Source organism: Pseudarthrobacter kochi (genome assembly GCF_055412805.1).
The window spans coordinates 1-55800 of the sequence record NZ_JBVAYV010000027.1; the positions used below are offsets into that span (position 1 = coordinate 1).

47 protein-coding genes and 1 pseudogene are annotated in these 55800 nt (G+C 67.7%); 37 read left to right on the forward strand and 11 right to left on the reverse strand.

From position 1 onward, the window contains the following. On the forward strand, positions 1-520 hold a 520-nt coding region (locus ACZY0Y_RS13385), incomplete at its 5' end, for an HNH endonuclease signature motif containing protein (protein WP_463958450.1). Positions 521-680: 160 nt separating this feature from the next. Here ACZY0Y_RS13385 and ACZY0Y_RS13390 read toward each other — a convergent pair. Further along, positions 681-1208 carry a hypothetical protein gene (locus tag ACZY0Y_RS13390; protein ID WP_463958451.1) on the reverse strand — a complete coding sequence of 176 codons (528 nt, stop codon included), beginning with the start codon at positions 1206-1208 and terminating at the stop codon, positions 681-683. Between the two features lie 22 nt (positions 1209-1230). Between ACZY0Y_RS13390 and ACZY0Y_RS13395 the strand changes: the two genes are divergently transcribed. Then, complete coding sequence (locus ACZY0Y_RS13395) at positions 1231-2169, forward strand: sulfatase-like hydrolase/transferase (protein WP_463958453.1); 939 nt, start codon at positions 1231-1233, stop codon at positions 2167-2169. Continuing rightward, entirely contained in the window at positions 2166-2687 is a 522-nt protein-coding gene (locus ACZY0Y_RS13400) for an SUMF1/EgtB/PvdO family nonheme iron enzyme (RefSeq protein WP_463958455.1), read from the forward strand. Before ACZY0Y_RS13395 ends, ACZY0Y_RS13400 begins: the two co-directional genes overlap by 4 nt. Positions 2688-2693: 6 nt before the next feature. On the opposite strand, the gene ACZY0Y_RS13405 is transcribed toward ACZY0Y_RS13400, so the two are convergent. Next, a complete protein-coding gene (locus ACZY0Y_RS13405) occupies positions 2694-3341 on the reverse strand; it encodes an acVLRF1 family peptidyl-tRNA hydrolase (protein WP_463958457.1) in 648 nt (215 codons plus the stop codon). Positions 3342-3401: 60 nt separating this feature from the next. On the opposite strand from ACZY0Y_RS13405, the gene ACZY0Y_RS13410 reads away from it, so the two are divergent. From ACZY0Y_RS13410 to nusB, 15 genes are all read left to right on the forward strand, one after another. Further along, positions 3402-4856 carry a replication-associated recombination protein A gene (locus ACZY0Y_RS13410; RefSeq protein WP_463958458.1) on the forward strand — a complete coding sequence of 485 codons (1455 nt, stop codon included), beginning with the start codon at positions 3402-3404 and terminating at the stop codon, positions 4854-4856. 142 nt (positions 4857-4998) lie between these two features. Next, positions 4999-5397, forward strand: coding sequence for a cupin domain-containing protein (locus ACZY0Y_RS13415; RefSeq protein ID WP_463884136.1), 399 nt, complete (start codon positions 4999-5001; stop codon positions 5395-5397). A gap of 209 nt (positions 5398-5606) precedes the next feature. Next, entirely contained in the window at positions 5607-6233 is a 627-nt protein-coding gene (gene rpsD / locus ACZY0Y_RS13420) for a 30S ribosomal protein S4 (RefSeq protein WP_024364981.1), read from the forward strand. Positions 6234-6378: 145 nt separating this feature from the next. Continuing rightward, positions 6379-6753: a DUF948 domain-containing protein gene (locus ACZY0Y_RS13425; RefSeq protein WP_160665666.1), complete on the forward strand. Its 375-nt coding sequence runs from the start codon at positions 6379-6381 to the stop codon at positions 6751-6753. A gap of 20 nt (positions 6754-6773) precedes the next feature. Continuing rightward, positions 6774-7040 (forward strand): DUF6167 family protein, encoded by a 267-nt coding sequence (locus tag ACZY0Y_RS13430; RefSeq protein WP_463884134.1) that lies wholly within the window; start codon positions 6774-6776, stop codon positions 7038-7040. Positions 7041-7206: 166 nt separating this feature from the next. Continuing rightward, positions 7207-9885 (forward strand): alanine--tRNA ligase, encoded by a 2679-nt coding sequence (alaS, locus tag ACZY0Y_RS13435; RefSeq protein WP_463958460.1) that lies wholly within the window; start codon positions 7207-7209, stop codon positions 9883-9885. A gap of 10 nt (positions 9886-9895) precedes the next feature. Then, entirely contained in the window at positions 9896-10510 is a 615-nt protein-coding gene (ruvX, locus tag ACZY0Y_RS13440) for a Holliday junction resolvase RuvX (RefSeq protein WP_463958462.1), read from the forward strand. Continuing rightward, positions 10491-12155 carry an endolytic transglycosylase MltG gene (gene mltG / locus ACZY0Y_RS13445; protein WP_463958464.1) on the forward strand — a complete coding sequence of 555 codons (1665 nt, stop codon included), beginning with the start codon at positions 10491-10493 and terminating at the stop codon, positions 12153-12155. The genes ruvX and mltG overlap by 20 nt, the downstream gene beginning before the upstream one ends. After that, entirely contained in the window at positions 12152-13069 is a 918-nt protein-coding gene (locus ACZY0Y_RS13450; RefSeq protein ID WP_463958466.1) for a shikimate dehydrogenase, read from the forward strand. Before mltG ends, ACZY0Y_RS13450 begins: the two co-directional genes overlap by 4 nt. Positions 13070-13095: 26 nt before the next feature. Beyond that, on the forward strand, positions 13096-14295 hold the full coding sequence (aroC, locus tag ACZY0Y_RS13455) for a chorismate synthase (RefSeq protein WP_463958468.1): 1200 nt from the start codon (positions 13096-13098) through the stop codon (positions 14293-14295). A gap of 11 nt (positions 14296-14306) precedes the next feature. After that, positions 14307-14900 carry a shikimate kinase gene (locus tag ACZY0Y_RS13460; RefSeq protein ID WP_463958470.1) on the forward strand — a complete coding sequence of 198 codons (594 nt, stop codon included), beginning with the start codon at positions 14307-14309 and terminating at the stop codon, positions 14898-14900. After that, positions 14897-15988 (forward strand): 3-dehydroquinate synthase, encoded by a 1092-nt coding sequence (gene aroB, locus ACZY0Y_RS13465; protein WP_160665677.1) that lies wholly within the window; start codon positions 14897-14899, stop codon positions 15986-15988. The genes ACZY0Y_RS13460 and aroB overlap by 4 nt, the downstream gene beginning before the upstream one ends. Beyond that, a complete protein-coding gene (locus ACZY0Y_RS13470; protein WP_463958472.1) occupies positions 15988-16503 on the forward strand; it encodes a tetratricopeptide repeat protein in 516 nt (171 codons plus the stop codon). The genes aroB and ACZY0Y_RS13470 overlap by 1 nt, the downstream gene beginning before the upstream one ends. 126 nt (positions 16504-16629) lie before the next feature. Continuing rightward, a complete protein-coding gene (gene efp / locus ACZY0Y_RS13475; RefSeq protein WP_056429593.1) occupies positions 16630-17193 on the forward strand; it encodes an elongation factor P in 564 nt (187 codons plus the stop codon). Continuing rightward, positions 17193-17603: a transcription antitermination factor NusB gene (gene nusB / locus ACZY0Y_RS13480; RefSeq protein WP_024368581.1), complete on the forward strand. Its 411-nt coding sequence runs from the start codon at positions 17193-17195 to the stop codon at positions 17601-17603. The genes efp and nusB overlap by 1 nt, the downstream gene beginning before the upstream one ends. 78 nt (positions 17604-17681) lie before the next feature. Here the strand turns inward: nusB and ACZY0Y_RS13485 are convergent, their stop codons facing one another. Further along, complete coding sequence (locus tag ACZY0Y_RS13485) at positions 17682-18950, reverse strand: PrsW family intramembrane metalloprotease (RefSeq protein ID WP_463958473.1); 1269 nt, start codon at positions 18948-18950, stop codon at positions 17682-17684. A 136-nt stretch (positions 18951-19086) separates the two neighbouring features. On the opposite strand from ACZY0Y_RS13485, the gene pyrR reads away from it, so the two are divergent. From pyrR to ACZY0Y_RS13550, 13 genes are all read left to right on the forward strand, one after another. Then, a complete protein-coding gene (gene pyrR / locus ACZY0Y_RS13490; RefSeq protein WP_463884115.1) occupies positions 19087-19701 on the forward strand; it encodes a bifunctional pyr operon transcriptional regulator/uracil phosphoribosyltransferase PyrR in 615 nt (204 codons plus the stop codon). After that, positions 19698-20741, forward strand: a complete 1044-nt coding sequence (locus ACZY0Y_RS13495; RefSeq protein WP_463958475.1) for an aspartate carbamoyltransferase catalytic subunit — start codon at positions 19698-19700, stop codon at positions 20739-20741. Before pyrR ends, ACZY0Y_RS13495 begins: the two co-directional genes overlap by 4 nt. Next, on the forward strand, positions 20741-22117 hold the full coding sequence (locus ACZY0Y_RS13500; protein ID WP_463958477.1) for a dihydroorotase: 1377 nt from the start codon (positions 20741-20743) through the stop codon (positions 22115-22117). Before ACZY0Y_RS13495 ends, ACZY0Y_RS13500 begins: the two co-directional genes overlap by 1 nt. Then, a complete protein-coding gene (locus tag ACZY0Y_RS13505; RefSeq protein ID WP_463884109.1) occupies positions 22117-22635 on the forward strand; it encodes a PH-like domain-containing protein in 519 nt (172 codons plus the stop codon). The genes ACZY0Y_RS13500 and ACZY0Y_RS13505 overlap by 1 nt, the downstream gene beginning before the upstream one ends. Continuing rightward, positions 22616-23905 carry a glutamine-hydrolyzing carbamoyl-phosphate synthase small subunit gene (gene carA, locus ACZY0Y_RS13510; RefSeq protein WP_463958479.1) on the forward strand — a complete coding sequence of 430 codons (1290 nt, stop codon included), beginning with the start codon at positions 22616-22618 and terminating at the stop codon, positions 23903-23905. Before ACZY0Y_RS13505 ends, carA begins: the two co-directional genes overlap by 20 nt. Next, positions 23905-27240: a carbamoyl-phosphate synthase large subunit gene (carB, locus tag ACZY0Y_RS13515; protein ID WP_463958480.1), complete on the forward strand. Its 3336-nt coding sequence runs from the start codon at positions 23905-23907 to the stop codon at positions 27238-27240. Before carA ends, carB begins: the two co-directional genes overlap by 1 nt. Further along, positions 27233-28111 (forward strand): orotidine-5'-phosphate decarboxylase, encoded by an 879-nt coding sequence (pyrF, locus tag ACZY0Y_RS13520; RefSeq protein WP_463958482.1) that lies wholly within the window; start codon positions 27233-27235, stop codon positions 28109-28111. The genes carB and pyrF overlap by 8 nt, the downstream gene beginning before the upstream one ends. A gap of 380 nt (positions 28112-28491) precedes the next feature. Continuing rightward, positions 28492-28827 carry an integration host factor, actinobacterial type gene (mihF, locus tag ACZY0Y_RS13525; RefSeq protein WP_463958484.1) on the forward strand — a complete coding sequence of 112 codons (336 nt, stop codon included), beginning with the start codon at positions 28492-28494 and terminating at the stop codon, positions 28825-28827. 25 nt (positions 28828-28852) lie between these two features. After that, entirely contained in the window at positions 28853-29425 is a 573-nt protein-coding gene (gmk, locus tag ACZY0Y_RS13530; RefSeq protein ID WP_463958486.1) for a guanylate kinase, read from the forward strand. 39 nt (positions 29426-29464) lie between these two features. Continuing rightward, positions 29465-29725 carry a DNA-directed RNA polymerase subunit omega gene (gene rpoZ, locus ACZY0Y_RS13535; protein ID WP_463958488.1) on the forward strand — a complete coding sequence of 87 codons (261 nt, stop codon included), beginning with the start codon at positions 29465-29467 and terminating at the stop codon, positions 29723-29725. Between the two features lie 19 nt (positions 29726-29744). Next, complete coding sequence (gene coaBC / locus ACZY0Y_RS13540) at positions 29745-31025, forward strand: bifunctional phosphopantothenoylcysteine decarboxylase/phosphopantothenate--cysteine ligase CoaBC (RefSeq protein ID WP_463958490.1); 1281 nt, start codon at positions 29745-29747, stop codon at positions 31023-31025. 78 nt (positions 31026-31103) lie between these two features. After that, entirely contained in the window at positions 31104-32339 is a 1236-nt protein-coding gene (gene metK / locus ACZY0Y_RS13545; RefSeq protein ID WP_160665698.1) for a methionine adenosyltransferase, read from the forward strand. A gap of 163 nt (positions 32340-32502) precedes the next feature. After that, positions 32503-34656: a primosomal protein N' gene (locus ACZY0Y_RS13550; protein ID WP_463958492.1), complete on the forward strand. Its 2154-nt coding sequence runs from the start codon at positions 32503-32505 to the stop codon at positions 34654-34656. A 110-nt stretch (positions 34657-34766) separates the two neighbouring features. On the opposite strand, the gene ACZY0Y_RS13555 is transcribed toward ACZY0Y_RS13550, so the two are convergent. The 4 genes from ACZY0Y_RS13555 to ACZY0Y_RS13570 are packed head-to-tail and all read right to left on the reverse strand — an operon-like array spanning position 34767 to position 38690. Next, a complete protein-coding gene (locus ACZY0Y_RS13555; protein WP_463958493.1) occupies positions 34767-35876 on the reverse strand; it encodes a glycosyltransferase family 4 protein in 1110 nt (369 codons plus the stop codon). Then, on the reverse strand, positions 35873-36802 hold the full coding sequence (locus ACZY0Y_RS13560) for an alpha/beta fold hydrolase (protein ID WP_463958495.1): 930 nt from the start codon (positions 36800-36802) through the stop codon (positions 35873-35875). Before ACZY0Y_RS13560 ends, ACZY0Y_RS13555 begins: the two co-directional genes overlap by 4 nt. A gap of 10 nt (positions 36803-36812) precedes the next feature. Next, entirely contained in the window at positions 36813-37691 is an 879-nt protein-coding gene (locus ACZY0Y_RS13565; RefSeq protein ID WP_463884092.1) for an aldo/keto reductase, read from the reverse strand. 36 nt (positions 37692-37727) lie between these two features. After that, a complete protein-coding gene (locus ACZY0Y_RS13570; RefSeq protein WP_463884090.1) occupies positions 37728-38690 on the reverse strand; it encodes a sugar-binding transcriptional regulator in 963 nt (320 codons plus the stop codon). A gap of 125 nt (positions 38691-38815) precedes the next feature. On the opposite strand from ACZY0Y_RS13570, the gene ACZY0Y_RS13575 reads away from it, so the two are divergent. The 3 genes from ACZY0Y_RS13575 (at position 38816) to glpK (ending at position 43092) form a co-directional block, all read left to right on the forward strand. Beyond that, on the forward strand, positions 38816-40621 hold the full coding sequence (locus ACZY0Y_RS13575) for a glycerol-3-phosphate dehydrogenase/oxidase (RefSeq protein WP_463958497.1): 1806 nt from the start codon (positions 38816-38818) through the stop codon (positions 40619-40621). Between the two features lie 155 nt (positions 40622-40776). Beyond that, positions 40777-41526: an MIP/aquaporin family protein gene (locus ACZY0Y_RS13580; protein ID WP_463884086.1), complete on the forward strand. Its 750-nt coding sequence runs from the start codon at positions 40777-40779 to the stop codon at positions 41524-41526. 51 nt (positions 41527-41577) lie between these two features. Further along, positions 41578-43092: a glycerol kinase GlpK gene (gene glpK, locus ACZY0Y_RS13585; RefSeq protein ID WP_160665713.1), complete on the forward strand. Its 1515-nt coding sequence runs from the start codon at positions 41578-41580 to the stop codon at positions 43090-43092. 90 nt (positions 43093-43182) lie between these two features. On the opposite strand, the gene ACZY0Y_RS13590 is transcribed toward glpK, so the two are convergent. From ACZY0Y_RS13590 to ACZY0Y_RS13605, 4 genes are read right to left on the reverse strand one after another with little or no spacing between them, the layout of a single operon-like run. Further along, positions 43183-44097, reverse strand: coding sequence for a hypothetical protein (locus tag ACZY0Y_RS13590; RefSeq protein WP_463958498.1), 915 nt, complete (start codon positions 44095-44097; stop codon positions 43183-43185). A gap of 38 nt (positions 44098-44135) precedes the next feature. Further along, complete coding sequence (locus ACZY0Y_RS13595) at positions 44136-47279, reverse strand: efflux RND transporter permease subunit (RefSeq protein WP_463884083.1); 3144 nt, start codon at positions 47277-47279, stop codon at positions 44136-44138. A 1-nt stretch (position 47280) separates the two neighbouring features. Beyond that, on the reverse strand, positions 47281-47736 hold the full coding sequence (locus ACZY0Y_RS13600; protein WP_463884081.1) for a hypothetical protein: 456 nt from the start codon (positions 47734-47736) through the stop codon (positions 47281-47283). Then, the gene (locus tag ACZY0Y_RS13605) at positions 47733-50906 is read right to left on the reverse strand and encodes an efflux RND transporter permease subunit (protein ID WP_463958500.1); all 3174 of its coding nucleotides are present in this window, start codon (positions 50904-50906) and stop codon (positions 47733-47735) included. Before ACZY0Y_RS13605 ends, ACZY0Y_RS13600 begins: the two co-directional genes overlap by 4 nt. A 767-nt stretch (positions 50907-51673) precedes the next feature. Between ACZY0Y_RS13605 and leuS the strand changes: the two genes are divergently transcribed. The 3 genes and pseudogenes from leuS to ACZY0Y_RS13620 all read left to right on the forward strand — a co-directional run. Continuing rightward, on the forward strand, positions 51674-54205 hold the full coding sequence (gene leuS, locus ACZY0Y_RS13610) for a leucine--tRNA ligase (protein WP_463958502.1): 2532 nt from the start codon (positions 51674-51676) through the stop codon (positions 54203-54205). 114 nt (positions 54206-54319) lie between these two features. Then, complete coding sequence (locus tag ACZY0Y_RS13615) at positions 54320-55324, forward strand: DegV family protein (protein WP_463958504.1); 1005 nt, start codon at positions 54320-54322, stop codon at positions 55322-55324. Between the two features lie 217 nt (positions 55325-55541). Next, positions 55542-55800: pseudogene (locus ACZY0Y_RS13620) on the forward strand (hypothetical protein); the annotation flags it as partial.

A 55800-nucleotide genomic window follows, 5' to 3' on the forward strand; every position in this document is an offset into this window, starting at 1 on the left:
CCGGTCCAGCTACCGGGTGCCGAAGGCAGTGCGGCAGTGGCTGCGGCTCCGCGACGGGAAGTGCCCGTTCCCGGGCTGTAACAACCAGTCCCTGGACAACGACGCCGACCATATCCTGGCCTGGGCCGACGGTGGCACCACCGGGATCTCCAACCTCGGCCAGCCGTGCCGCAAACACCACGGCCTGAAACACTCCTCGGCCTGGACACCGGCCGGGGCCAGCAAAGACGCCCCGCCCGGCTGGACGTCACCGACCGGACGGCACTACGCCAGCGAGCAGCAGGACTGGGAACCACCCCACTGGCCGGACCGCCTCCAGGCAATGGTGACACTCCTTGCCGAGTGCGTACCCGAGGATCCCGGCCCGGATCCCGACCAGGAACTGCCCCCGGACCCTTTCCCGGACTGGCACCTGTTCACGGCCGGGCACCCATTCCCCGCCGCAGCCATGGACGATCCTGGCTGGACGGAGCCACTCGAGGACCCTTGGCTGGAAGACCTGCTGCTCCAACACGGCTGAGCGACTCGTTGGGAGCACTCCAGTGGGGCTGTCCGGAAGGAACGTGATCACCTCTCCGCCATGTTCGTCCAGGCTCAACCGTGTGACGACTGACCGCAAGCCACCCGCCGGCCGGGTCCGCCCTCCCATCAGGGGCAGGTTTCGGTGTACGGCCCTGCGGTCAGCTCGCGTCGACGCGCGGGGGAGGTGTTGGGTGTTCGTTGTCCTCGCCAAGGGACATGGCGGCCGCACCTGTGGTGGTTCCGCTCAGCGTGTCAATGTAATCCAGAGTTTTGGGACTGACGTGCCGCACAGCCGCCAGGGCGTCGCGGAGAACGCCTCTCTTGGGCTCCTCGCCAAGGGCGCCTCGGAGGTCCATTACCGTCTCGATGCCGAGACGTTCGAACACGCGCGTCAGGTCCTCTGCCTGGGCAAGACGGCCAGGCGAGGGCCAGCTGATAACTTCGGAGAGCTTCCCCGTCTCAAGGTGCCGGCGGAACCCGCTGGTGGTGGCGGCATCGGGCCATGCCTCAATCAGGGCCAGAACGCGGGGCAGGACGGTCTCGTGGTAGTTCTGCCGTCGCTGCAGCGTTGCATCGACAATGATGGCCCCGATGTGGTCCCAACCACGGGCGACTTCGGTCGGGGCGTCTGTGCCCTGTGAGTCGGTGAACTCCGCAGGGTTGGCATCATCATTGTTGATAGTCATAAGTGAATTCTTCCATGTGCCGGTGGGGTGTCTGGCTGCGCCGGTCGACGGCGGAGGGGAGCTCGGCAGCGCTGTAACCGGCGGGCCGTTCTTCGTGTGGATGAACACCACCCACATGCACTTCCGCACGCACCCTAAGCCTGAGAGCGTCGGGCAGGCCGGGCGGTGGCAATCCGAATACCACGACACGATGATCGACCACGACAAGCTCGTGGGCGGCCTCCTCGACCACCCCGACGAGCTGGGCATCGCCGACGACACGATCGTGGTCTACTCCACGGACAACGGCCCCCACATGAACACCTGGCCCGACGGCGGCATGACCCCGTTCCGCAGCGAGAAGAACACCAACTGGGAGGGCGCGTTCCGCGTCCCCGAGATGGTCCGCTGGCCCGGACACATCCCGGCGGGCGTGGTGTCGAACGAGATCATCCAGCACCATGACTGGCTGCCGACGTTCCTTGCCGCCGCGGGCGACACCAGCACGGTCGATGAGCTCAAGAAGGGCAAGTCCATCGGCGACCACTCCCACAAGGTGCACATCGTCGGCTACGACCTGTTGCCCTACCTCACGGGCGAGGTCACCGAAAGCCCGCGTAAAGGGCTTGGGTACTTCTCCGACGACGGCGACGTGCTCGCCATGAGGTACGACAACTGGAAGACGGTCTTCATGGAGCAGCGCGTGCAGGGCACGCTCCAGGTATGGTTCGAACCCTTCGTGCCGCTGCGGATCCCCAAGGTCTTCAACCTGCGCACCGACCCCTTCGACCGTGCCGGCGTCACCTCGAACACGTACTTCGACTGGCTCTTCGCGAACGCCTACCTCGTCTTCGCCGCCCAGGCGCTGATGTCGCAGTTCCTGGCCACGTTTGAGGAGTTCCCGCCGCGCCAGCGCGCTGCGAGTTTTAGCATCGACCAGGCCGTGGAGAAGCTGCAGGCATTCCTGGCAGGCGGCGATTGAACCAGGTTCCCGCCACGCCATCCGGGCCCGAGGGGTTCGTGCGCCTGGACGGCGGCGGGTTCACCATGGGCTCGGATGAGCACTACCCGGAGGAGGCGCCGGCGCACCGGGTGCGCGTCGGCGGCTTCTGGATCAGCCAGACGGCGGTCACCAACGGCGAGTACGCGCGTTTCGTCCGGGAAACCGGATACCGCACGGTCGCGGAGCGGCCGCTCGACCCGGCGATGTTCCCCGGTGCGCCGCCGGAAAACCTCGTCCCGGGCTCGATGGTCTTCACCGGAACGCCCGGTCCCGTCGACCTGAAACACCTCAGCCAGTGGTGGGCCTGGACGCCGGGCGCGAACTGGAGACGGCCGTTCGGGCGGGGCACATCCATTGCCGACCGCGCGGACCACCCGGTGGTCCACGTCGCGTACGAGGACGCGGAGGCCTACGCCACGTGGGCGGGATACCGGTTGCCGACCGAGGCCGAATGGGAGTTCGCCGCCCCGCTGACGGTCCCGTCGGCCGCACCGTAGTGACTTCTATCCCGGCGGGTCCGTGACCAGGATCCGCACCGCACACAGGTCCGCGGCGGCCTTCTTCAGGACCGCGGCGCGCGGATCCGGAACGTCCAGGAACGGCAGCCTCGGCCGCGCAGCGTACTGCTTGAGCGCCGGTTCGGCGAGAACCTGTTCGGCCAGCGTCCGGTCGCCGCCGGGCGCCAGGTACTCGATCCGGTGGTCCGCGAAGATCCGGGCGGCATGGTCCGCCACAGCCTCCACCAGGGCATCGGCCTGGTTCGCCCGGCGCCGGGCGAAGCGCTGCTGGGACCAGCCCCCGGCGGCGGTCCGGGACTGGACATGGCGTGTGCCGGTTTTCGCGGCGAGCACGGCACCGCCGCTGACCACCGCCACGGAGTAGCCGCCCCGGCGGAGAAGGACGGCGCCGATGCAGCGGGGCTGGGACGCCAGGGACGCGAGCCGGGAGACGGCGTCGCTGCCGCGCCCGGGGCGCCCGTCCGCCGGCCATGGTGGCTGAAGCAGCGCCACTGCCCCGTCCGCGGCACTCAGCTGCAGCCCGCCGTCGAGCTCCTCCTCGGCCAGGCCGCCGTGGCTTGCCGCGAAACGCTCCACCCAGCCCGGCAGACGGTCACCGGAGACGAAGGCCACGCGGGTTTCGGGGCTTGCCATGGCGCGGGTCTCCGTTGTGAGGGTGTCGGGGCGGGCGGGAACTAGAAGTAGCCTATCTATGTGGATGATCTCTTTGGCGCAGGACGGGACGGCGGCGCCGCTATCGAGGATGACGGCGACGCCGACGAATCCGGTGACGGCCAGTCCGCCCGCCGCACCGCCTCGCCGCGCAGCCCGCTGGCCGTCCGGATGCGGCCGCGGACGCTCGATGACGTGGTGGGCCAGCAGCACCTGCTGGGGCAGGGCTCGCCGCTGCGCCAGCTCGCCGCCGGCACGGACGCCACCGGCCCCGCAGGTCCCAGCTCGCTGATCCTCTGGGGGCCGCCCGGCACCGGAAAAACCACGCTCGCGCACGTCATCGCCAAGGGCCCCGGCCGGAAGTTCGTCGAGCTCTCCGCCATTACCGCCGGGGTTAAAGACGTCCGCCGCGTCATGGAGGAAGCCCTCACCGCCCGGGACCTCTTCAAGACCACCACGGTGCTGTTCCTGGACGAGATCCACCGCTTCAACAAAGCCCAGCAGGATGCCCTCTTGCCCGGCGTCGAGAACCGCTGGGTGGTCCTGGTCGCCGCGACGACCGAAAACCCCTCCTTCTCCGTGGTGTCCCCGCTGCTGTCGCGGTCCCTGCTGCTGACGCTCAAACCGCTCACCGACGCCGACGTCGAGGCACTGCTGCTGCGCGCCGCGGCGGACCACCGCGGGCTCGGCGGCAAGGTTGAACTCAGCGACGCGGCCCTGGGCCATCTGGTCCGTCTCTCCGGCGGGGACGCCCGCCGGGCGCTGACCGCGCTTGAGGCGGCGGCCGGCGTCGCGTTCGGGGACGCGGACGACACTGACGGAATCTCCGGGGCGGCCTCCGGGGCGGCCGGGGACGCTCCCGTGACGATCGAGCTCAAGCACACCGAACGGGCCCTCGACGTCGCCTCGGTTCGCTATGACCGCGCCGGCGACCAGCACTACGACGTCGCCAGCGCCTTTATCAAGTCCATCCGGGGTTCCGACGTCGACGCCGCCCTGCACTACCTCGCCCGGATGCTCGAGGCGGGGGAGGACCCGCGGTTCGTGGCCCGGCGCATCGTCATTTCCGCGGCCGAGGACGTTGGTATGGCCGACCCGACGGCGCTGCAGACCGCTGTCGCCGCCGCCCAGGCGGTGCAGCTGATCGGCATGCCCGAAGGCCGCATCATCCTGGCCGAGGCCGTAGTCCACCTCGCCACCGCCCCCAAATCCAACGCCGCGTATATGGGCATCAACCAGGCGATCGCGGATGTCCGCGCCGGCCTCGGCAACGGCATCCCTGCCCACCTGCGGGACGCCCACTACCCGGGATCCAAACAGCTGGGCCACGGGCAGGGCTACAAATACGCCCACGACGCGCCGCACTCGGTGGCCACCCAGCAGTACCCGCCGGATGACCTGGTCGGCCGCAACTACTACGAGCCGACCGCCAACGGCGCCGAGCGGGACATTTCCACCCGGCTGGAGCGGCTCCGCAGGATTATCCGGGGCACGTGACCGCGGGCCTGGAAATTGCCCGTTGACTTCCGGTGCATGAGGTCTAACGTGGATTTAAGTCGGACCTCAGGTCGGCGGCCGGCATCGCCGGACTCTCTCATCACGCCGGCACCATCACTGAAGTTCCCAGGTCGTGTGTCCCATGCCCGTAAATTACGTCACAGCCCTGGCGGTCAAGTCCTTTGATGTACCGGACAAGAAGCGGTGCCCGGACAATGCCGAATTCGACCTTGTCACCGTGAACGACTTCTCGGTGGCGCGGCTCATCCTCGGCCCGGGCTGGCGGTGGTCCGAATCCATCAGACCCTTAGAGGCGACCGGGGTGTGCCAGCACCACCACCTTGGGTTCTGCATCTCCGGGGTCATGGAAGTGGAATCCGCCGACGGGCTGCACTCCACGATCCAGGCCAACGACACCTATGCGATTCCGCCGGGCCACGATGAATGGGTGGTGGGATCCGATCCGTTCGTGGCCGTTGAGTTCCTGGGCGCGGCATCCCTGGGCCGGCGCTCCGGCAGGGGTGTGCACGCCAGGATCTGACAGGCCGACCTGACCGGGCGGCCGGTGCCGGCATGGTAAGGTTGTTCGTTGTCTGGCAAGGCACGGACGCACAATCCACCTGATTTCGGCATTTTATGCTGTGCAGAAGGGTTTGCCCTGTGCCCAGTAGCAAAAGGCAGCGGTTGGCCGATGCTCTCCATCGTGGAGGCCAGTAACACTGACACACCGCAGATATTGGAAGGACACAAGTGGCTAACAACACTCGTGCTCGCCGTACCGCACGCCTTTCGCGTGCACTCGGCATTGCTCTGACCCCCAAGGCCGCCAAGTACATGGAGCGCCGCCCGTACGGCCCCGGTGAGCATGGCCGTGCCCGCAAGAAGCAGGACTCCGACTACGCCGTACGTCTGCGCGAAAAGCAGCGTCTGCGCGCCCAGTACGGCATCCGCGAAGCCCAGATGACCCGTGCCTTCGAAGAAGCACGCCGCACCAAGGGCCTGACCGGTGAAAACCTGATCGAACTGCTCGAAATGCGTCTCGACGCCCTCGTGCTGCGTGCCGGCTTCGCCCGCACCATCGCCCAGGCCCGCCAGCTGGTTGTCCACCGCCACATCCTGGTCGACGGCATCCGCGTTGACCGCCCGTCTTTCCGCGTCTCTGAGGGCCAGCTGGTCCACGTTCACAGCCGCAGCGAGTCCATGCCTCCGTTCCAGGTTGCAGCAGCCGGCGCTCACCGCGACGTCCTGCCGATGGTTCCGGCATACCTGGACGTCAAGCTTGACGCCCTGCAGGCACGCCTGGTCCGTCGCCCGAAGCGCTCCGAGGTCCCCGTGACCTGCGAAGAGCAGCTCGTCGTGGAATTCTACGCACGCTAGATCCAGCGCGACACCTTACAAAGAAGCCCGTGGCAAGCGCCGCGGGCTTCTTTGTATGTAAGGTACTTGGGGGAGTTCTGCGGTTGCCGGCTGTGTCAGCCGGCGGCGCCCGCAGGGACACGACGCAACAAGGAGATGAACGACTATGACTGGTGGCGATATTGCCGGCCTGATCGCGGCCGGAGTGTTTGCACTGCTGGTCCTGCTGCTCGCCGTGCCGATCCTCAAGCTCGGGGGAGTGTTTGACGAAGTGCGGACCTCCATCCGTTCCATCAGCGACGGCGCCACTCCGCTCATGGACGAAGTCACGGCGACCGTTTCCACCACCAACGAGCAGCTCAAGAAGGTCGACGGGATCGCGAGCAACGTCTCCGACGCGTCCGCCAATATCTCGGCGCTGTCCTCGCTCGTGGCCGCCACTGTGGGTTCGCCGCTGATCAAGGTCGCCTCCTTCAGCTACGGCGTGCGCTCGGCCTTCACCGCCCGTAAAAAGCCCGCCACCGGCCGCCGCAGCCGCTAATTCCAGCTGGAGAACCTGACATGAACAGAATCATCTGGATGGGAATCGGCGTCGCCATCGGCGTCATCGCGTTCCGCAAGATCACCGAAGCGCAGTCCAACCTGGGCCCCGAGGGGCTCAACCGGGCGGTTGGCCGGCTCGCCGACGGCCTGTATGACTTCGCTGACGCCGTCCGCGAGGGCATGAACGAGCGCGAGACGGAACTCCGGGCCGCCCTTGGTATTGACGCGGGCCTTGAAATGGCCGTCAGCAAGGGTGCCGCCGGCAAGAATGCACTCCGGCGCTAGCCGGGAGAGAATGAGGAAGAAGGCGGCACCCGCACACAGGGCCGCCGGCACGGCCGAAGGCCGGGACCAGACCGTTCCGCGGACCACACGCGTGAACACGAACGCAGCGAACAAAAAACACAGTGAACATAAACACAGTGAATATTGAAGGGTACGTAATCAGCTCATGAAGTCGCAGGAGATCACCAAGCGCTGGATCGACTTTTTTGTCAGTAAGGGCCACACGGCGGTTCCCTCTGCCTCCCTGGTCTCCAGCGACCCCTCCCTGCTGTTCACAGTGGCCGGCATGGTCCCGTTCATCCCTTACCTGACCGCCCGGGAGGAAGCACCCTACAAGCGCGCCACCAGCGTGCAAAAGTGCATCCGGACCGGCGACATCGAGGAAGTCGGCAAGACCGCCCGCCACGGCACCTTCTTCCAGATGTGCGGCAACTTCTCCTTCGGCGACTACTTCAAGGAAGACGCCATTATGTTCGCCTGGGAGCTGCTCACCACGGGCGTTGACAACGGCGGGTACGGACTGCCGCCCGAGCGACTCTGGGTCACCGTCTACGAAGAGGACGACGAAGCCGAGCAGCTCTGGCTCAAGAACACTGGCATGCCCGCCGAGCGGATCCAGCGGATGGGCAAAGCGGACAACTACTGGTCCACCGGCCAGCCCGGTCCGGCCGGCCCCTGCTCCGAGATCTACTACGACCGCGGCCCGTCCTACGGCGTCGAGGGCGGCCCGATCGCGGACGAGAACCGCTATGTGGAAATCTGGAACCTCGTGTTCATGCAATACCAGATCGACAACGTGCGCTCCAAGGTGGACTTCGACATCACCGGCGAACTGCCCAGGAAGAACATCGACACCGGCCTCGGCATGGAGCGCCTGGCGATGATCCTGCAGGACGTCGAGAACATGTACGAGACGGACCAGGTCCGCCCCGTCATCGACAAGGCCGCGGCCCTCTCCGGCCGGGAGTACACCTCCGCCGAGTCCGCCGCCGACCCGCATCACACTGACGACGTCCGGATGCGCGTTGTCGCCGACCACATCCGTTCCTCCCTCATGCTGATCGCCGACGGCGTGACCCCCTCCAACGAAGGCCGCGGCTACGTGCTGCGCCGCCTGATCCGCCGCGCTGTGCGTTCCATGCGCCTGCTCGGCGTCGAAAAGGCTTGCCTGCCCGAACTGCTCCCCGCTTCACGCGACGCCATGAAGGGCGTCTACCCGATCGTGGAGACGGACTTCGACCGGATCAGCCGGATTGCCTACGCCGAGGAGAAGGCGTTCCTGCGCACCATCGCGTCCGGCACCGCGCGGCTCGAGGACGCCGTCCAGGAGTCCAAGGCTGCGGGACACCCGCTCTCCGGCGCCGATGCCTTCGCCCTGCACGACACCTACGGCTTCCCGATCGACCTCACGCTCGAAATGGCTGAAGAGGCCGGGCTCAAGGTCGATGAGCCGGAGTTCCGCAAGCTCATGCTCGAGCAGCGCCAGCGTGCGCAGGCCGACGCCAAGGGCAAAAAGGGCTCCCACGCCGACCTCAGTGCCTTCCAGGAGCTGCTGTCCGCCGGAGAGACTGTTTTCACCGGCTACACCGAGCTCGCCGGTGAGTCGAAGGTCCGCGGCATCCTCGCCGGGGGCCGCAAGGTCTCACAGGCGTCCACGGGCGAGGAAATCGAGCTGGTCCTCGCCGAGACCCCTTTCTACGCCGAAGCCGGCGGCCAGGCCGCCGACACCGGGCTGATCACCGGCGACGGGTTCGTCGTCGAGGTCCTCGACGTCCAGCGGCCCATCAAGGGCCTGAGTGTGCACAAGGCGATCGTCCGCGAGGGCGAAATCGGCGCCGACTCCCTCGTCCAGGCAGCCGTGGACCGCGAACGCCGGCACGCCGCCGAGCAGGCCCACACCGGCACGCACATCGTGCACGCCGCCCTGCACCAGATCCTGGGCCCGGAAGCCCTGCAGCGCGGCTCGTTCAACAAGGCCGGCTACCTGCGCTTCGACTTCGCCTGGGGTGAGGGGCTGAGCCCGGCCACACGCTCCGAAATCGAGGAAGTCTCCAACATCGCCATCCGCAACAACTACCGGGTGGAGACCAAAATCATGGGTCTTGCCGAGGCCAAGGCCCTCGGCGCCATGGCACTCTTCGGCGAGAACTACGGCAACGAAGTCCGGGTCGTGGAGATCGATGGCGCCTGGTCCCGTGAACTCTGCGGCGGCACCCATGTCGAGAACACGTCCCTGATCGGCAGCCTGTCCCTGCTCGGGGAGCAGTCGGTCGGCTCGGGAAACCGCCGCGTCGAGGCCTTCGTCGGCATGGACGCCTTCCGGCACCTCGCCGCCGAACGCGCCCTGGTGACCGAACTCACCGACATGCTCAAGGTTCCCTCCGGTCTGCTCGCGGACCGGATCGCCACCACGCTGACCAAGCTCAAGACGGCCGAGAAGGAACTCGAGCGCCTGCGCAAGGAGCAGCTCACGGCAGCCGCGGGGCAGCTGGTGGGGACCGCCAAGGACGCCGCCGGCATCAAGGTCATTGCCCACGACGCCGGCCAGGTCAGCGGCGCGGACGACCTCCGTGGCCTGGCCCTGGACCTGCGGACCCGCCTCGGCTCCGAGCCGGCCGCCGTCGCGGTCGCCGGGGTCAGCAACGACCGTCCGGTCATCCTGATCGCCACCAACGAAGCCGCCCGGACGGCCGGTGTCAAGGCGGGGGCCCTGGTGCGCCTCGCCGCCGGAATCCTCGGCGGCGGCGGTGGCGGCAAGGACGACGTGGCCCAGGGCGGCGGCACGGACGCCGCCAAGGTCGGCGCGGCACTCGCCGCCGTCGTGGACGCCATTACCCGGCGATAACGGACGACCCGTGAACGAAGCTGCTGTGCCCGGCGACTACCCCCTCGGCGTGAAGCTCGGGGTGGACGTCGGGACCGTCCGGGTCGGCGTGGCGGTCTGTGACCGCGACGGCATCCTGGCCACCCCGTTGCGCACCCTGGAGCGGAACGCGAAGAAGAACACCGACGTGCGGATCCTCGCGGCCCTGGCCATGGAACTCGGGGCGGTGGAGATCTTCGTCGGCCTGCCGCGGACGATGAAAGGCGAGGAACATGCCTCGGCGCGGATGGCCACGGACTACGCAAAGCTACTCGCGGGTAAACTGGGAGAGTGCGGTTCCGGGGTGCCGGTTCGGCTGGTCGATGAGCGTCTGAGCACGGTGTCGGCCCACCGGCACCTGCACGAAGCTGGCATGAGCAGCCGGAAGCACCGTAAGGTAGTTGATCAGGTTGCGGCCGCAGGTATCCTGCAGCATGCGATCGATATGCAAAAGGCCAGGGGAACGGAGGTCGGAAGCCGCGTATACGCGGAGTCTGCACCGGGGCCAACCGGGGATGGCGCACAGGCCGGCCCGGCACTAGACGAGCATTCTGCACCACGCATTCTGCCCAAAATGGAAGGCTACAGTGAGCCCGGTCAACAGTGACGACTCCTCCGGCGGCGCCGGCCGACCGCTGACGCGCAAGGAGCTCAGGGCCCAGGAGAAGGTCCAGGCGACCCAGGGACACGACGTTATCCCGGCGCAGGCTTTCGAGACCGGCGGGGACACCCCGGCCGCTGGGCCCCGCGCCCGGTATGATTCCGCCCCCGAAACTGATGCCCCCGTCTTGGCGGAACCCATCACGCCCGAGCCCGTCACGGCAGCCGACGCGCCGGAGCTGCCCGCGGCAGCCCCCACCGTGCACGAGGAGCCCGTGCGCGGGGCCGTGCACGAGGAGCCCGTGCACTACGAACCCGTCCACGAGTACGCGGGCGGTGTTGCCCACGCGGACGCCATCCGCCACGAAGCAGACGTTCCGCCCGGCTACGAACTCCACCATGACGCTGAGCCCCACGACGGCCACCCCGACGACGACCACTACGTGTACGACGGCGCGGACGGCCACGCTGCCGACTACCACGTTGCCGACGACAACCCTGCCGACGACAACCCTGCCGGTTACCAGCACGGGGAAGACGGCCGCGTGGTGCTGGCCGGAGGTGCCGCCATCCGTACGACCAAGGGCCCGTCCAAAAAGGTCCGCCGCCGGCGCCGCTTCCTGGCGCTGTTACTGACGCTGACGGTCTTCGTCGTGGCAGTCGCCGTCGGCGCGCAGTTCCTGAAGCCCCTGCTGGGCGGGGACACGGTGGCCGACTACCCCGGTCCCGGAACCGGCGAGATCGTCATCACGGTGCCGCCGGGCTCAGGGCCGAAGTCCGTAGCCACCCAGCTCCAGGAAAAGAAGGTCGTGGCGAACGCCGACACTTTCCTGAAGGAATTCGTGGCCTCCGGCGGGGCGCTGGCTCCCGGCGACTTCACCATGCGCACTGAAATGAAGAACTCCGACGCCGTGGCGATCCTGCTGAACAAGGACAAGGGCAAGGTCATGTACTTCGCCCTCAGCGCCGGGCTGCGAATCGGCGAATCGCTCCAGGCCATCTCTGAGGGCAGCGGTGTGCCCGTCGCCGAACTCAAGGCGCTCAATGAATCACCGGCCCAGTTCGGTGTGCCGGCCAAGGCCAAGAACCTCGAAGGCTTCCTCGCTCCCGGCGAGTACCGGTTCCCGCTCGGCACCCCGGCGAAGGACGTGCTGCAGAAGCTCGTGAACACCACCCTGGACGAGCTCAAGTCCCAGGGAGTGACGGATCCGGCCAAGCAGTACGACGTCGTCACCGTCGCCAGCATCGTCCAGGCCGAGGGCGGCCAGGCGGAATACGGCGATGTGGCCGGTGCGATCTACAACCGCCTCAAGCCCAACAACACCGAGACGAACGGGCTGATCCAGTCCGACGCCACGGTGACCTATGGGCTCGGCATCAAGAGCTTCCACATCGACGAGATCCAGAAAACCGACAAGTCCAACCCGTACAACACCTATGCGAACCAGGGGCTGCCGGTAGGGCCGATCGGTTCGCCGGGCAAGACGGCGATCGACGCGGCGGCCAAGCCCAAGGCCAACGAATACCTCTACTGGGTGACGATTAACCTGGACACCAAGGAAACCCTGTTCTCCAAGACGCTGGCGGAGCACAACACCTACGTGGCCAAGTACAACGCCTGGTGTGAGGCCAACCCCGGACGCTGCGTATGACGCCCAGGGCCGGCGTGCTCGGGCACCCGATCAGCCATTCGAAGTCTCCGGCGCTGCACCGGGCCGCCTACGCCCACCTTGGCGTGGAGCTGGACTACGCTGCGGTCGACGTGACCGAAGATGCGCTGCCGGACTTTATGGCCCGTGTCCGGGAGGACCTGCGGCAGGGGGAGAGCTGGCGCGGGTTGTCGGTGACCATGCCGCTGAAGTCCGCCATGGTCCGCGAAGTCGATGAGGTCCGCGGCGTGGCCCGCGAGCTCGGTGTCGTGAACACGGTCGCGTTCGAACGCCCGGGAGCCGGCGCCGGCCCCACCCGCCTGGTCGGCTACAACACCGACGTCGCCGGAATCGTCAACGCGCTCCGCCACGCGGGCGCCGCATCCGCGCCCACCGCCGTCGTCCTCGGCGGGGGCGGCACCTCGGCCGCTGCCATCGCCGCGCTGAAGGACCTGGGCGCGCCGGCCGCCGACATTTTCGTCCGCGATGTCACACGCGCCGCCCAGGCGCGAGCGGCCGCTGACGCTATCGGCCTTCCCGTCCGGGTCCTCCCCCTGGGCGGAGCGGCTGCCGCCGTCGGACGGGCCGACGTCGTGATCTCCACGCTGCCGCCCCGGGCCGCCGATCCACTGGCCGGGGAGCTGACGCAATTCTTTGCGCAGCGCGCAGGGGAGCCGTCCCGCGACGCCCCGGTTGCCCGGCCCGGCGTGCTGCTGGACGTTGCTTATGATCCCTGGCCCAGCCGGATCGCCGCCGCCTGGCAGGAAGCCGGCGGCACCGTGGTCCCCGGACTCGAGATGCTCATCTACCAGGCCGTGGAACAGGTCCGGCATTTCACGGGCCTGGGCGAGGCCGTGCCGGCCGAAGTCATAGATGTGATGTGTGACGCAGTCGGGGCGCCCCGACGGGTGTTCTAACCGCCTTACATGGCAGGATGGACTTTATGTTGCGTTGGTTGACTGCCGGAGAATCCCATGGGCCGGCCCTGGTCGGAATTATTGAAGGCGTGCCCGCCGGTGTGGAACTCACCAGCGCCCAGATCGCCGATTCGCTGGCCCGCCGCCGGCTCGGCTACGGCCGCGGCGCGCGGATGAAGTTTGAGCAGGACGTCGTCACGATCCTCGGCGGAGTCCGCCACGGCATCACCCAGGGTGGCCCTGTCGCCATCCAGGTCGGCAACACCGAGTGGCCCAAGTGGGAGCAGATCATGTCTGCCGACCCCGTGGACCCGGAAATCCTCGCCGACCAGGCCCGCAACGCCCCGCTGACCCGGCCCCGGCCCGGCCACGCGGACTTCACCGGCATGCAGAAATACGGCTTTGACGAGGCGCGTCCCGTGCTGGAGCGCGCCAGCGCCCGCGAAACGGCAACCCGCGTGGCCCTCGGCACCGTCGCCTCCGCATTCCTCAAGCAGCTCGGCATCGAACTGGTCTCCCACACGGTGTCGATCGCCAGCACCGCGGTCCCGGAAGGCCGGCCGCTGCCGGTCCCGGCCAACGTCCTGGCCCTCGACGCCGACCCGCTGCGCTGCTTCGACCGCGAAACCTCCGACGCCATGGTGGCCGAGGTCGACATCGCGCACAAGGAAGGCGAAACCCTGGGCGGCGTCGTCGAGGTCCTCGCCTACGGACTCCCGCCGGGACTCGGCAGCTACGTCCACTGGGACCGCCGCCTCGATTCACGGCTCGCGGCTGCCCTCATGGGCATCCAGGCCATCAAGGGCGTTGAGGTCGGCGACGGCTTCCTCACCGCGTCCCGCCGCGGCTCGGCCGCCCACGACGAGATCGTCAAGGACGCCGCCGGCAGGATCGTCCGCACCTCCAACCGCGCCGGCGGCATCGAAGGCGGCATGAGCATCGGCGACGTGCTGCGCGTCCGCGCCGCGATGAAGCCGATCGCCACGGTTCCCCGCGCCCTCAGGACCGTCGACGTCAGCACCGGCGAAGCCGCCAAGGCCCACCACCAGCGCTCCGACGTCTGTGCGGTCCCCGCGGCCGGCGTCGTCGCCGAGGCCATGGTGGCCCTCGTCCTGGCCGAGGCGGTAACGGAAAAGTTCGGCGGCGATTCCGTGCAGGAAACCGCCCGCAACATCAAGGGTTATCTGGACAACATTCCGGCGTCCCTGGACTCGATCGGCCAGTAGTGCCGGCCGAAATGCCGGCAGTGCCGGCCAGGACGTCTGCCCGGCCCATCGCCCTGATCGGGCCGATGGCGGTCGGAAAATCAGCCATCGGACACCAGCTTGCCCAGCAGCTGGGAGCGCCGTTCGTGGACACCGACGTCGTGGTGGTGGCAAACCACGGTTCCATCGCGGAGATCTTCGCCAGCCGCGGTGAGCACGCCTTCCGTGAGCTCGAAGCCAGGGCCGCCGCACGCGCCATCGAAGACGCGTACGGCAGCAATACGGTCATTTCCCTGGGCGGCGGCGCCGTGCTGGACTCCGGCACCCAGCAGCTGCTGGGGCACTGCACCGTGGTCTACCTCGAATGCGACGCGGACACCGTGGCGGAACGGATCAGCAGGAACTCCGGCCGGCCGCTGCTGGCCGGAGACGCCATGGAACGATGGAAGACGCTGTTCGCCACCCGGCGGCCGGTCTACGAACGGCTGGCCGACCTGGTCATCGATGTGCGGAACGGATCCGTGCCGGAGATCGCGCAACGGCTTGAAGATGCGCTGCGCACGTACGCCGCGGCGCTAACCGCTGCCGTAGCCGCGACAGCGGCGACAAAGGAAGTTGAAAAGTGATCACCGAATCAACCGTCATCAAGGTCACCGGGCAGACGCCCGGTGAGAACTACGACGTCGTGGTGGGCCGCGGCCTGCTGGCCAGCCTGCCCGGCCTGCTGGGCGAGCGGGTCAAACGCGTCCTCGTCATCCACCCCCGCGCGCTGCGCCTCACCGGCGACACCGTCCGGGAAGAACTCGCCTCCGCAGGCTTCACGGCGCTCACCGCCGAGATCCCCGACGCCGAGGAAGGCAAGCACATTGAGGTGGCCTCCTTCTGCTGGCAGGTGCTGGGGCAGAATGACTTCACCCGCTCGGACGCTGTCGTCGCCGTCGGCGGCGGGGCCGTGACCGACCTGGCCGGCTTCGTGGCCGCCACCTGGCTGCGCGGTGTCAAAGTCATCCACATGCCCACGAGCCTGCTCGGCATGGTCGACGCCGCCGTCGGCGGAAAAACCGGGATCAACACCGCCGAAGGCAAAAACCTCGTCGGCGCCTTCCACCCGCCTGCCGGTGTCCTCGCGGACCTCGACACCCTGGACACGTTGCCGAAGAACGAGATGATCTCCGGCATGGCAGAGGTCATCAAGTGCGGCTTCATCGCCGACCCCGCCATTCTCGACCTGATCGAAAAGGACCCGGCCGCCGTCGCCGATCCCCGTTCGGACGCCGTCCGGGAACTCATCGAACGCGCCATTTCGGTGAAGGCCCGGGTCGTTTCCGAGGACCTCAAGGAAACCGGCCAGCGCGAAATCCTCAACTACGGCCACACCCTGGGCCACGCGATCGAACTCGCCGAGCGCTACTCCTGGCGCCACGGCGCCGCCGTCTCCGTCGGCATGATGTTCGCCGCGGAACTTGCCCGCAGCGTCGGCCGCCTCAGCGACGCCGACGCCGACCGGCACCGCACCATCCTGGAAAGCCTCGGGCTGCCCATTACGTACCGGCGCGACCGCTGGCAGGCCCTGCTCGACGGCATGCGGCGGGACAAGAAGTCCCGCGGGGACCTGTTGCGCTTCGTGGTGCTCGACGGCGTGGCACGCCCCGGGATCCTCGACGTCCCGGACACCTCGCTGCTGTTCGCCGCATACCAGGAGATTGCCTCCTGATGCCTTTCGTCCCAGGCGGCACCAGTGACTGGCCAGATGCAGGGTTTCCGGGGATCAAAATCAACCCGGACAGCCTGGTGCCGCAAATCGTCAACGAGGACGCTGTCGCCGATGCGCTGGCCGCCTCGACCGACCCGGGTGACCTGATCTTCGTGCGCCTCGTCGAAGGGCACCCTGCTGAAGCCGCCGGACTGCTCGCCGAAGCCCGGTACAAGGACCCCTCCTCGCTGCGCCTGCGGATCTTCGAAGCCGACGTCCTGCGGGTCTCCCACCGGCTTGACCGGGCCGTTGAACTGTTCCGCCAACTGCTGGCGGAGACGCGGGGAACGCCGGACGAGGCGCGCATCCGCCAGCACCTCGGACGGTGCTATTTCGCCAGCGGCAACATTGCGGCCGCCGTCGAATGCTTCGCCGAAGCCCTCGACCTGCGCGTCGCCGGGTCGGCCGACGCGGCCCTGATCTACGCCTCCACGGTGGCGCTGCAGCGGGCGCGGAATGTGCTGGATCTCGACTGACCCGCATAACCGGTAGAATGGTTTTTGGATTTTTGATAAATACGCGCTGGCGGGCCGGATCGGCATGCCGGCCTGGCATAAGCGGCTGGCGGCTAGAACCAGTCAACAAAGAAACCTGAGGATACTGTGGCAACCACTAACGACATCAAGAACGGAACCGTCCTTAAGCTTGAGGGCCAGCTCTGGAACATCATTGAGTTCCAGCACGTCAAGCCCGGCAAGGGTGGCGCGTTTGTGCGCACCAAGATGCGCAACGTGATGTCCGGCAAGGTCGTCGACAAGACCTTCAACGCCGGACTCAAGATCGAGACGGCCACGGTTGACCGCCGCGACTACCAGTACCTGTACCAGGACGGCGCCGACTTCGTGTTCATGGACACGACCGACTTCGACCAGCTCACCGTTCCGGGTGCAACGGTCGGTGACGCCACCAACTTCATGCTCGAGAACCAGATGGTCAACATCGCCATCCACGAAGGCAACCCGCTCTACATCGAGCTGCCCCCGAGCGTCGTGCTCGAGATCACCTACACGGAGCCGGGCCTGCAGGGCGACCGCTCCTCGGCCGGCACCAAGCCTGCCACCCTCGAAACGGGCTATGAGATCCAGGTTCCGCTGTTCGTGGAGAACAACACCAAGGTCAAGGTCGACACCCGTGACGGCAGCTACCTCGGCCGGGTCAACGACTAGTGAGTGCACGCGGTAAGGCCCGTAACCGGGCCCTGGATGTTCTCTTCGAGGCGGAACAGCGTTCCGTGTCGGCGTTTGATGTACTGAAGTCCCGCCGGGAGCAGACGGACCAGATCGTCAATCCGTACACCCTTGAAATTGTCGAAGGTGTGGTCTCCCATCAGGCCGCCATCGACGAATTCCTGGAAACCTACTCGCAGGGCTGGACCCTGGAGCGGATGCCCTCGGTGGACCGCATCATCCTGCGGATCGGCACCTGGGAGCTGCTCTACAACGACGACGTGCCCGATGGCGTCGCCGTCAGCGAGGCCGTGGCGCTGGCCAAGACCCTCTCCACGGACGAGTCGCCGTCGTTCATCAACGGCCTGCTGGGCCGCCTGCAGCAGCTGAAGCCCTCGCTGCTCGCCTGACCCGCCACGCTCCACAAAGAACCCCGCCCGGCTCACCCTGGGCGGGGTTCTTTCGTCCCCTGGCTTGCCCTGTTGCGCTCAGCAGACGACGGCGGCCCGGAGGGCACTGATCCCGGCGAGCTGGTTCCGCTCGTCGAGCTGGTGCGCGGGCACGTCCCGGCCGCTGAGGATCCGCTGCCGGGTGAAGGCGAGCTGGGTGGCGGCACGGAGCAGGGCCTTCATCTGCGGGCCCCGGCCGATGGAGTCCGCCCAGCGCAGGGCAGAGCGCCGGCCGGCGCTGGTGGCCAGCATGTCCACCTCGGACCCCGTGAACCAGCCCGCAGCCGCGTATTCCTTGAGCCGCTGGCGCGTGAGCCTCCGCTCCGCGACCCGCAGCAGCACAATCACCAGGACCGCCAGCAGGAAGATCGGGACCTGGACCAGCAGGTACTGGCCCAGGAAGTTCCGGCCCATGCTGTTCCAGCCGCTGTGCAGCAGCATCGCGGGCACGAGGCCGACGGCGAACGCGAGCACGGACAGGCCGTTATGCCAGCGGCGCGCGGCAAGGCCCATGATCAGCCCGGTGGTGCCCGTGAAAATGGCGTGGGCGAAGGGTGACATGACCCCGCGCAGGAAGAAGACCACCGCGAGATCCGTGCCGGGGTCGGAAGATTCGGCGATCGCGCGGCCGAAGTAGAGGATATTCTCGGTGAACGCGAAGCCGGCCGCAATCGTAAAGGCGAACACCACACCGTCCACCGGCCCGTCGAAGTGTTTCCGGGCGAAGAGCAGAAGCAGCAGCAGACCCAGGGACTTGGCGAATTCCTCCACGACCGGCGCCTGGACCGTCACGGCGAACGTTGTGTAGTCCAGTCCGGAGGCAGGCCCCGCGACGAGCGAGAAGTAGGGCTGGATCAGCATCGTCACCGCAATCGAGACGACTGCTCCCCAGACAAAGGCGAACAGCAGCAGCGGCTTCGGTTCAGGCTCCCAGCGGTCGATGAAGCGCACCGTCAGCAGGACGGTCGCCAGCGGAACCAGCGAGGCGGCGAAGCCGATGACAAACCCGGAGATTCCGGTGCTGCCCAGCAGGAAGGGCAGCACCAGGAACAGGCTCATGAACGCGAGGAACCCGCCGGCCACCACGAGCCCGGCAACCCCGGCGGAGCGTCGCCCTGCCCGGACCTGCGGAAGCACGGGCGGGAGGACCGGCTGGAACCGGCCCTGGCCGTTGGCCGGCGGCCGCTGGTAGTACTCCGGCTGGACGTGGCCCAGCCAGGTCGGGTTCGCCTGCTGGGGAAGCGGCCCCCGGCCGCCGGGGGAGTAGCCGGGGTGCTCTGGCTCCGGCCGCGGCTCGTTCGTCGTCATGAACCCGAGCCTATGTGCGTGTGAGGTTAAACGCATGCCGGCAGCACCGGGGCGTCAGTGCCGCTGTGGTAATTTGGGAGCGCAAACAATCCTTTTTTAATTCCGTCCCGTGAGGCGGGGAAAGGGGAGACGAGCGTTGACTTCTGTTCCAGAAGCACCGGTTCCGGCCAAGGTTGTACTCACCCGAGTGGTACTGAACCAGGCGGACATCGACCGTGCACTCACTCGTATCGCCCATGAGATCCTTGAATCCAACAAGGGCTCCCAGGACCTGGTCCTGCTTGGCATCCCGCGGCGGGGCTACCCGCTCGCCGTCCGGCTCGCCGCCAAGATTGCCGCTGCGGATCCCACTGTGGACCCCGCCGCGATCGTTGGCCAGTTGGATGTGACCATGTTCCGCGACGACCTCTCCCACCAGGCCATGCGGCCGCCGTACCCCACCCAGCTCCCCCGCACCGGCATCGACAACAAGGTGGTGGTTCTGATCGACGACGTCCTGTATTCCGGCCGGACCATCCGGGCCGCCCTCGACGCGATCATCGACCTCGGCCGTCCGCGGATCGTCCGGCTCGCCGTGCTGATCGACCGCGGCCACCGGGAACTGCCCATCCGCGCCGACCACGTCGGCAAGAACCTCCCCACTTCCTCTGCGGAGAAAGTCCGGGTCCGGCTCGCGGAAACCGACTCCGCCGGCAGCGGGGGAATTGACGGCGTGCCCGTCAACGAAGTGGTCATCGAGGCCACCGCATGAGGCACCTGCTCTCCACCGAAGACCTGAGCCGGTCCAACGCCATCCGCATCCTCGACACCGCCGAGGAAATGGCGGCCGTGGGCGAGCGGGAGGTCAAAAAGCTTCCCACCCTGCGCGGCCGGACGGTCGTCAACCTGTTCTTCGAGGACTCCACGCGCACCCGGATCTCCTTCGAAGCCGCCGCCAAACGGCTCTCCGCCGACGTCATCAACTTCGCCGCGAAGGGTTCCTCCGTCTCCAAGGGCGAGTCCCTCAAGGACACGGCCCAGACGCTGTCCGCGATGGGGGCCGACGCCGTCGTCATCCGGCACTGGGCCTCCGGCGCCCCGCACCGGCTCGCCGCCACGGACTGGATCGACGCCGCCGTCATCAACGCCGGCGACGGCACCCACGAACACCCCACCCAGGCGCTGCTGGACGCCTTCACCATGCGCCGGCACTGGTCCAGGCTGGCCGGCACCCCGTCCATTGGTGCCGACCTCCGAGGCATGCGGGTCGCGATCGCCGGCGACGTGCTGCACTCCCGCGTGGCGCGCTCCAACGTCTGGCTGCTGCGCACCCTCGGCGCCGAGGTCACCCTGGTCGCCCCGCCCACGCTGCTGCCGATCGGCGTCGAAAAATGGCCGTGCAGCGTCAGCTACGACCTCGATGAAACCCTTGCCCGGGGCGTCGACGCGATGATGATGCTGCGCGTCCAGGGCGAACGGATGAACGCCTCCTTCTTCCCGACCACCCGCGAATACTCGCGCCGCTGGGGCTTCGACGACAACCGGCTCCGTGCCCTGGACAGCCTGGGCCTGAAGGACACGATCATCATGCACCCCGGTCCGATGAACCGCGGCCTGGAGATCTCCTCCGCCGCGGCCGACTCACCCCGGTCCACGGTGCTGGCGCAGGTCCGCAACGGCGTGTCCATCCGGATGGCGGCCCTTTACCTGCTGCTCTCCGGGGACACCCGCGAACCGGCGGGCCACACCGGCAACGCCCCTTTCCCCCCGGCAGAGAACACCTCCGCCCACGCCACCAAGGAGAGCCACTAATGGCATCACAGCACCAGGACGCAGCCACCGGCGCCTACCTGATCCGCGGCGCAGCCATCCTCGGCGGAGCCCCCGAAGACCTCCTGATCCGCGACGGGATCATCGCCGAACGCGGCCGTAACCTTTCAGCCGACGACGCGACCGTCATTGAGGCCGCCGGACTCGTGGCGCTGCCCGGCATGGTGGACATCCACACCCACCTGCGCGAACCCGGCCGCGAAGACGCCGAAACGGTTGAAACAGGCACCCGCGCCGCGGCCCTGGGCGGCTACACGGCCGTGCACGCGATGGCCAACAGCACACCGGTGGCGGACACCGCCGGCGTCGTCGAACAGGTCCTCACCCTGGGGCGCACCGCCGGCTGGGTGGACGTCCGCCCGGTGGGTGCCGTCACGGTCGGCCTCGCGGGGGAGCAGCTCGCCGAACTCGGCGCGATGGCAGACTCCCGCGCGCACGTCCGGGTCTTCTCCGATGACGGCATCTGCGTGCACGACCCCGTGCTGATGCGCCGGGCGCTGGAATACGTCAAGGCGTTCGACGGCGTCGTGGCCCAGCACGCGCAGGAGCCCCGGCTCACCGCCGGTGCGCAGATGAACGAGGGCGAGGTCTCCGCTGTCCTCGGCCTCACCGGCTGGCCCGCCGTCGCCGAGGAAAGCATCATCGCCCGCGATGTGCTCCTGGCCCAGCATGTCGGCTCCCGGCTGCACGTCTGCCATGTTTCCACCGCAGGGTCCGTGGAGATCATCCGCTGGGCCAAGTCCCGCGGCGTCAACGTCACGGCCGAGGTCACCCCGCACCACCTTTGGCTCACGGACGAGCTCGCCCGGAGCTACGACCCGGTCTACAAGGTCAACCCGCCGCTGCGCACCGACGCCGACGTCCAGGCCCTGCGCGCCGCGCTGGCCGACGGCACGATCGACGTCGTCGGCACCGACCACGCGCCGCACCCCAGCGAGCACAAGGAATGTGAGTGGGCGCAGGCCGCCATGGGCATGACCGGGCTGGAAACGGCGCTGTCAGTGGTGCAGCACACCATGATCGAAACCGGGTTGATGGGCTGGGCCGACTTTGCCCGGGTCACCTCCACCGCGCCGGCCGCGATCGGCCGGCTCGAGGACCAGGGCCGGCCGCTCAACGCCGGCGAACCCGCCAACGTCACACTCGTGGACCCGGCTGCGCGCTGGACCGTTGACCCTTCTAAGATGGCAACCATGGGCCGTAACTCTCCGTTTGCCGGCCGGGAACTTCCCGGCAAGGTGGTGGCGACGTTCTTCAAGGGCCACCCCACCGTCCTCAACGGCAAGCTCAACACACCGTACCGCTGGCTCCCGGAACAGGCTGAGCTGCCCGGGACCGCAGTGGCGGGCCGCAACTGATGGTCAAGGAACTTTCGCTGCTCTTCACGCTGGTCCTGATTGGCCTGGCCCTTGTCCTGATCTGGTTCGGCTGGCGGAACCGCCTGCGCCGCCAGGCCGACGTCGACCCGCTACCGGAGATCCCCACGGAACTGGGGGCGGCGCTGGCCGTCGCGGACGGCCAGTACGTCGCCACCACCACCGCCGGTGACTGGCTGGACCGCATCGCGGTCCACAACTTAGGGTTGCGCACCAACGCCGAACTCAGCGTCCACCCGGAAGGCGTGCTGTTCGACCGCTCCGGCGCCGGCCCGGTCTTCATCCCGGCCGCCAGCCTCACCGGGGTGCGGCAGGAAAGCGGCATGGCCGGAAAGTTCGTCGAAAAGGACGGGCTGCTGGTGCTCAGCTGGATGCTGGGCGCCCGCGAACTGGATTCCGGGTTCCGCACCCGGCACGCCGACGACAAAACCATCCTCCTCACCGCCCTGCAAGATTTGATCCCCGCGGCCCCCCAGGCCAATGCCGATAGTGGAAAGTAACGACGTGACGGAATCCAACGAAGTGATTGAAGAAGCAGTGACATCAAACGACACTGCACCCGCTGCAGCAGCATCCAGCCCCGCCGTACTCGTCCTCGAGGACGGCCGGATCTTCCGCGGCACCAGCTACGGCGCCACCGGAACCGCCCTCGGCGAGGCCGTCTTCGCGACCGGCATGACCGGTTACCAGGAAACCATCACGGACCCCTCCTACGCCCGCCAGCTGGTCGTTCAGACCGCCCCGCACATCGGCAACACCGGTGTGAACAAGGACGACGCCGAGTCCCGGCGGATCTGGGTGGCCGGCTACATCGTCCGCGACGCCGCCCGGCGCCCTTCCAACTGGCGCTCCGAACGGTCGCTGGACGATGAGCTTCTCGAGCAGGGCATCGTCGGCATCCAGGGCGTGGACACCCGCGCCATCACCCGCCACCTGCGCGAGCACAAGACCATGCGCGCCGGGATCTTCTCCGGCGACGCCGCCCGCGCCACCGACAAGGAGCTTGTGGACACCGTCCTGGCGAGTGCCCCGATGGAAGGCTCACGCCTTGCCGAGGAAGTCAGCGTCGACGAGGCCTACACCGTGGAGCCCAAGGACTGGGGCTGGGACGGCGAACCGCGGTTCAGCATCGCCGCGATCGACCTCGGCATCAAGCGGATGACCCCCATCCGCTTCGCCGAGCGCGGCGTCCGGGTGCACGTCCTGCCGGCCACGGCCACCCTGGCCGATGTCCAGGCGCTCCACCCCGACGGCTTCTTTATGTCCAACGGCCCGGGCGACCCCGCGACCGCCGACAACCAGGTCAAGCTGCTCCGCTCGGTCCTCGACGAGAAGATCCCGTACTTCGGCATCTGCTTCGGCAACCAGATCCTGGGCCGCGCGCTGGGGTTCGGGACCTACAAGCTGCGCTACGGCCACCGCGGCATCAACCAGCCCGTCATGGACCGCCGCACCGGCAAGGTCGAGATCACCTCGCAGAACCACGGCTTCGCCGTCGACGCCCCGCTCGATGGCGCCACGCAGGCCCCCGAGGAGCGCTTCGGCCGCGTCGAGGTCAGCCATGTGAGCCTCAACGACGACGTCGTGGAGGGCCTGTCCTGCCTGGACATCCCCGCCTTCTCGGTGCAGTACCACCCCGAGGCCGCCTCCGGCCCGCACGACGCCGCCTACCTCTTCGACCGCTTCATCCAGCTGATGGCGGACTCTTCTTCAGAGACAGAGACAGACACCAAGACCTCCACCGAATCCAAGACTGAGGACAAGAAGTAATGCCCAAGAGAACTGACCTTAAGAGCGTCCTGGTCATCGGTTCCGGCCCGATCGTGATCGGCCAGGCGGCCGAATTCGACTACTCCGGCACCCAGGCACTGCGCGTCCTCAAGGAGGAAGGCCTCCGCGTCATCCTCGTCAACTCCAACCCGGCCACCATCATGACCGACCCCGAGTTTGCCGACGCCACGTACATCGAGCCGATCACCCCCGAGGTGGTCGAGAAGATCATCGCCAAGGAACGCCCGGACGCGATCCTGCCGACCCTGGGCGGCCAGACCGCCCTCAACACCGCCATCGCACTGGACAAGAACGGCGTGCTGGAGAAGTACAACGTGGAGCTCATCGGCGCCAACATCGCCGCGATCGAGCTCGGCGAGGACCGCGAAAAGTTCAAGGGCGTTGTGGAACGCTGCGGCGCCGAGTCGGCCCGCAGCCACATCATCCACACCATCGGCGAGGCCCTCACCGCGGCCGGGGACCTCGGCTACCCGATGGTGGTCCGGCCCTCCTTCACCATGGGCGGCCTCGGCTCCGGCCTCGCCTACGACGAGAACGACCTCCGCCGGATCGTCGGCCAGGGGCTGCAGTACAGCCCCACGTCCGAGGTGCTGCTCGAAGAGAGCATCCTGGGCTGGAAGGAATACGAGCTCGAGATGATGCGCGACAAGAACGACAACGTCGTGGTCGTCTGCTCCATCGAGAACTTCGACCCGGTCGGCGTGCACACCGGCGACTCGATCACGGTCGCCCCGGCCCTGACCCTCACGGACCGCGAATACCAGCGCCTGCGCGACATCTCCATCGCCGTCATCCGCGAAGTCGGCGTCGACACCGGCGGCTGCAACATCCAGTTCGCCGTCGAGCCCGACACGGGCCGCGTCGTCGTGATCGAGATGAACCCGCGCGTCTCCCGGTCCTCCGCCCTCGCCTCCAAGGCCACCGGCTTCGCGATCGCCAAGATCGCCACCAAGCTCTCGCTGGGCTACACCCTCGACGAGATCCCCAACGACATCACACAGAAGACGCCGGCGTCCTTCGAGCCGACCCTGGACTACGTCGTGGTGAAGGTCCCGCGTTTCGCCTTCGAGAAGTTCCCGGCCGCGGACCCCACGCTGACCACCACCATGAAGTCGGTGGGCGAGGCCATGGCCATGGGCCGGAACTTCACCGAGGCCCTGCAGAAGGCGCTGCGGTCCCTCGAGCAGAAGGGCTCCCAGCTCGACTTCAGCCACGTCCCGGAATGGGAAGTCCCGGAGCTGATCGAGAAGTCCAAGCGGCCCACCACCGAACGCCTGCACCAGGTCCAGCGTGCCCTCCTCGGCGGGGCCACCGTGGAACAGCTCTTCGAAGCCACCAAGATCGACCCCTGGTACCTGGACCAGCTCCAGCTGCTGAATGAGATCTCGGTTGAAATCCGCCAAGCCGCCGCCCTCACCCCGGACATGCTGAAGCGGGCCAAGCGCCACGGCTTCTCCGACGAGCAGATCGGCGCCCTGACGCACAACTCCGAGGACGTCGTCCGCGGCGTCCGGCAGGCCCTCGGCATCCGCCCGGTCTACAAGACCGTGGACACCTGCGCCGCGGAGTTCGCCGCGTACACCCCCTACCACTACTCCTCCTACGACGAGGAGGACGAGGTGGCGCTGCACGCCAAGCCGTCCATCATCATCCTCGGCTCCGGGCCCAACCGGATCGGCCAGGGCATCGAGTTCGACTACTCCTGCGTCCACGCCTCCATGGCACTGCGCAAGGCCGGCTACGAGACCGTGATGGTCAACTGCAACCCCGAGACCGTCTCCACCGACTACGACGTCTCCACCCGGCTGTACTTCGAGCCGCTCACCCTGGAGGACGTCCTCGAGGTCATCGCGGCCGAGGAACGCACCGGCGGCGTCATGGGCGTCTTCGTCCAGCTTGGCGGCCAGACCCCGCTCAAGCTCGCCCAGCAGCTCGCCGACGCCGGCGTGCCGATCCTCGGCACCTCCCCGGAAGCGATCGACCTCGCCGAGCACCGCGGCGCGTTCTCCCGGGTGCTCGACAAGGCCGGGCTGATCTCGCCGAAGAACGGCACCGCCGTGTCCTTCGACGACGCCAAGAAGATCGCCGACGAGATCGGCTACCCGGTGCTGGTCCGCCCGTCCTACGTCCTCGGCGGCCGCGGCATGGAGATCGTCTACGACGAGCCCAACCTCTCCCGCTACATCGCCAACGCCACGGAGATCACCCCGGACCACCCGGTGCTGATCGACCGGTTCCTCGAGGACGCCGTCGAGATCGACGTCGACGCCCTCTACGACGGCACCGAGATGTACCTCGGCGGCATCATGGAGCACATCGAGGAGGCCGGCATCCACTCCGGCGACTCGGCGTGCGTGCTGCCACCCATCACCCTGGGCAACAAAGTGCTGGAACGCGTCCGGACCGCCACCCTGGCGATCGCCGAGGGCGTGGGCGTCCGCGGCCTGATCAACATCCAGTTCGCCCTCGCCTCCGACGTGCTCTACGTCCTGGAAGCCAACCCGCGGGCCTCCCGCACCGTCCCGTTCGTGTCCAAGGCGACCGGTGTCCAGATGGCGAAGGCCGCGGCCCTGATCGGCACCGGCGTCACCATCAACCAGCTCCGCACCGCCTACAAGATGCTGCCGGAAACCGGCGACGGCTCGACGCTGCCGCTGGACGCGCCGGTCTCGGTCAAGGAAGCCGTGCTGCCGTTCAGCCGCTTCCGGACCCCCGAGGGCAAGGTCGTGGACTCCCTGCTCGGGCCGGAAATGCGCTCCACCGGCGAGGTCATGGGCATCGACAAGCACTTCGACACCGCCTTCGCGAAGAGCCAGGCCGCCGCGAACAACGCGCTGCCCACGGAGGGTAAGATCTTCGTCTCCGTGGCCAACCGGGACAAGCGCTCGGTCATCATGGGCGTCAAGCGGCTCTCCGACCTCGGCTTCGAGATCGTCTCCACCGGCGGCACCGCCGATGTGCTCCGCCGCAACGGCATCCAGGCCACCCCGGTCCGGAAGGTCGCCGAGGGCTCCAGCGCCGAAGGCGAAGGCACCATCGCCGACCTCATCATCGCCGGCGAGATCGACATGGTCTTCAACACGCCCTCGGGCGGCGAAGCCCGCAGCGACGGCTACGAACTGCGCGCCGCAGCGACGTCGATCGGCATCCCGTGCATCACGACCGTGGCCGAGTTCAACGCCGCCGTCCAGGCCATCGAGGCGCTGCGCACCTACGAATGGTCCGTCACGAGCCTGCAGGAGCACGCCGCAGGACTGGCCGCATCGCAGGCCGCGCAGGCCGCTTCGCTGATCGCGGCCCCGCAAAATGCCTGAGCCTGAGGCAGCAACAGCCGGTCGGGAGTCTTTCGGCTCCCGGCTGGGCCGGGCCATGGCGGACCGCGGTCCGCTGTGCGTGGGGATCGATCCGCACCCGGCGCTGCTGTCGGCCTGGGGGCTGAACGACGACGTCGCCGGGCTGGAGCGCTTCTCGCTCACCGTCCTGGCGGCGGTGGGCGGCCTCGCTGCCGCGGTCAAACCCCAGGTGGCGCTGTATGAGCGCCACGGTTCCGCCGGGATGGCCGTGCTGGAGCGCACCCTCGCCGCCGCGGCGGAGGCCTCCGTGCTGACCATCGCCGACGCCAAGCGCGGCGACATCGGTTCGACCATGGCCGCCTACGCCGACGCCTGGCTGCGGGACGGTTCCGCCCTGGCCGCGGACTCAGTCACGCTGAGCCCCTACCTGGGCTTCGAATCGCTCCGGCCGGCCCTGGACCGCGCAGCGCAGACCGGCCGCGGCGTCTTCGTCCTGGCCCTGACCTCCAACCCGGAGGGCGCCTCCGTCCAGCACGTCGGCGGCAAGGACTCCGTAGCCCGCCGGATCGTCCAGGCGGCCGCCGCCGAGAACCGCCGGTACGGCGCTGATCAAGACGGCGGGGAGCTGGGGTCAACCGGCCTCGTCGTCGGCGCGACCGTCGGCTCGGCGCTCACGGACCTCGACCTGGACCTCGCCGCGGTGCGCGGCCCGATCCTCGCCCCGGGCCTTGGTGCGCAGGGCGCCACGGCGGCGGATTTGCGCCGCACTTTCGGCAGCGCCTACGGCCAGGTCCTGGGCACGTCCAGCCGGGACATCCTCGGCGCCGGTCCGCGGATCCAGGATCTGCAGGACGCCGCCAACCGCACCCTCGAGGAGCTCCGCGCGGCCTAGCTGACGCCACAAAGTCCGCAAAGGCCACGTCGCGTGCGTCGAGGGGCCGGGGTACGGAGTTGGGGTTGCCACCGGTCCCCGGTACCCCGGCCGCCGTCATCCGACGTCGGCGGGCACCCATTTGACGCAAGTGGCCGCTGTGGGGGCCGTCGTTCCGGCCATTCGTGGCGAACGGCCGCAGGCGTACTGCAGCCGGGCCGACGTCGGGGGTGCTGCGCCCGGCTCGTGCTTCGGGCAGGCTGTGCCGCGGCTGCTCCATTGATTTCTGCCTCTCCCAGACGGTAGGTTCAGGAGAAGCCCGCGGTACCAGCCGGGGTGCTCTACGGCTCGTCCGGCCAGGCTGTTTGTAGCGCCCGTCCGACAATGCAGGGAGGCATTCAGTGAGTTTGCGACCCCTCACACCGCAGGAACGTGCCGACGCCTTGGGCAAGGCCGCCGCCGCCAGGACCACCCGGGCCACCGCCAAGGACCGGCTGAAGTCAGGGACGCTGACAATCGCGGAACTGCTCAGCGCTGGGGAGAGCGATGACGCCATCGCCCGGATGAGGATCGTCGAACTGCTGGAGGCCCTGCCCGGCATCGGGCGGGTGCGTGCCGCTGCGATCATGGAACAACTGGGCATCGCGGCATCGCGCCGGGTCCGCGGCCTGGGAATTCACCAGCGCCGGGCGCTGGTAGGTTTTATAGACGACAAGCAGCCCGGTCCGCCGCGCTGACTCCCCAACCCGCCCGAAGGAATATGTGAGCAAGAAACCGGGACTGACAGTCCTCGCCGGCCCGACGGCTGTTGGCAAAGGCACCGTGTCCACCTACATCCGGGACAACTATCCCGGCGTCTGGCTTTCCGTCTCGGCAACCACACGGCCGGCGCGGCCCGGTGAAGTCGACGGTGTCCACTACTTCTTCAAGTCAGCCGAGGAATTCGATACCCTCGTCGAGAACGGCGAACTGCTGGAGTGGGCCGTGGTCCACGGGCGCAACCGCTACGGCACGCTGCGCAGCACGGTTGACGCCGCGATCGCCGACGGCCGTTCGGTGCTCCTGGAAATCGACCTGCAGGGTGCGCGGCAGGTCAAACAGGCCGTCCCGGACGCCCAGTTTGTCTTCCTGGCCCCGCCAAGCTGGGACGAAATGGTCCGCCGCCTGGTGGGCCGCGGCACGGAAACAGCGGAAGAACAGCAGCAGAGGCTGGAAACCGCTAAACTAGAACTGGCCGCTGAACCGGAGTTTGACCACACCGTCATCAATGATGACGTCCGACGGGCAGCGGACGAGCTTGTTTCACTCATGGGGCTGACCCCGAACCCACGCTAGGCGCCGGGACGTATCGGCCCGTTAGAATTTGGAGAATTCGTGTCCACGAACCTTGAAGGCATCATCAACCCGCCGATCGACGATCTGCTGAAGGCCGCCGACTCGAAGTACGGACTGGTGATTTTCGGCGCCAAGCGCGCACGCCAGATCAACGCCTACTACGCCCAGCTGCACGAGGGCCTCTTCGAGTATGTCGGCCCGCTGGTCGACACCAAGCTGAACGAGAAGTCGCTCTCCATCGCCCTGCGCGAGATCAACGAAGGCAAGCTCGTTTCCACGCCGATCGAACCCGCAGAGTAATTACGCAGGCGGAGCTCACGTGCGCATAGTCCTCGGAGTCGGGGGAGGGATAGCCGCCTACAAGGTGGCGTCGCTCCTCCGGCTTTTTACTGAAGCCGGCCATGACGTCACCGTCATCCCCACGGAGGCCGCGACCCGCTTCGTCGGCGTCGCCACGTGGGAAGCGCTGTCCGGGCACCCGGTCAGCAACAGCGTCTTCGACGAGGTGCACACGGTCAACCACGTCCGCCTCGGACACGAAACCGAGCTGATCGTGGTGGCCCCCGCCACCGCCGACCTGCTGGCACGCGCCGCCACCGGCCAGGCCAACGACCTCCTGAGCAACACGCTGCTCATGGCCGGCGGCAGCCCGGTGCTGATGGCCCCCGCCATGCACACCGAGATGTGGCAGCACCCGGCGACCCAGGCCAACGTCGGGACTCTCCGCAGCCGGGGCGTCACCGTGCTGGAGCCCGCCTCCGGCAGGCTGACCGGATCTGACTCCGGGCCCGGCCGGCTCCCCGAACCCGAGGCCATCTTCGCAGCGGCCCTGGCCCTCGCCGGTGCGCCGGAGGTCCCCGCGACCGCCCCGCTGCCGGCGTCGGTTTCCGCACTTTCCTCGCAGCAGCGGCCGCTGGCCGGGCTCACCGTCACTATCAGCGCCGGCGGCACCCGCGAACCCCTGGACCCCGTCCGTTTCCTCGGCAACCGGTCCTCCGGCAAACAGGGCGTGGCACTGGCCGCCGCGGCCCGCGACGCCGGGGCGGACGTCCGGTTGCTGGCCGCCCACATGGACGTCCCGCCGCCGCCCGGCGTCGACGTCGTCACGGTCGAAACGGCCCTGGAACTCCGCAAGGCGGCCCTGCGCGCGGCCGCGGACTCCGACGTCATCATCATGGCCGCCGCCGTCGCGGACTTCCGCCCGGCGGATGTGTCCGGGACGAAAATCAAGAAGCGCGACGACGTCGCCGATCCCGTCATCTCGCTGGTCCGGAACCCCGACATCCTGCGCGAACTCGTGGAGGTCCGGGACGCGGCCTCGCGCCACCAGCTGATCGTCGGCTTCGCGGCGGAGACCGGCGACGCTGACGGCGATGTCCTGGACTACGCCGCGGCCAAGCTGCGGCGCAAAGCGTGCGACCTGCTGGTGGTCAACCACGTGGGGCAGGACAAGGTTTTCGGCGAAGACACCAACTCCGTAGTCATCCTTTCCCGGTCCGGCTCCGAACACCAGGAGGCGTCGGGTTCAAAGTCCGATGTCGCGGCCGCCGTGATTGACCGCATCAGCGCCGAGCTAAGCCGGGTTGTCCCGCCGGCCTGAGCCCGGCGTAAGCAACGTCTCCTTAGCACGGGGACACACGCCGCCGGACGTCCGTTTTCCAACCAGTAAGGTAGTTGAGTGACTTTACCGCTGCACATCCCTGACTTCCACGGGTCCACGCCCGCCTCGCTCCGGCTCTTCACGTCCGAATCGGTGACCGAGGGACACCCCGACAAGATCTGCGACCAGATCAGCGATGCGATCCTCGACGCCCTGCTGGCCAAGGATCCCGAGTCCCGGGTTGCCGTGGAGACGCTGGCCACCACCGGCCTCGTCCACGTCGCCGGCGAAGTCACCACCGACGCCTACGTCGAGATCCCGCAGATCGTCCGGGAAACCATCCTGGGCATCGGCTACGACTCCTCGGCCAACGGTTTCGACGGCGCCCGCTGCGGTGTGTCCGTTTCGATCGGCCAGCAGTCCAATGACATCGCCGGGGGCGTCTTCAACTCGCTCGAAGCGCGCGAAGGACGCCAGGAGGACGACTACGACCTCCAGGGCGCCGGCGACCAGGGTCTGATGTTCGGCTACGCCAGCGACGAGACCCCCTCCTACATGCCGGTCCCGATCTGGCTCGCCCACCGCCTCTCCGAGCGGCTCACAGAGGTCCGTAAGAACGGCGAGCTCGCCTACCTGCGCCCCGACGGCAAGACCCAGGTCACCGTCGGCTACGACGGCGACCGGCCCGTTTCGGTCGAGACCATCGTCATCTCCAGCCAGCACGCCGAAGGCGCCAGCCTGGACCAGCTCCGCGCCGACCTCGCCGCACACGTCGTCGACCCGGTCATGGCACTGTCCAACCTGGACATCTCCCGGGCCAGGAACATCCTGAACCCCGCCGGTGCCTTCGTCATCGGCGGTCCCGTCGGCGACGCCGGACTCACCGGCCGCAAGATCATCGTCGACACCTACGGCGGGATGGCACGCCACGGCGGCGGCGCCTTCTCCGGCAAGGACCCCTCCAAGGTGGACCGCTCGGCGGCCTATGCCATGCGCTGGGTCGCCAAGAACGTGGTCGCTGCCGGTCTCGCGAAGCGCGCCGAAATCCAGATCGCCTACGCGATCGGCCAGGCCCGTCCGGTGGGAACCTATGTCGAGACCTTCGGCACCGAGACCGTTGATCCGGCCAGGATCAGCGCCGCGATCGCCGAGATCTTCGACCTGCGCCCCCGGGCCATCATCGACGCCCTCGACCTCAAGCGCCCGATCTACGCCAAGACCGCGGCCCACGGCCACTTCGGCCGCGAGGATCCCGACTTCACCTGGGAGCGGCTGGACCGGGTCGACGAACTGAAGGCCTTCTTCAACGCCTGAGATCCGCCGGCACCGGGCCTGACAAAAGTCGCGGTGGTGAAAAAGTGTCACTGCCCTGTGATGTGCTGTAGCCAGGCCGCCGATACCGGCGGCCTGGCTATTCTTGTTGAGCCGGCCGCTACGTGCCCGGCGCTGAACTGTTGCTGAAGGGAGGACCCGGGCGATGAGCCAGATCCATGGCGCCGCGGCTTCGGACGAGCCCCGCCAGCTGTCACTGCTCCAGGGCTTTCCAGGTTCCGCCGCCGCAGCGCCCGGCCCGGCCCTTGCCGCCCGGCGTCCGGTGGCGCGCGTTCGCCTGGAATCCGCCCTCCCTCACCTCGACCGGCCCTTCGACTACAGCGTGCCCGCCGGGCTCGATGCCGCGGCGCAGCCCGGCGTCCGGGTCAAGGTCAAGTTCAACGGCCAGGAACTGGCCGGTTACCTGATCGACCGGACGGCGGAATCAGACGCCGGCCACCCTCTCGTCCCGCTGCACAAAGTGGTCTCTCCGGTTCCGGTCCTGACGGCCTCCGTCGCGGAACTCGCCGGACGCGTCGCGGCCCGCTACGCCGGCAGCGTCAGCGACGTGCTCCGCGTCGCCGTGCCGCCGCGGATGGCGAAGCTCGAGAAGGACCTCGCCCCCGACGGAGTCCTGGATCCGTCCCTCTTCGCTGACGAGGGACCCGACGCCGGGGCGGGACCGGCAATTCCCGCCGGCCTGGAAGCCTCACGCTGGTCTTCGTACCGCAACGGCCCGGCCTTCCTGCAGCATCTCAACGCGGGCGAGTCGCCGCGCGCCGTGCTCAGCGCGCTGCAGGGCTACGGTCCCGGAGGCTGGCCCCGCCTGATCGCCGAGGCCGTGGCGGCCGTGCGCCTCTCCGGCCGGGGCGCTGTCGTGGTGGTACCCGACTACCGCGACCTGGACCGGGTGGAAGCGGCCCTCCTGCAGCTCCTGCCGGCCGGTGACGTCGCCCGGCTCACCGCCGACGACGGCCAGACCCCGCGCTACCGCAGCTTCCTGCGGATCCTGAGCGGCGCGGCCGGGGTTGCCGTCGGCACCCGGTCCGCCGCCTACGCTCCCGTTCACAATCTGGGCCTCGTGGTCTGCTGGGACGACGGCGACGACCTCCACATTGAGCAGCGCTCACCCTACGCGCACTCCCGCGAAGTCCTGCTGCTGCGCGCTGAGCAGGAGGGTGCCGCCTGCCTGCTCGCCGCGCACACCCGGAGCACCGAGACACAGCGCCTCATCGAGGCGGGCTGGGCGTGGCCGGTGGAGGCGGACCGCGCCGTCGTCCGCCGGAGCGTTCCGCGGGTGCTGAACACCGCGGACAGCTACGAACTCGAACACGATCCGCTGGCCAGGATCGCCCGGCTGCCGGGCGCGGCCTGGCGCGCCGCGAAGGAGGGGCTGGAGCGCGGCCCCGTCCTGGTCCAGGTGGCACGGGCCGGTTACGCGCCGTCGCTTGCCTGCGAAAACTGCCGCGAACCGGCGCGCTGCACGTCCTGCAGCGGGCCACTGGCCATCGCCGGGGCGAGCGGAAGCTCCGCCGTGCCGCAATGCCGCTGGTGTTCGACGCCGGCGCCGGACTGGCGCTGCGGCACCTGCAACGGTGTCCGGCTGCGGCGGGGCGCCACGGGTGCCCTGCGCACGGCCGAGGAACTGGGCCGCGCTTTCCCGGGGAAGCCGGTGGTCACCTCGTCCGGGGACCGGGTGCTGGCCACGGTACCGGATTCGAAGGCCCTGGTCGTGGCCACGGTCGGCGCCGAGCCCGTCGCGGCCGGCGGGTACGCGGCGGCACTGCTGCTCGACGGCGATTCGCTGCTGCGGCGCGAAAACCTGCGGGCCGGCGAGGACGCCGTCCGGCGCTGGTTCAACGCCGCGGCCCTCGTCCGCCCGGCCGGCGACGGAGGTCTGGTGGTCATCACCGCGGACGACGCCGCCGGAGTCGGTGCCCTGCTGCGCTGGGATCCTGCCGGCTACGCCCAGCGGGAACTGTCCCTGCGCCAGGAACTTCAGCTGCCCCCGGCGGTCCGGGTCGCGTCCCTCACGGGGGGCCGGACCGCCGTCGGGCACTTCGGCCAGGCCGTCGAGCAGCAGCTGGCCCAGCAGGGCATCATATTGCGGACCGCCGGCCCGGCGCCGCTGGTGATCGCCGGCGGCCCCGGGCAGAGCGGAGCGGGGGCGAACGGGGAGGACGTCCGGACGCTCATGTTCATCCCGTACGGCCAGGCCGCACACGTGACCCGGGCGCTGCGGGCGGTCAAGGTCGCCGCTGCCGCAAAACGGACCGATGACCCCGTGCAGCTGCGGCTCGACGGTGTGGACGTGCTCTAGGCGCGCAGGAAAATCCCGGGGTCCCCGGTGCGCTGCCCGGGTCGCCGTTGCCATCCGGCGACCCCGGCAGCGTAGCGGCGACTGCGGTGCGGAGTCGTTGTTCGCCCTGGCTACTTCCGGCCAGCGTCCTTCGGATGCCGGGCGTGGCGCGTGCGCAGCGCCATGGCCTCTTCGGCCACGTCCAGGAGCCGGCGGGCGGACTCATCCCAGCTGAAGTCCGCGGCACGCTCCACCGAGCGGCGGGAACGGGCCTTCCACAGGTCCGGGTCCTCGAGTTTCCGCACGGCGGCGGCGAATTCCGCCGGCGAATCCGGGTGGACGTAGCTGACGGCGTCGGCGCCCACCTCGCGGAAGATCGGGATGTCGCTGGCGATCACGGGGGTGCCGTGGGACATGGCTTCAACGAGGGGCAGTCCGTAGCCCTCGGCCCTGGAGAGGCTGATCAGGGCGGTGGTGCGTCCCAGCATGGCCTCATACTCGTCGTCGGTCACGCCGTTGTGGAAGACGATGTGCGCGCCGGCCGGTGCCAGGGCCTCAAGTTCCGCCCGGCGTTCGGGGGTGATCCGGCTGAGCAGGTGCAGGCTCATGTCCGGGAGCTCCGCCATGCCCCTGATCATGGTCTCCACGTTCTTGTACGGCATGAAGGAGCCCATGTAGAGCAGCGTTTTGTCCGCTCCGGCCCCGGGGTCCCGCGGCGTGTGGCCGTGCTGCGGGGCGTTGCCCACGATCCGGACGGGGCACCGGGTCAGCCGGTACTTTGCGATCAGCGCTGCCGTCGTGGAGCTGATGGTCGCGACGACGTCCGCCCGGTTCAGCAGGAGGCGCTGCGGCCAGAACGCCTTGTGGTAGAGGCGCCAGAGGACCCGGACGGGAGCCGGCAGGAAGCCCGGAGGCGCCGGGTGCTCGTAGTAGATCAGGTCATGCAGGGTCAGCACCAGCGGGTACTTCCGGCCCCAGCTGCCCATGGTCTGCATCGGGCACACCACGACGTCGGCGCCGAGTTTGTTGACCGTGCCGGCGACGAACAACTCGGCCGGGGACAGCGGGCTGTTGATCAGGGTGTACGGCACGTCCGGCAACAGGGCCAGCTGGCGGACGTCGCTGATCAGCATGGAGACGTCGGCGATTTTGGAGGTGGCCGCGATCAGGCTGGCGCCGTAGCGGCTGATGCCGTCATGGTGGTCCAGCCGGGTGAAGCGGGCATCGATGATGATTTTCACGCGGAATGGTCCTTCAGGAAGCGACGGATGAAACCCGCGGCGGGTTCCGGGGTTTCGTAGTGGATCAGGTGGCCGACGCCGGGGATGACGTCAAGGCGGGCGTCCGGCAGCAGGGCCAGCAGGGTGTGCTGGTCCGGCAGCGTGGCGATCTCGTCCTTTTCGCCGGCGATCAGCAGCACAGGAAGGGTGAGGCTGCGGGCCACTTCGGCGACGTTGCTGCCGACCGAGGCCTTGAACGCCTCCAGCAGGCTCTCCCGGTCCGCGAACGCGGAGAAATAGGAGCTGTGCTGGGCATGCACAAAGCGGCGGAGCTGCTTGTCCCGGGTCTTCGCCATCGTCTCGCTCATGACCCGGACGATCAGCTGGCTGCGCAGCAGGCCCTGTCCCAGCCGGCGCGGCAGGCGTGCAGCTGCTTCGTAGTAGAGGACAGCGAGTTTGGTCATGAGCCCCTTGGGTCCCTCGAGGGCGGGGGCGGCGATCGGGTTGACCAGGATCAGCTCCGAGACCGTGCCCGGGTGGGCCGCCACATAGTGGCTTGCGACAATGGAGCCAAAGGAATGCCCCAGCAGGACCGTGTCCGGCCCGAGGTCCAGGGCCTTCATGAAATCGGCGATGAACCGGCCGTAGCGCTCCACACTGTGTTCGGCACCGGTGAAAGCGGCGGAGCTGCCAAAGCCTGGCAGATCCGGCATGATGAGCCGCATGTCGGGGAGCTGGTCCGCGACCCGGAGCAGCCCGTGGTGGTCGCCGCGGAAGCCGTGGACCACCAGGATGGTCCGCGTCTCCGGGGTCACCTGGACAGGCTCGTAGCTCCAGTACGCGGCCCGGGTGCCGTCCAGGACCACTTCGGCGGCACGGGTGCGGGCCTCCAGCCCGGCGCTGAACAGGGGAGTGGTGGGGGAGGGACCGGTGGCCACGTGTTCCATTCGTTACGTCCTAATTGACGGAGTCGGGGTTGGAGCCGGTGCGGAAGCCACGTTCCAGACCGGCCAGGGCGTCCATGGCGGCGTCGTCGAGGCTGAAGCCGAAGACGTTCAGGTTTTCCCTGATCCGGGCGTAGGAGCTGGCTTTGGGGATGGCGACGTTGCCGAGCTGGACATGCCAGCGGAGGATGATCTGTGCCGGGGATTTGCCGTGCGCTGCCGCGAGGTCCAGTACCACCGCGTCCTGCAGGACCTGGCCGCGGCCCAGCGGGCTCCACGCCTCGGTGGTGATTCCGAGCTCGCGGTGCAGGGTGCGCAGTTCCTCCTGCTGGAGCCAGGGGTGCAGCTCGATCTGGTTGACGGCCGGGACCACTTCCGCGCTCTGCAGCAGGCGGTCCAGGTGGGCCGGCTGGAAGTTTGAGACTCCGATAGCCCGTGCCCGGCCCTCCCGGTAGAGCGTTTCCATGGCTTTGTAGCTCCCGGAGTACAGCCCGCGCTGCGGACAGGGCCAGTGGATCAGGTACATATCGACGTATTCGAGTCCAAGGTTGGCCATGGACGTGTCGAAGGCGCGCAGCGTTGCATCGTAGCCCTGGTCGTCGTTCCAGAGCTTGGTGGTGACGAACAGGTCCTCCCGCGAGAGCGAGGGGGAGGACTCACCGGAGCCGCCGCGGGCGTCGTCGCGGTTCACGAAACCGGACAGTGCGCCGATGCCGCGGCCCACGCCGGTCTCGTTGCCGTACATGGCGGCGGTGTCGAAGTGCCGGTAGCCGGCCTCGAGCGCCATGGTGACGAGCCCGGCAGCGTCGGCGGGAGGCACCTTGTAGAGTCCGAACCCCAACTGGTCGATCAGTACACCGTTGTTGAGGCTGAGCCGGGGCGAGGGTTTCATACCATCGACTTTACCGACTCCGCGGGCCCCTCCGGCTCAGGACAGAGAGTCGAAGCTGACCAGGCGCCGGGCGCTGGCCTCGTCGAGGATCAGGTCTGTCGCCAGGCCCGCGGCGAGGGCGCCGCGCAGGCCGTTGATCTTGGAGGCCCCCGACACCACGCAGATCCTGCGGCGCACCTGCCGCAGCTGCGCAAGGTCCGGGCCGGTGGAGCGTTCGTTGAGGGTGATGCCGTCCGAGGACCCGTCGGCGCGGAAGAACACGGTGGCAACATCACCCGCGACGTCGGAGGTGGCCAGGACGCTCAGGTCGTCCTCATCGAGGTAGCCGCCCGCATACACGTGGCTGGGGTAGTCGGCGTCGACCGACCCCACACCGAAAATCGCGATGCTCATGCGGGCCTGCAGCTCGAGGATCCGCTGCACACTGCGCTCATTCCACATGGCCCTTTTGGTCGCGGCGTGGTCGAAGAACGCCGGCACCGGAAACTGTTCCACCCGCGCCCCGTAGGCGCTGCCAAAGCGGCGCATGATATCGGAGGCATAGGTGATGCCCGTGGTTTGCATGTTGCCCGCACCGTTGAGCTGGACGATCACGCTGTCGTGGGTGATCTTCCGGGTCAGGTGCCGGCTGACGGCGCTCAGGGTGGAGCCCCATGCGACGCCAATGATGGCATTGGAGTCGACCAGCGGGCCGATCGTGCGGGCGGCCTGCATGGCCACCCGGTCCAGTGTTTCCGCCTCATTCAGCGTGTCCACCACCGGAACGACGTGCACATCCACCCTGTATTCGGCGCGGATCATGCTCTCCAGTTCGGGCCCGGTGTCCAGCGGACTGCGGATCTGGATCTGCACCAGTCCCGATTCCCGGGCCGAGGACAGCAGGCGCGACACGGTGGACCGGGACGTGCGCAGCTCGCGGGCAATCGCGTCCATGGTCAGGTCCTGCAGGTAATACAACTGGGCGGCGCGGAGGGCGTCGGAGCTGCGTGAGGGCGTCATCCCATTTCCGTTCTGCACGTTTGTGCATAGTGCTTGACTCCATTTTCCATTACTCCAAAGAATAGTGTTGAACGGCGCCGCGCCCCAGGGCGCGCCGCACAGGACCAAACCCAAAGGAGCAGTTCTTGGGACAGAAGGATTCAGCCCGCAACCAGGCATCAGCCGGCAAGCGTGCATCGGTGCAGAAGCTGCGGACGCGGCCCCACGCGCAGGTGCTGATCATCGGCGGCGGCATCAACGGAGTGGGCACGTTCCGGGACCTCGCCCTGCAGGGTGTGGACGTCGCCCTCGTGGAGCGCGGGGACTACTGCCAGGGGGCCAGCGGCGCCTCCTCGCACATGATCCATGGCGGCATCCGTTACCTCGAGAACGGCGAGTTCCGCCTCGTCCAGGAATCGGTCGTGGAACGCAACCGGCTGCTGCGCATCGCACCGCACTACGTGAAGCCGCTGCAGACCACCATCCCGATCTTCAGCACGTTCTCCGGGATCCTCGCCGCTCCGCTGCGCTTCCTGACCCACAAGCAGCAGGGCGCCCCCAAGGAACGCGGCGCGTTCCTGATCAAGCTCGGCCTGAGCATGTACGACTTCTTTTCCCGCGACGGCGGCACCGTGCCGCGCCACCAGTTCCGCGGCCGCAAGCGTGCCCTGGCCGAACTGCCGCGCCTGCACCCGGGCATCAAGTACGCGGCCACGTATTTTGACGCGTCGGTCCACAACCCGGAGCGCCTGACCCTGGACGTGCTGCAGGACGGCGAAAAGGCCGGCGCCGCGGGCCCCAGTGACGCCCGCGCCAGCAACTACCTCTCTCTCGTGGCCGTCAGGGACGCTGCTGGATCCGGCCGGACCGGAAGCACCGTGGAACTCCGGGACGAGCTCACCGGTGAACTGTTCGAATTCTCCGCGGACGTCATCGTCAACACCACCGGCGCCTGGGTCGACCAGACCAACCAGGCGATGGGCGCGGCATCGGCCTTCATGGGCGGCACCAAGGGCTCACACATCGTGCTGGACCACCCGGAGCTGCTGGCCGCCTGCAACGGCCGCGAGATCTTCTTCGAACACACCGACGGCCGGATTGTGCTGATCTACCCGATGGGCGACCGGGTGCTGGTCGGCACCACGGACGTCGACGCCGACATGGCCGCGGACGCCGTGTGCACCGAGGACGAGATCGACTACTTCTTCGACCTGATCGGCCACGTGTTCCCGGACATCACCGTTGACCGTGACCAGATCGTCTACACCTTCGCCGGAGTCCGTCCGCTGCCCAGGCACGACGCCACCCAGCCCGGTTTTGTCAGCCGCGACTACCGGATCGAACGCCGCGCCGGTGCCGGCCCCGCCGCGACGGACAGCGGCGGCGCCGTCGTGCTCAGCCTCGTCGGTGGAAAGTGGACCACCTTCCGGGCCCTCGCCGAACACCTGAGCAACAATGTCCTCGCCGAACTCGGGATGGAACGAAAGGTCTCGACGGCGAAACTCGCCATCGGCGGCGGTGCGGGCTTCCCCGACAGCGAGGACGGCGTGCAGCGCTGGATCAAGGCGCACATGGCGGCCGGCCGCGACGCGGACCGCACCGCCGGGTTGCTGACCCGCTACGGCACCCGCGCCGGGGAAGTCATCAGCTTCCTCGATGGCGCCCCGGACGCCACCCCGGACCGGCTCCTGCACTCGACCCGCGAACTCAGCGTCCGCGAACTGGAGTTTATGGCCCGGAACGAGCAGATCGGGCACCTGATCGACGTCCTGATCCGCCGCACCTCCCTGGCCTTCCGCGGGCTGGTGACCGGCGAACTGCTGAACGAGGTTGCCGACATCCTCGCCGGTCCGCTGGGCTGGGACGCGGCAACCCGGGCCGCCGAGATCAGCCACGCTCAGGAGGTGCTCAAACGGTTCCACGGCGTCCAGGTCCACAGCCTGGTCTCCTGATGGACCCCGGCCCCGGACGGGGGACGTCCGGGCGCAAGGACTGCGTGGTTCCCTGGGGGCCGGCGCAGTGGCCGGCCGGCGGCGCTACCGCACTGCCGGCCCAACAGCCCCTCAAACTCGCGAGGGGCTGACAACAGAAAATAGAGGAGTCAAAGATGTCTCTTGGAATAGTTTTCCTGTCCGAAGTATTCGGTACCGCAATGCTGACCCTGCTGGGTTGCGGCGTTGTGGCAAACGTTGCACTCAAAGGCACCAAGGGCAACAACGGCGGGTTCCTGATGGTCACCTGGGGATGGGGCATCGCCGTCTTCTCCGGCGTCTACGTTGCCGCCCAGTCCGGGGCGCACCTGAACCCCGCCGTCACGTTCGGCCTGCTGGTCAACGGCAAGAAGGAGTACGCCCCCGGCGTACCCGTCGACTTCGCCTCCACGCTCACCTACTTCGGCGGTGAACTGCTCGGAGCCTTCGTCGGCGCCGTCGTGATGTGGCTGGCGTACAAGCAGCACTTCGACGCCGAGCCCGAGCCCGCCAGCCAGCTGGCAGTGTTCTCCACCGGTCCGGCCATCCGCTCCACCCCGTGGAACCTGATCACGGAGATTATCGGCACCTTCGTCCTCGTCTTCGTCATCCTCACCTTCGGCGGAACACCGTCGGGTCTTGGCCCGCTCGCTGTGGCACTGCTGGTTGTCGGCATCGGCGTCTCCCTCGGTGGACCCACCGGCTACGCCATCAACCCGGCCCGCGACCTTGGCCCCCGCATCGCCCACGCGCTGCTGCCCATGAAGGGCAAGGGCTCCTCAGACTGGAGCTACTCCTGGATTCCCGTCGTCGGACCGCTGGTTGGCGGAGGCCTCGCCGGCCTCGTCGCAGCAGTCGTGCCGATCATCGCCACCGCAGCCGCCTAAACCACCCCTACTGACACATTCAACTGCCAGCCCCAAGACAAGGACGTCAACATGAACCAGTACGTAATCGCCATTGACCAGGGCACCACCAGCACCCGCGCCATCGTGTTCGACCACAGCGGCAACATCGTCTCCTCGGGCCAGATGGAACACGAGCAGATCTTCCCGCAGGCAGGCTGGGTGGAGCACGATCCCGCCGAGATCTGGAACAACACCCGCGAAGTCATCGCCTCCGCCCTGTCCAAGGCGAACCTGACCCGCCACGACATCGCCGCCGTCGGCATCACCAACCAGCGCGAGACCGCCGTCGTCTGGGATAAAACGACCGGCAAGGCCGTGTACAACGCGATCGTCTGGCAGGACACCCGCACCCAGCCGATCGTGGACGAACTGGCCAAGGACGGCGGACCGGAGCGTTTCAAGCAAAAGGTCGGCCTGCCGCTGGCCACCTACTTCTCCGGCACCAAGATCAAGTGGATCCTGGATAACGTCGAGGGTGCCCGCGCCAAGGCCGAGGCCGGGGACCTTGTCTTCGGCAACACCGACTGCTGGGTGCTCTGGAACCTCACCGGCGGGACCGACGGCGGTGTCCACGTCACGGACGTCACCAACGCCTCGAGGACCATGTTCATGGACCTCGAGACGCTCTCCTGGGACCAGGAGATCCTGGACGCCTTCGGTGTTCCCGCCTCGATGATGCCGGCCATCAAGTCCTCCTCCGAGGTCTACGGCACGGTCCACACTTCCCAGCTGCTGCGCGAAGTTCCGGTTGCCGGCATCCTCGGCGACCAGCAGGCGGCGACGTTCGGCCAGGCCGCCTTCGACGCCGGCGAAGCCAAGAACACCTACGGCACCGGCTGCTTCCTTATCTTCAACACGGGTGAGGAAATCGTCCACTCCAAGAACGGCCTGCTGACCACCGTCGGCTACAAGCTCGGCGACGCCAAGCCGCACTACGCCCTGGAAGGCTCCATTGCCGTCACCGGTTCGCTGGTGCAGTGGCTGCGGGACAACCTCGGCATGATCAGCAGCGCCGCTGAAGTGGAAACGCTGGCGGCCTCGGTCGAGGACAACGGCGGCGTGTACATCGTGCCGGCGTTCTCCGGGCTGTTCGCTCCGTACTGGCGTTCCGACGCCCGTGGCGCGATCGTCGGGCTGACCCGCTTCGTGAACAAGAACCACATCGCCCGCGCGGCGCTGGAGGCCACCGCGTTCCAGACCCGCGAGGTGCTCGACGCCGTCAACGCGGACTCGGGTGTTCCGCTGACGGAACTCAAGGTCGACGGCGGCATGGTTGCCAACGACGCGCTCATGCAGTTCCAGGCGGACATCCTCGGCGTTCCGGTAATCCGGCCCAAGGTCGTGGAAACCACCTCGCTGGGTGCCGCCTACGCCGCCGGCCTGGCCGTCGGCTTCTGGAAGGACCTCGGCGAATGCTCAGCCAACTGGTCCGAGGACAAGCGCTGGGAGCCGCAGATGGACCAGGCGGAACGCGAGCGCCAGATGCGCCTCTGGAAGAAGGCCGTCACCAAGTCCATGGACTGGGTCGACGAGGACGTCAAGTAGCCGTTCCGCGCCACTCAGGGACAACGAAGATCCCCGGCCAGCCACGCTGGCCGGGGATCTTCCCGTTAGCCCCCGGAGACGGACAGCGAGTCAGTCCCCGTGCCGGGGAGCGACCTCGACGGCGGGCGGCGTCTTGGCGTACACATCCTTGCTGACCTCGTAGGCGCGGTTGTCCAGTTCCAGGGCCTGCTCGTTGACCTTCCTGAGCTGCGCGTCGCTGAGCTTGCGGATCTTGACCAGGTCCATGGTCTCCTGCTGGGCACCGCCCACTGCGGTGACTTGGACGAGACCGGTCCCGGCGGAGTAGAACTTCCGCTGGTGCCCGGCGTCGGGGGGATCCAGCGGGTTGTATTCGTCGATCACCAGCACATCGTCGTAGCATCCGGTCGGTGCGCAGACGTGCCGGTTCGTTTTGATCACGTTGCCGCAGTCCAGGAAATCGACCTTGGGGGCATACGCCTGCACATACGCTGATGTGCCGGTCCGCGGATGGGCCTGCATGGCGATTCCGGCCTGTGCCTTGGCGATCCCGCTCATGAAGGTGCTGGGCGCACCCACAAACTTGCCGTTCTCATACTCCTCCGGATACTCGCCGAAGAGCCAGACGTCGTTATCCTCCGACTGGGCGAAGAACGCCAGTTCGGATTCAGCCAGCTCTCCGTCGGAGTAGTCCCGGTCCCACATCACCAGGGTGTTCACCCCGTCGATGACCTTGGTCAGGCCGGTGACGGTATGGACCACCTTGTGCGCGCTGGTTCCTTCCGCCGAGGTGACCGTGCCGTCGGTGGTGTACTGCATCCCTGGCTTCAGCGGAAACCACTTGTTGTTGATCCGCGGCGAGGTAGGGAACTCCCAGGGATCGAAGTCGATCTCCGAGCCGGGTCCGCAGAGTTCCTTTGGACCCGGTGCGGCGGTGGCGGTGGCCGCCGTTGTGACCGTCAGCGTCGCCAGCACCAGCAGGACTGCGGAGCCGTACGCCGTGAAGCGTTTTCCTGATAGAGCCATGTCAGAGGCTTCTTTCTTGGGGTGGTGGTTGGCAGCGGCTAGACGGCGGGCGCCGGCTGGGGCTGGTGGGGCCGCCGCTCACGCTTCGGTCCCTTCTTGGCGAACCGCAGGTACAGCGAGGGGACAATAAACAGGTTGACCAGCGTCGACGTGACAAGGCCGCCCAGGATGACCACCGCCATGGGATGTTCAATCTCGTGGCCGGGGATGTTCCCCATCACCACCAGAGGCACCAGGGCCAAGGCTGTGGCGAGGGTTGTCATCAGGATCGGCGACAACCGTTCGGAAGCGCCGCGCAGCACCAGCGCAGGTCCGAACGTCTCGCCCTCGAACTGCTCCAGGTGCTGGCAGTGGTTGATCAGCAGGATGCCGTTGCGGGCCGCGATGCCCATCAGCGTCAGGAAGCCGACGAGGGATCCCAGCGACAGGATCCCGCCGCTGAGGTGGGCGGCAATCACGCCCCCCACCAGGGCGACCGGCAACGTCAGGAGGGCCAGGATGGCCAGCCGCCAGCTCCGGAATGCCGCCTGGAGCAGGAGGAAGACCACGATGACCGCACCCGCCGAGTAGAGCAGCAGGCGCTGCGAGGCGGCCTGGCGTTCGGCGTATTCGCCGAGGACAACCGCCTCGTAGCCGACCGGGAACTGGATCGTTTCCATCTCGGACTTCAGCTTCTCCACGACCTTGGCAAGGTCGCCCTCCTTGACGTTGGCGCTGACATCGATGCGCCGGGATCCCTCCGAGCGCTCGATGACATTGGGGGTGGGTTTGACCGCAATTGTGGCGACGTCAGCCATCCGGATCCTTTGCCCGGAGGGGGTGTCGAGCGGGAGGTTCTCGATGCTCGTGACGCTGGTCCGGGTCTCCGGCGCGCTCCACACCTGGACGTCGTAGGCCTTGCCGTCCCGGTAGACGTCGCCGACCTCCTCGCCGGCAACCAGGGTGGCGGCGGCACGTCGCACGTCGCCGGGCTTCAGCCCGTAGCGGTTGGCGGCATCCAGATTCACTTCCACGTTGATCTGCGGAATGTTGGTCTGGAGGGCGACCTTTGCGCCGATGGCGCCGTCGATGCCGCCCAGAATGCCCTTGATCTTGTCGGCCTCCTGGCGCAGCGTCGCCAGGTCGTCGCCGTAGACGCGCACGACGACGGCGTAGCCTGTGCCTGTCAGGACTTCGCGGATGCGCTCCTTGAGGTAGGTCTGGACGTCACGCACGATGCCCGGGTAGCCGTTCACGACCTCCTGCACGGCGGCCAGGGTCTCGTCATAGTCCGCCGCAGGGTCAACGCTGATCCAGTTCTCACCGAAGTAGACGCCCACCACCTCGTCGGCGTTGAACGCCTGGCCAATGTGGGACCCGCAGTTGTTCACCCCGGGGATGGTCATGAGTTCCTTGCAGGCCAGCTGGCTGACCCGGACTTCCTCGGAGTTGGACGTGCCGGGCTGGGTGAGCCAGTGCATCAGGAAGTCACGTTCCTTGAAGGACGGGAGCAGTGATTGGCCCAGCAGCGGCGCCGCGACGAGGCCGATGACACCCAGGGCCCCAAGGGCAAGATACCCCGGGGCGGGCCTGCGGACCATGGGCCGGAGCAACTGGCCGTACCAGCGCTTCAGCACCCTGACCACGGGTGGATCGCGGTCCTCCAGTTTGGCGTTCCGGAGGAAGATGTACGCCATCGCCGGCGTGACGGTGAGCGCAACCACCATGGACGCCATCACCGCGAGGGTGTAGGCGGTGGCCAGCGGGCGGAAGAACGCCCCGGTCAACCCGTCCAGGAAGAAGATCGGCACCGTCGCGGCGACGATGATCAAAGTGGCGTACACAATCGGTCCGCGGACCTCGATCGAGGCGTTGACCACGACCCTGGCGGTGCTTCCGGTCCCGCCGCTGGCGCGGTGGTGCCGGAGCCGCCGGACGATGTTTTCGACGTCGATGATGGCATCGTCCACCACCACCCCGACGGCAATCACCAGCCCCGCAAGCACCATCGTATTAATCGTGCCCCCGGTCCAGTAAAGCACCAGGGCCGCGGCCATCAGCGACAACGGGATGGCCATCACGCTGACCAGCGCCGTCCGCCACTGGAAGAGGAAGACACTCAGCACCAGGATGACCAGCAGGCAGCCCAGCAGAAGGGCCACGCCCAGGTTGCCGAGGGATTCCTCGATGAAGGTCGCCGGCCGGAACAAGGTGGTGTCCACGGCAATCCCGGTGAGGCCCGGTTCGAGCTGCTTCAGCGCCGCCTCCACCCCGCGCGTCACTTCGAGGGTGTTGCCCCAGGGGAGCTTCTCAACGATCAGCATGAGCCCCGGACCGCCATTGATCACCGCATCGCCGATCAGCTGCTGGTGGTCTTCCACCACGTTGGCGACGTCGGACAGCCGCAGCGGGGCCTGTCCATCACGGTCCGTCACCGCCACCTTCGCCAGTTCTTCCGGCGACTTGATGGCCTGGACGTGCCGGATGCCAATGGACTGGTTGGGTGTGTCGATCGAGCCGCCCGTTCCGATGAGGGCACCGGGGGAGTAGTGCAGCAGGCCCGCGTCCAGGGCATCGGACGTTGAGCTCATCACGGCTTCCAGGGTGACGTTGTGGGCTGCCAGCCTGGCCGGATCCACCTGCACCTGAAGCATCTGGAGGCGTTCGCCCCAGATGGCGACATTGGCCACCCCCGGAACGCGCAGCAGATGGGCCCTGATGTTCCAGTAGGAAATCATGGACATTTCAATGAGCGACCGGGTGTCCGAGGACAGGCCGATTTTCATGACACGGCTGGTGGACGACAAGGGCTGCAGCATCAGCGGCGGTGCAGCCCAGGTAGGCAGGGTCGGGATGACCGTCGCCATGCGCTCGGACACGAGCTGCCTGGCGGTGAGCAGATCCGTGCCGTTCTTGAATTCCATCACAATCGACGAGAGCTGGGGCACCGATTTGGACCTCATGTGGTCGAGGCCGTCGATCCCGTTGAATGCCTCCTCCATGGGAACCGACACCAGTTCCTCGACCTCGGCGGCGGTAAGTCCCAGGCAGGCTGTCTGGACTTCCACCTTCGGCGGCGCGAACTCGGGGAACACGTCCACCGAGGCACTGCTGAGTTGCGCGCCGCCCACGATCATCAGCGCCGCCGCCAGCGCGATGATGATCGACCTGAACCTCAGGCTGGCTGCGACTATCCGGCGCATGTCATTTCCCTGTGTTGAACTCGGCGCCAAACAGTTCGACCGCGCCCACCGTCACCACGGGAGTCCCCACGGCGGGGCCTTCACTGGCCGTCACCACCCCGGCTTCGACCTTGGTGACCGTGACGGCCCGGCGCTCGAACACCCGCGGGGCCGGGTTGGTGTAAACCCAGGTCTTGCCGTTGGCGTCATACAGCAGCGAAGCATAGGGAAGCAGCACGTCCGTCCCGCTGCCCGCCGCCGCGGGTTCCGTCTTGAGATCGATGCGGGCCAGGCCGTGGTCGGTCAGCGTCAGCTTCGCGATACCGGTCGTGGCGTTTTTCTCCACTTTGGCGGGGGCCTCCGCAGCCGATACAGGTGTAACCGCTGAGGACTGGGCACAGGCCGGAAGGGTGAAGAGAGCGGCGGCACAGACAGCTGCCGCCAGGGGCAGACGCCGTTGGGGCTTTTGGCTGGTCATTTTGCTTCCACCTTTTCCTGCATAACGGGCTGAACGGGCACTTCCGCTTCGTAGGCTTCCGACCACTCTTCCGGGGCGGTACGGGGACCGAACCACAGGGCCAGCAGCGGGAGGACCAAGAGCGCCACGAGTGTTGTGGTCACGATGCCGCCGCCGATAATGAGGACCATCGGGGCGATCACCGCCTGGCCGACACCGCCTGTCACTGCGGGCGGAATCAGCACGAGCACCGTCACGAGGGCGGCCGTCAGGACCGGCGATACCCGGTCCCTGGCTGCCGTCATGACGACCTGTGCGCGGGACGACTGCGGCTGGGAACGCCACAGCTCATCGACACGGGCGGATAGGAGTGTTGCGTTGCGGGCGGCTATCGCCAGGACCGCCGCGAAGGCTGTCATGGCAATCCACGACATCGTTCCTGTCCCGATCCAGGCGGCCACAGCCGCCCCGGCGAGCGCCGCCGGAAGTGCCAGGAAGACGGCCAGGGCCAGCTTCCAGCTCCGCACCGCCGTCTGGAGCAGCAGGAACACCCCGAGGAGGGCAGCCGCCGCAAGCCAAAGGACGAGGGCGTCGGCGGCCTGCAACTGGGCATACTTGGCCGGGATCTCTGCGTGGTATTCCACCGGAAACTGGATCTGCTTGATGGCGGCTTCAATATCCCGCTGTATGTCGGCCAGCGGGCGTCCGCTGACATCGGCCTGGACATCGATCCGCCGGGACGTGTCATCGTGCATCACGACGACCTCGTTGGGGACCATCCGGACCGTGGCAATCTCGCCGAGCGGGACGTGTCCGCCGGTGGGGGTGTCGAGGAGCAGTTCACGGATGCTGGTCAGGTCATCCCTGACGTCAACCGCACCGCGTACGACCACTTCGAACACCTTCTGCTGTTCGAAGAGGTTGCCCACGACGATGCCCTGCATCAGGGTCGCTGCTGCGCGCCTGGCGTCGCCGGGCTTGATGCCGAACTTCTGGGCGGCTTCGAGATTGACCTCGACCTCCACGATCGGCGTCATGGGTACGGCGTTGATGGTTGGGTTCTTGACGCCGTTGATGTTCTCCAGGGCTTTGCGGACTTCCTCCGCCTTTTCCCGCAGGACCGCCATATCCGTCCCATAAACCCGGACCGCGAACCCGGGCTCCAGGGTGCTGTGCATGTCCCCGATCTTCTGCTCGGAATAGTTCACGACGTTGTGCGCGATGCCGGGATAGCCCTGAACCACGTCCCGGACCGCCTGCTCCGTCGCGCCGAAGTCAGCGTCCGGGGCAATGGATACCCACAACTCTGCGGCGCTGTTGCCCACAACCTGGTCCGAGGTGATGGCACGGCCGATGTGCCCGCCGACTCCGGAAACACCCGGCAGTGCCTTCAGTTCGTCAGAGGCCTTGGACGCGATGCGGCGCACCTCGGCATTGGACGTGCCGGCCATGGAGTCCCACTGGACCAGCAGGGTCTTGTCCGGCAGTGTCGGGACGACGGGACGGCTGCCGATCAACTGGGATCCGGCGGCCAGGCCAAGCACGCCGACGACAGCAACTGCCACCAGCGTGAGGGTCCGGCGGGAACGGGCGCCCGTGAGCGCGCGGTCGTAGCCCGCGCGGGCCCGGCCGGCGGCGGGAGAGTCCCGCCGGGGCGCAGTCTCCTTTGGCAGCAGGAGGTGCACCAGGACCGGGGTGACCGAGAGCCCGACGAGCAGCCCGGCCGCAAGGGCCAGCGCCAGGGACCAGAACAGGGGCGTGAAGAACGAGCCGCCGATCCCGGTCACGAACAACGTCGGGATGAGGGCCAGCATCATGATCAGCGAGGCCTGGAACAACGGGGTCCGGACACTCCTGACACCAGCGATGATCCCGGACCTCAGCGTGGCCTCGGTTTCCGTGGCCTGGGCCGCGAGGGGCCGGCGCCGCTGGGCCTGTACGTCCTCCACGATGTCGCCCACGATCACTGAGATTCCGAGGACCATGCCGACCAGCACGGTGACGTTGAAGGCGGCGTTCTGCGCGTACAGGACCACGGCCGCCGTCGTGACGGTGGTGGCTATGGCCGCGAGCGCAATCACCGCCACGCGCCACGAGCGGAAGAGCAGCCAGAAGAGGCCGACCGCGATCAGCAGGCTGATCAACAGCGCAAGGCCAAGGCCGCTCACCGAGTCCTGAACGGCGGTCGCCGGGCGAAAGACGGTGGTGTCCAGCTGGACCCCGGTCAGGCCGGGTTCCATGTCCTTGAGGGCCGCCTCGATATCCTCGGTGACCTGCACTGCGCTGGTCCCGGGGAACTTCTCGATGACCAGCATCAGGCCGGCGTCCTGTCCCACGACGGCGTCGCCGATGAGGGGCTGGTGGTCTTCCCTGACCTGGGCAATATCGCCCAGGAGCATCGCCGGCGTCGAATCCTCCACGCTGACCTTGGAAAGGTCGGCCGGGGTCCGGATCGGGAGGACGTGCTGGATGCCGAGGCGCTGGCTGGGAGACTCGACGAAGCCGCCGGTGCCCGGGGTGGACGCTTCGAGGAAACTGAGCGGCGACACCCACACCGCATTGCCCGTGGTCTTGATGACCTGTTCAAGCGTTATTCCCTTGTCCCGCAGCTGCGTCGGGGTGACCTCGACCTGGAGCTGCTGCTCGCGCTGGCCCCAAAGGGAAACGTTCGCCACACCGGGAATGCCGATCAGCCGCGGTTTGATCTTCCACCGGGCCAGGACCGACATCTCGATGCCGGAGAGTTGCTTCGAGCTCATCTTGACCATCAGCACCCGGCTGGTGGAGGACATGGGCTGCATGATCAGCGGCGGAGCCGACACATTCGGCAGCGCCACGGCCTGGGTCATCCGCTCAGCCACGAGCTGGCGGGCCCGCAACAAATCCGTGCCCGGCTCGAACACGAGCTCGATGGATGACAGCCCAGGGACGGACTTCGAGCGGATCTCGTCCAGCCAGGCCACCCCGTTGAGGAGGTCGGCTTCCATCGGTGAGGTAATGAGCTGTTCAACTTCGACAGCGGAAAGGCCAAGGGCCTCTGTCTGGATTTCGACGTGCGCCGGTGCGAACTCGGGCATCGTGTCCACGGCGATGCGGGGGACAGTCACAATGCCGAAGGCGATGATTCCGGCGGCGAGCGCGAGCACCAGGATGCGGAACTGCAGGCTGAAACGGGCAATCCAGCCAAACATGGCTAGGCCGTTTCCAGGCTGCTTCCGGTCGCGCTGCAGCGCTCGGCCGGATTAAAGAGTTGTGGCAGGGTAGAACTGCGCAAGAGATACATGTCAGGCTCCTCAACCCGAGACCTTTTGCGAATCCCCCGCACATCTTGAGTGCATAGTGATCCTCTTGACAGGGTTTGGCAAGGAGTTAATGTTTGCGCCGAATGCCGAATCTGCGGGTTGGCTCTCCTGTACACGACAATCTGTCAACAGGTAAGTTCCGGCTACCTGGAAACACGGATAAATCTACTGGCGCCGGCACGGATAACTACCTGTTTTGGAGGTTCCTTGTACCTTCTTCTGATGGTGCTGAAGGCCCGGCGGAGCCGCCACGCGGTGAAGTAGGTACCGGGTCCTTCCGGGTGGTGCATTTGTAACAATTTGGACTCGCAGGGCCGGGGGCCAATGACTGCTCCGGCCGTACAGCCCGCCTCGCCGCGTTGCGGCCCGGATCCGGAACAACGCAGCCGTTTCCCCACGAACCAGCCGGAGGCGCTAAAGTAGAGCTATGCGTGCGATCCTCCTGCTTAGCTAGCCGCCCGGCATCCCGACGAGAACTCAGGATTGCCGAGCGGCCGCCCCTCCGTGTCGAGGGGCTTTTGTGTGTCTGGAACCTTTTGGGCTGACGGCAGGGGAGCGTGCGGGGCAGGGACACAAGCTCTGCCTCGGATTGACGAAGACTTGACGGTACAAGACTTAACGGAACATAAGGCTTGACAGAACAGAAGAGGCCAGCAGTGAGCGTTCAGCCGGAGACAGAGACCGGAACAGCAGCAGTCGCAGCGCAGACCCCCGAAGAGGGTGCCTACAGCTTCGCGGCCATGGAAGCCAAGTGGCCGCAGGTCTGGGAAGACCTCAAGGTCTTCACGCCCGTCGACGACGGCTCGAAGGAGCGGCGGTATGTGCTGGACATGTTCCCGTACCCCTCGGGCGATCTGCACATGGGCCACGCCGAGGCGTTCGCCATGGGCGACGTCGTCGCGCGTTACCTCCGCCAGCAGGGCTACGACGTGCTGCACCCGATCGGCTGGGACTCCTTCGGGCTGCCCGCCGAGAATGCTGCCATCAAGCGCAACGCCCATCCCAGCGAGTGGACCTACGCCAACATCGATACCCAGGCGGCGTCGTTCAAGCGCTACGCCATCTCTGCCGACTGGTCCCGCCGGATCCACACCTCCGACCCGGAGTACTACCGCTGGACCCAGTGGCTCTTCACCCGCTTCTACGAGCGAGGCCTCGCCTACCGCAAGAATTCCCCGGTCAACTGGTGCCCCAAGGACCAGACGGTGCTGGCCAACGAACAGGTGGTCAACGGTGCCTGTGAGCGCTGCGGCACCCCGGTCACCAAGAAGTCGCTGAACCAGTGGTACTTCAAGATCACCGACTACGCCGACCGGCTGCTCGATGACATGGACGAACTGCGCGGTCACTGGCCCGAACGCGTCCTGGCCATGCAGAAGAACTGGATCGGCCGGTCCGAGGGCGCGCACGTCACCTTCGTGATCGAGGCCGACGGCGGCAAGCCCGCCAAGGACGTCACGGTGTTCACCACCCGCCCGGACACCCTGTACGGCGCGACGTTCTTCGTCGTCGCCGCCGACGCGCCGATCGCCGTCGAACTGGTCACGGAGGAACACTCCGCGGCCCTGGACGCCTACCGCGAACAGGTCAAGGCGCTCTCCGAAATCGAACGCCAGTCCACCGAACGGGAGAAGACCGGCGTCTTCACCGGCCGGTACGCCATCAACCCGCTGAACGGCGAGAAGCTGCCCGTGTGGGCGGCCGACTACGTTCTGGCCGACTACGGCACCGGCGCCATCATGGCCGTCCCGGCCCACGACCAGCGCGACCTCGACTTCGCCCGCACCTTCGACCTGCCGGTCCGCGCCGTGCTGGACACGGGCGGGGAAGATCCCGCAGTCAGCGGTACCGCGACCTCGGGCGAGGGGACCCTGATCAACTCCGGCGCCCTGGACGGACTGCCCAAGGCAGAAGCCATCCCTGCCGCCATCGAGATCCTGCAGCAGCAGGGCACGGGCGAGAAGTTCGTGAACTTCCGCCTGCGCGACTGGCTGCTCAGCCGGCAGCGCTTCTGGGGCACCCCAATCCCGATCATCCACTGCCCGTCCTGCGGGGAAGTCCCGGTCCCGGACGACCAGCTGCCTGTCACGCTGCCGGCCGACCTGCGCGGCGAGGACCTGTCCCCGAAGGGCACGTCGCCGTTGGCCGCCGTCGAAAGCTGGGTCAACGTCGATTGCCCCAGCTGCCACGGGCCGGCCAAGCGCGACACCGACACCATGGACACCTTCGTGGATTCCTCCTGGTACTTCCTGCGCTTCGTTTCCCCGCAGTACACGCAGGGCCCGTTCGATCCCGCCAAGATCAACGACTGGATGCCGGTCGGCCAGTACGTCGGCGGCGTCGAGCACGCCATCCTGCACCTGCTCTACGCCCGCTTCTTCACCAAGGTCATCCACGACCTGGGCATGATCGAGGCCGACGAACCGTTCAGCGCCCTGCTGAACCAGGGCCAGGTGCTCAACGGCGGCAAGGCCATGAGCAAGTCCCTGGGCAACGGTGTTGACCTGGGCGAGCAACTGGACAAGTATGGCGTCGACGCCGTCCGGCTCACCATGATCTTCGCCTCCCCGCCGGAGGACGACGTAGACTGGGCCGACGTGTCGCCGTCGGGCTCCGCAAAGTTCCTGGCCCGCGCCTGGCGGCTGGGACAGGACGTCACCAGCGCACCGGGCGTTGACTACGCCACCGGCGACAGGGCCCTCCGCACCGTCACGCACCGCACGATCGCCGACGCGGAGGCGCTGCTGGACCACAACAAGTTCAATGTGGTCGTGGCCAAGCTGATGGAACTGGTCAACGCGACCCGCAAAACCATAGATGCAGCCGGCGGCGCCGGCGGTGCGGATCCGGCCGTCCGTGAAGCCGTCGAGACCGTCGCGGTCATCCTGAGCCTGTTCGCGCCCTACACGGCCGAGGATCTCTGGAACGTGCTGGGGCACCCCGCCTCGGTGGCCAACGCCGGCTGGCCGACGCACGACGAGGCACTCCTGGTGCAGGACACGGTGACCGCCGTCGTCCAGGTCCAGGGCAAGGTCCGCGACCGTCTGGAAGTCTCGCCGGAGATCAGCGAGGACGACCTGCGGGAGCTGGCGCTGGCCTCGGAAAACGTCCAGCGCGCCCTCGACGGGCGCGGGATCCGCACCGTGATCGTGCGGGCGCCTAAACTGGTCAATATCGTCCCGGCCTAGCCGGGCAGGTCAAGCCAGGAACCGGCTCAATCCAGGAACCGGCCGCCGGGGTGGACTGGCGGCCGGCCGCCACAGCGTGTCCCGACAGCATGTGCAGACAGCAGGAGGTGCTTCGTGCCCCACCGCGACCCCGCGGGGTGGCCGTGGCTGAAGGAGCGCCTCAGCGGGTTCCGCCAGGCCCGGCCATTACCAGCGGCCCCCGTTACGGGACCCGCCGCCGTCGTCCGGACGGCCGTCGTCACCGACTCCGCTGCGGCCCTCCCGGCTGACTGGGTTCGTGCCGTCTCCGTCGACGGGCGGCTCACGGTGGTCCCCATGCCCGTGATGGTGGGTGCGGAGATCTACGGCGAGGGTGAGGACGACATCACCGACGCGATTGCCCTGGCCCTGGCGAGCGGGACGCCGGTCAAGACCTCGCGGCCTTCACCCGGCCAGTTCGAACAGGCCTACCTGGCAGCCCAGCGGCATGGCTTTGAATCCGTTGTGTCGCTCCACATTTCCGGGGACCTGTCCGGAACGGTCGACTCGGCCCGGCTCGCCGCCGCCCGGGTGGGCATCCCGGTGGAGGTCCTGGACTCCCGTACTGTGGGCATGGCGCAGGGGATGGCGGTCCAGAACGCCGTTGGCGCTGCCGCGGACGGCAGGGCAGCGGCAGACGTGCGGGAGGCGGCCGAGCAGGGGTTGGCCCGTACCAAGGTGTACTTCTACGTGCCGAGCCTGGAACAGTTGCGGCGCGGCGGACGGATCGGCGCCGCGGCCTCGCTCTGGGGGACCATGTTCGCGATCAAGCCCATCCTCGCGGTCGAGGACGGCAAGGTGGTGCCGCTGGAGAAGGTACGGTCCGCGGCCAAGGCCATCGCGCGGCTCAAGGAAATCGCCGTGGCGGACGCCGCCGGACGGCCCGCGGGGCTGGCCAGGATCGCCGTGCACCATTTCGGCAACCCGGCCGAGGCTGAACAGTTGGCGTTGGAGCTGGCCGCGGCGGTTCCCGGCAGTCCGCCCGTCCAGATCAGCGCGCTTCCGGCCGTGCTGGCGGCCCATGCCGGGCTCGGTGTGCTGGCAGTGGTCGTGGGGGAGAGCGGCGCCCCCGCAGGCCCGGTGAGGTCAGCGCTGTCATAGGCAGGCACGGGATTAGGTGGCCTCCATGCGCCGCCATTTGCCGAGGCGCAGGGACCAGCGTGGCCAGCCTCCTGCCGAGCGGGTTGGTCCAACAATCTCGCCTTTGAGGCAACCTTTCTGGCTTCGGCAACCCCATCTTCGGCAGCCGTCCGGGCTGGCGTCCCGCGGCGCTGCCGGGTTCGTGAAAAATGTCGTAGGTGCGCGCTAGTTTGGGTGTATGGAAAGCACGGACTGGAGTGCCGATGGCAGGGAGGCTGTGGCGGCTGTCGCGGTGTTGACTGCGGCGCTGGATCCCGTCGCCGGGGCCGGCGCTGACGGCGGTGGTTCGTCCGTGGCCGGTGTCGGCCGGGGTGCTGGTCCGTTGCGGGACGATCCGTTGCGGGATTTGGCGGATGATTGCCTGGACGGGCTGGCAGAGGTCGCCCGGTGGGAGGCTCGGGCTGCGGCGTTGAAGGTGCGGCTGGGCGCGGCCTATC

Bases quoted from the DNA above. Each gene is read 5' to 3' on its own strand.
- ACZY0Y_RS13390 (WP_463958451.1), bottom strand. From the start codon at position 1,208: ATGACTATCAACAATGATGATGCCAACCCTGCGGAGTTCACCGACTCA.
- ACZY0Y_RS13405 (WP_463958457.1), bottom strand. From the start codon at position 3,341: ATGGCAAGCCCCGAAACCCGCGTGGCCTTCGTCTCCGGTGACCGTCTG.
- ACZY0Y_RS13415 (WP_463884136.1), top strand. From the start codon at position 4,999: ATGCCCGTAAATTACGTCACAGCCCTGGCGGTCAAGTCCTTTGATGTA.
- ACZY0Y_RS13425 (WP_160665666.1), top strand. From the start codon at position 6,379: ATGACTGGTGGCGATATTGCCGGCCTGATCGCGGCCGGAGTGTTTGCA.
- ACZY0Y_RS13430 (WP_463884134.1), top strand. From the start codon at position 6,774: ATGAACAGAATCATCTGGATGGGAATCGGCGTCGCCATCGGCGTCATC.
- alaS (WP_463958460.1), top strand. From the start codon at position 7,207: ATGAAGTCGCAGGAGATCACCAAGCGCTGGATCGACTTTTTTGTCAGT.
- ACZY0Y_RS13450 (WP_463958466.1), top strand. From the start codon at position 12,152: ATGACGCCCAGGGCCGGCGTGCTCGGGCACCCGATCAGCCATTCGAAG.
- aroC (WP_463958468.1), top strand. From the start codon at position 13,096: ATGTTGCGTTGGTTGACTGCCGGAGAATCCCATGGGCCGGCCCTGGTC.
- ACZY0Y_RS13460 (WP_463958470.1), top strand. From the start codon at position 14,307: ATGCCGGCAGTGCCGGCCAGGACGTCTGCCCGGCCCATCGCCCTGATC.
- ACZY0Y_RS13470 (WP_463958472.1), top strand. From the start codon at position 15,988: ATGCCTTTCGTCCCAGGCGGCACCAGTGACTGGCCAGATGCAGGGTTT.
- ACZY0Y_RS13485 (WP_463958473.1), bottom strand. From the start codon at position 18,950: ATGACGACGAACGAGCCGCGGCCGGAGCCAGAGCACCCCGGCTACTCC.
- ACZY0Y_RS13495 (WP_463958475.1), top strand. From the start codon at position 19,698: ATGAGGCACCTGCTCTCCACCGAAGACCTGAGCCGGTCCAACGCCATC.
- ACZY0Y_RS13500 (WP_463958477.1), top strand. From the start codon at position 20,741: ATGGCATCACAGCACCAGGACGCAGCCACCGGCGCCTACCTGATCCGC.
- ACZY0Y_RS13505 (WP_463884109.1), top strand. From the start codon at position 22,117: ATGGTCAAGGAACTTTCGCTGCTCTTCACGCTGGTCCTGATTGGCCTG.
- carA (WP_463958479.1), top strand. From the start codon at position 22,616: ATGCCGATAGTGGAAAGTAACGACGTGACGGAATCCAACGAAGTGATT.
- carB (WP_463958480.1), top strand. From the start codon at position 23,905: ATGCCCAAGAGAACTGACCTTAAGAGCGTCCTGGTCATCGGTTCCGGC.
- pyrF (WP_463958482.1), top strand. From the start codon at position 27,233: ATGCCTGAGCCTGAGGCAGCAACAGCCGGTCGGGAGTCTTTCGGCTCC.
- ACZY0Y_RS13550 (WP_463958492.1), top strand. From the start codon at position 32,503: ATGAGCCAGATCCATGGCGCCGCGGCTTCGGACGAGCCCCGCCAGCTG.
- ACZY0Y_RS13560 (WP_463958495.1), bottom strand. From the start codon at position 36,802: ATGGAACACGTGGCCACCGGTCCCTCCCCCACCACTCCCCTGTTCAGC.
- ACZY0Y_RS13565 (WP_463884092.1), bottom strand. From the start codon at position 37,691: ATGAAACCCTCGCCCCGGCTCAGCCTCAACAACGGTGTACTGATCGAC.
- ACZY0Y_RS13570 (WP_463884090.1), bottom strand. From the start codon at position 38,690: ATGACGCCCTCACGCAGCTCCGACGCCCTCCGCGCCGCCCAGTTGTAT.
- ACZY0Y_RS13580 (WP_463884086.1), top strand. From the start codon at position 40,777: ATGTCTCTTGGAATAGTTTTCCTGTCCGAAGTATTCGGTACCGCAATG.
- glpK (WP_160665713.1), top strand. From the start codon at position 41,578: ATGAACCAGTACGTAATCGCCATTGACCAGGGCACCACCAGCACCCGC.
- ACZY0Y_RS13590 (WP_463958498.1), bottom strand. From the start codon at position 44,097: ATGGCTCTATCAGGAAAACGCTTCACGGCGTACGGCTCCGCAGTCCTG.
- ACZY0Y_RS13595 (WP_463884083.1), bottom strand. From the start codon at position 47,279: ATGCGCCGGATAGTCGCAGCCAGCCTGAGGTTCAGGTCGATCATCATC.
- ACZY0Y_RS13600 (WP_463884081.1), bottom strand. From the start codon at position 47,736: ATGACCAGCCAAAAGCCCCAACGGCGTCTGCCCCTGGCGGCAGCTGTC.
- ACZY0Y_RS13605 (WP_463958500.1), bottom strand. From the start codon at position 50,906: ATGTTTGGCTGGATTGCCCGTTTCAGCCTGCAGTTCCGCATCCTGGTG.